Source organism: Pseudomonas sp. NY15435 (assembly GCF_048068295.1).
Lineage (GTDB): Bacteria > Pseudomonadota > Gammaproteobacteria > Pseudomonadales > Pseudomonadaceae > Pseudomonas.
In genome coordinates this window covers 555,996-613,006 of sequence record NZ_JBLUQA010000002.1, presented here as the reverse complement: position 1 = coordinate 613,006, position 57,011 = coordinate 555,996, and the positions used below count along the sequence as shown (strand labels likewise).

General features: G+C 64.2%; 51 protein-coding genes, 1 other RNA gene and 1 riboswitch (2 of these 53 cut by a window edge). Of the genes, 11 read left to right on the top strand and 41 right to left on the bottom strand.

All coding sequences use genetic code 11. The features are described from left to right. The 5 genes from ACNFH5_RS06985 to cpaB form a co-directional block, all read right to left on the bottom strand. Positions 1-677: the 5' portion of a type II secretion system F family protein gene (locus ACNFH5_RS06985; protein WP_416744909.1), read on the bottom strand. 211 nt of this gene lie to the left of the window's left edge; the window shows 677 of its 888 coding nt (coding positions 1-677); its start codon is at positions 675-677; its stop codon lies beyond the left edge, outside the window. After that, complete coding sequence (tadA, locus tag ACNFH5_RS06980; protein ID WP_416744908.1) at positions 674-1,921, bottom strand: type 4b pilus Flp biogenesis ATPase TadA; 1,248 nt, start codon at positions 1,919-1,921, stop codon at positions 674-676. Before tadA ends, ACNFH5_RS06985 begins: the two co-directional genes overlap by 4 nt. Beyond that, the gene (gene tadZ / locus ACNFH5_RS06975) at positions 1,918-3,102 is read right to left on the bottom strand and encodes a type 4b pilus Flp biogenesis protein TadZ (protein WP_416744907.1); all 1,185 of its coding nucleotides are present in this window, start codon (positions 3,100-3,102) and stop codon (positions 1,918-1,920) included. Before tadZ ends, tadA begins: the two co-directional genes overlap by 4 nt. A 65-nt stretch (positions 3,103-3,167) precedes the next feature. Next, positions 3,168-4,400, bottom strand: a complete 1,233-nt coding sequence (locus ACNFH5_RS06970; RefSeq protein ID WP_416744906.1) for a type II and III secretion system protein family protein — start codon at positions 4,398-4,400, stop codon at positions 3,168-3,170. Between the two features lie 15 nt (positions 4,401-4,415). Continuing rightward, entirely contained in the window at positions 4,416-5,336 is a 921-nt protein-coding gene (gene cpaB, locus ACNFH5_RS06965) for a Flp pilus assembly protein CpaB (RefSeq protein WP_416744905.1), read from the bottom strand. 376 nt (positions 5,337-5,712) lie between these two features. On the opposite strand from cpaB, the gene ACNFH5_RS06960 reads away from it, so the two are divergent. The 3 genes from ACNFH5_RS06960 (at position 5,713) to ACNFH5_RS06950 (ending at position 10,300) form a co-directional block, all read left to right on the top strand. Beyond that, a complete protein-coding gene (locus ACNFH5_RS06960; RefSeq protein WP_413352176.1) occupies positions 5,713-5,907 on the top strand; it encodes a Flp family type IVb pilin in 195 nt (64 codons plus the stop codon). A 155-nt stretch (positions 5,908-6,062) separates the two neighbouring features. Then, on the top strand, positions 6,063-7,958 hold the full coding sequence (locus ACNFH5_RS06955; protein ID WP_416744904.1) for a methyl-accepting chemotaxis protein: 1,896 nt from the start codon (positions 6,063-6,065) through the stop codon (positions 7,956-7,958). A gap of 452 nt (positions 7,959-8,410) precedes the next feature. After that, positions 8,411-10,300 carry a methyl-accepting chemotaxis protein gene (locus tag ACNFH5_RS06950; protein WP_416744903.1) on the top strand — a complete coding sequence of 630 codons (1,890 nt, stop codon included), beginning with the start codon at positions 8,411-8,413 and terminating at the stop codon, positions 10,298-10,300. A 152-nt stretch (positions 10,301-10,452) separates the two neighbouring features. On the opposite strand, the gene ACNFH5_RS06945 is transcribed toward ACNFH5_RS06950, so the two are convergent. The 12 genes from ACNFH5_RS06945 to ACNFH5_RS06890 all read right to left on the bottom strand — a co-directional run bounded on the left by ACNFH5_RS06945 (position 10,453) and on the right by ACNFH5_RS06890 (position 21,161). Next, complete coding sequence (locus ACNFH5_RS06945) at positions 10,453-11,931, bottom strand: helicase HerA-like domain-containing protein (protein ID WP_416744902.1); 1,479 nt, start codon at positions 11,929-11,931, stop codon at positions 10,453-10,455. A gap of 78 nt (positions 11,932-12,009) precedes the next feature. Beyond that, the gene (gene pncB / locus ACNFH5_RS06940; protein ID WP_416744901.1) at positions 12,010-13,209 is read right to left on the bottom strand and encodes a nicotinate phosphoribosyltransferase; all 1,200 of its coding nucleotides are present in this window, start codon (positions 13,207-13,209) and stop codon (positions 12,010-12,012) included. A gap of 90 nt (positions 13,210-13,299) precedes the next feature. Continuing rightward, complete coding sequence (locus tag ACNFH5_RS06935; protein WP_416744900.1) at positions 13,300-13,524, bottom strand: hypothetical protein; 225 nt, start codon at positions 13,522-13,524, stop codon at positions 13,300-13,302. Then, the gene (locus tag ACNFH5_RS06930; RefSeq protein ID WP_416744899.1) at positions 13,521-14,225 is read right to left on the bottom strand and encodes a lipopolysaccharide kinase InaA family protein; all 705 of its coding nucleotides are present in this window, start codon (positions 14,223-14,225) and stop codon (positions 13,521-13,523) included. Before ACNFH5_RS06930 ends, ACNFH5_RS06935 begins: the two co-directional genes overlap by 4 nt. Positions 14,226-14,228: 3 nt before the next feature. Further along, the gene (locus tag ACNFH5_RS06925) at positions 14,229-14,900 is read right to left on the bottom strand and encodes a class I SAM-dependent methyltransferase (protein WP_416744898.1); all 672 of its coding nucleotides are present in this window, start codon (positions 14,898-14,900) and stop codon (positions 14,229-14,231) included. An 82-nt stretch (positions 14,901-14,982) separates the two neighbouring features. Continuing rightward, positions 14,983-16,257: a sensor histidine kinase gene (locus ACNFH5_RS06920; protein ID WP_416744897.1), complete on the bottom strand. Its 1,275-nt coding sequence runs from the start codon at positions 16,255-16,257 to the stop codon at positions 14,983-14,985. Beyond that, positions 16,247-16,930 (bottom strand): response regulator transcription factor, encoded by a 684-nt coding sequence (locus ACNFH5_RS06915; protein ID WP_017518075.1) that lies wholly within the window; start codon positions 16,928-16,930, stop codon positions 16,247-16,249. The genes ACNFH5_RS06920 and ACNFH5_RS06915 overlap by 11 nt, the downstream gene beginning before the upstream one ends. Positions 16,931-17,075: 145 nt before the next feature. After that, the gene (gene crcB, locus ACNFH5_RS06910) at positions 17,076-17,459 is read right to left on the bottom strand and encodes a fluoride efflux transporter CrcB (protein ID WP_416744896.1); all 384 of its coding nucleotides are present in this window, start codon (positions 17,457-17,459) and stop codon (positions 17,076-17,078) included. 64 nt (positions 17,460-17,523) lie between these two features. Then, positions 17,524-17,586, bottom strand: a riboswitch (Fluoride riboswitch). A 73-nt stretch (positions 17,587-17,659) separates the two neighbouring features. Further along, positions 17,660-19,300: a chaperonin GroEL gene (gene groL / locus ACNFH5_RS06905; RefSeq protein WP_192431525.1), complete on the bottom strand. Its 1,641-nt coding sequence runs from the start codon at positions 19,298-19,300 to the stop codon at positions 17,660-17,662. Positions 19,301-19,348: 48 nt separating this feature from the next. Then, positions 19,349-19,642 carry a co-chaperone GroES gene (locus tag ACNFH5_RS06900; protein WP_009617968.1) on the bottom strand — a complete coding sequence of 98 codons (294 nt, stop codon included), beginning with the start codon at positions 19,640-19,642 and terminating at the stop codon, positions 19,349-19,351. A 237-nt stretch (positions 19,643-19,879) separates the two neighbouring features. Then, positions 19,880-20,347, bottom strand: coding sequence for an FxsA family protein (locus ACNFH5_RS06895; RefSeq protein ID WP_416744895.1), 468 nt, complete (start codon positions 20,345-20,347; stop codon positions 19,880-19,882). A gap of 76 nt (positions 20,348-20,423) precedes the next feature. Further along, the gene (locus tag ACNFH5_RS06890) at positions 20,424-21,161 is read right to left on the bottom strand and encodes a HugZ family protein (RefSeq protein ID WP_416744894.1); all 738 of its coding nucleotides are present in this window, start codon (positions 21,159-21,161) and stop codon (positions 20,424-20,426) included. 107 nt (positions 21,162-21,268) lie between these two features. Between ACNFH5_RS06890 and ACNFH5_RS06885 the strand changes: the two genes are divergently transcribed. After that, positions 21,269-22,027, top strand: coding sequence for an SDR family oxidoreductase (locus ACNFH5_RS06885; protein ID WP_184589133.1), 759 nt, complete (start codon positions 21,269-21,271; stop codon positions 22,025-22,027). 142 nt (positions 22,028-22,169) lie between these two features. Here ACNFH5_RS06885 and ACNFH5_RS06880 read toward each other — a convergent pair whose 3' ends face one another. Then, a complete protein-coding gene (locus ACNFH5_RS06880; protein WP_416744893.1) occupies positions 22,170-23,171 on the bottom strand; it encodes a DUF481 domain-containing protein in 1,002 nt (333 codons plus the stop codon). A 193-nt stretch (positions 23,172-23,364) separates the two neighbouring features. Here ACNFH5_RS06880 and ACNFH5_RS06875 point away from each other — a divergent pair, with 193 nt between their 5' ends. Further along, a complete protein-coding gene (locus ACNFH5_RS06875; RefSeq protein WP_416744892.1) occupies positions 23,365-23,739 on the top strand; it encodes an MGMT family protein in 375 nt (124 codons plus the stop codon). Between the two features lie 40 nt (positions 23,740-23,779). Then, positions 23,780-25,588, top strand: a complete 1,809-nt coding sequence (locus ACNFH5_RS06870) for an AmpG family muropeptide MFS transporter (protein WP_416744891.1) — start codon at positions 23,780-23,782, stop codon at positions 25,586-25,588. 83 nt (positions 25,589-25,671) lie between these two features. Here ACNFH5_RS06870 and ACNFH5_RS06865 read toward each other — a convergent pair whose 3' ends face one another. Continuing rightward, positions 25,672-26,517, bottom strand: a complete 846-nt coding sequence (locus ACNFH5_RS06865; protein ID WP_416744890.1) for a mechanosensitive ion channel family protein — start codon at positions 26,515-26,517, stop codon at positions 25,672-25,674. A gap of 142 nt (positions 26,518-26,659) precedes the next feature. Continuing rightward, positions 26,660-27,139, bottom strand: a complete 480-nt coding sequence (locus ACNFH5_RS06860) for a YajQ family cyclic di-GMP-binding protein (RefSeq protein ID WP_045209642.1) — start codon at positions 27,137-27,139, stop codon at positions 26,660-26,662. Positions 27,140-27,299: 160 nt separating this feature from the next. Between ACNFH5_RS06860 and ACNFH5_RS06855 the strand changes: the two genes are divergently transcribed. Genes ACNFH5_RS06855 through ACNFH5_RS06840 form a run of 4 tightly spaced genes read left to right on the top strand, consistent with a single transcriptional unit; the run spans position 27,300 to position 31,901 of the window. Next, positions 27,300-28,265, top strand: coding sequence for a response regulator (locus ACNFH5_RS06855; RefSeq protein WP_416744889.1), 966 nt, complete (start codon positions 27,300-27,302; stop codon positions 28,263-28,265). Positions 28,266-28,302: 37 nt separating this feature from the next. Beyond that, on the top strand, positions 28,303-29,214 hold the full coding sequence (locus ACNFH5_RS06850) for a putative 2-dehydropantoate 2-reductase (protein WP_416744888.1): 912 nt from the start codon (positions 28,303-28,305) through the stop codon (positions 29,212-29,214). 59 nt (positions 29,215-29,273) lie between these two features. Further along, positions 29,274-31,325, top strand: a complete 2,052-nt coding sequence (locus ACNFH5_RS06845) for an ATP-binding protein (RefSeq protein WP_416744971.1) — start codon at positions 29,274-29,276, stop codon at positions 31,323-31,325. A gap of 3 nt (positions 31,326-31,328) precedes the next feature. Next, a complete protein-coding gene (locus ACNFH5_RS06840; protein WP_416744887.1) occupies positions 31,329-31,901 on the top strand; it encodes a cob(I)yrinic acid a,c-diamide adenosyltransferase in 573 nt (190 codons plus the stop codon). A gap of 219 nt (positions 31,902-32,120) precedes the next feature. Here the strand turns inward: ACNFH5_RS06840 and ACNFH5_RS06835 are convergent, their stop codons facing one another. The 4 genes from ACNFH5_RS06835 to secA form a co-directional block, all read right to left on the bottom strand. Next, a complete protein-coding gene (locus tag ACNFH5_RS06835; RefSeq protein WP_416744886.1) occupies positions 32,121-33,071 on the bottom strand; it encodes a Nudix family hydrolase in 951 nt (316 codons plus the stop codon). A 71-nt stretch (positions 33,072-33,142) separates the two neighbouring features. Continuing rightward, positions 33,143-33,772 carry a glutathione S-transferase family protein gene (locus tag ACNFH5_RS06830; protein WP_416744885.1) on the bottom strand — a complete coding sequence of 210 codons (630 nt, stop codon included), beginning with the start codon at positions 33,770-33,772 and terminating at the stop codon, positions 33,143-33,145. 135 nt (positions 33,773-33,907) lie between these two features. Next, positions 33,908-35,125, bottom strand: coding sequence for a bifunctional glutamate N-acetyltransferase/amino-acid acetyltransferase ArgJ (gene argJ, locus ACNFH5_RS06825; protein WP_416744884.1), 1,218 nt, complete (start codon positions 35,123-35,125; stop codon positions 33,908-33,910). A gap of 105 nt (positions 35,126-35,230) precedes the next feature. After that, the gene (gene secA, locus ACNFH5_RS06820) at positions 35,231-37,981 is read right to left on the bottom strand and encodes a preprotein translocase subunit SecA (protein ID WP_416744883.1); all 2,751 of its coding nucleotides are present in this window, start codon (positions 37,979-37,981) and stop codon (positions 35,231-35,233) included. Positions 37,982-38,271: 290 nt separating this feature from the next. Here secA and ACNFH5_RS06815 point away from each other — a divergent pair, with 290 nt between their 5' ends. Then, positions 38,272-38,739: a DUF721 domain-containing protein gene (locus tag ACNFH5_RS06815; protein WP_416744882.1), complete on the top strand. Its 468-nt coding sequence runs from the start codon at positions 38,272-38,274 to the stop codon at positions 38,737-38,739. Between the two features lie 69 nt (positions 38,740-38,808). On the opposite strand, the gene lpxC is transcribed toward ACNFH5_RS06815, so the two are convergent. The 17 genes from lpxC to rnpB all read right to left on the bottom strand — a co-directional run. After that, positions 38,809-39,720, bottom strand: a complete 912-nt coding sequence (gene lpxC / locus ACNFH5_RS06810; protein WP_184589107.1) for a UDP-3-O-acyl-N-acetylglucosamine deacetylase — start codon at positions 39,718-39,720, stop codon at positions 38,809-38,811. 112 nt (positions 39,721-39,832) lie between these two features. After that, on the bottom strand, positions 39,833-41,017 hold the full coding sequence (gene ftsZ / locus ACNFH5_RS06805; protein ID WP_017518095.1) for a cell division protein FtsZ: 1,185 nt from the start codon (positions 41,015-41,017) through the stop codon (positions 39,833-39,835). 53 nt (positions 41,018-41,070) lie between these two features. Beyond that, positions 41,071-42,318 carry a cell division protein FtsA gene (gene ftsA, locus ACNFH5_RS06800; protein ID WP_024764065.1) on the bottom strand — a complete coding sequence of 416 codons (1,248 nt, stop codon included), beginning with the start codon at positions 42,316-42,318 and terminating at the stop codon, positions 41,071-41,073. A 21-nt stretch (positions 42,319-42,339) separates the two neighbouring features. Continuing rightward, positions 42,340-43,203 carry a cell division protein FtsQ/DivIB gene (locus ACNFH5_RS06795; protein ID WP_416744881.1) on the bottom strand — a complete coding sequence of 288 codons (864 nt, stop codon included), beginning with the start codon at positions 43,201-43,203 and terminating at the stop codon, positions 42,340-42,342. Between the two features lie 3 nt (positions 43,204-43,206). Beyond that, positions 43,207-44,154, bottom strand: coding sequence for a D-alanine--D-alanine ligase (locus tag ACNFH5_RS06790; RefSeq protein WP_416744880.1), 948 nt, complete (start codon positions 44,152-44,154; stop codon positions 43,207-43,209). Continuing rightward, positions 44,151-45,605 carry a UDP-N-acetylmuramate--L-alanine ligase gene (gene murC, locus ACNFH5_RS06785; RefSeq protein WP_416744879.1) on the bottom strand — a complete coding sequence of 485 codons (1,455 nt, stop codon included), beginning with the start codon at positions 45,603-45,605 and terminating at the stop codon, positions 44,151-44,153. Before murC ends, ACNFH5_RS06790 begins: the two co-directional genes overlap by 4 nt. Then, a complete protein-coding gene (gene murG / locus ACNFH5_RS06780) occupies positions 45,598-46,671 on the bottom strand; it encodes an undecaprenyldiphospho-muramoylpentapeptide beta-N-acetylglucosaminyltransferase (RefSeq protein WP_416744878.1) in 1,074 nt (357 codons plus the stop codon). Before murG ends, murC begins: the two co-directional genes overlap by 8 nt. Next, on the bottom strand, positions 46,661-47,860 hold the full coding sequence (ftsW, locus tag ACNFH5_RS06775) for a putative lipid II flippase FtsW (RefSeq protein ID WP_416744877.1): 1,200 nt from the start codon (positions 47,858-47,860) through the stop codon (positions 46,661-46,663). Before ftsW ends, murG begins: the two co-directional genes overlap by 11 nt. Continuing rightward, positions 47,860-49,206, bottom strand: coding sequence for a UDP-N-acetylmuramoyl-L-alanine--D-glutamate ligase (gene murD, locus ACNFH5_RS06770; RefSeq protein ID WP_416744876.1), 1,347 nt, complete (start codon positions 49,204-49,206; stop codon positions 47,860-47,862). The genes ftsW and murD overlap by 1 nt, the downstream gene beginning before the upstream one ends. Before the next feature lie 13 nt (positions 49,207-49,219). Continuing rightward, a complete protein-coding gene (gene mraY / locus ACNFH5_RS06765; RefSeq protein WP_416744875.1) occupies positions 49,220-50,302 on the bottom strand; it encodes a phospho-N-acetylmuramoyl-pentapeptide-transferase in 1,083 nt (360 codons plus the stop codon). Further along, a complete protein-coding gene (locus tag ACNFH5_RS06760) occupies positions 50,303-51,667 on the bottom strand; it encodes a UDP-N-acetylmuramoyl-tripeptide--D-alanyl-D-alanine ligase (RefSeq protein WP_416744874.1) in 1,365 nt (454 codons plus the stop codon). Further along, entirely contained in the window at positions 51,660-53,123 is a 1,464-nt protein-coding gene (locus tag ACNFH5_RS06755; protein ID WP_416744873.1) for a UDP-N-acetylmuramoyl-L-alanyl-D-glutamate--2,6-diaminopimelate ligase, read from the bottom strand. Before ACNFH5_RS06755 ends, ACNFH5_RS06760 begins: the two co-directional genes overlap by 8 nt. Then, on the bottom strand, positions 53,123-54,874 hold the full coding sequence (locus tag ACNFH5_RS06750) for a peptidoglycan D,D-transpeptidase FtsI family protein (protein ID WP_416744872.1): 1,752 nt from the start codon (positions 54,872-54,874) through the stop codon (positions 53,123-53,125). Before ACNFH5_RS06750 ends, ACNFH5_RS06755 begins: the two co-directional genes overlap by 1 nt. Continuing rightward, entirely contained in the window at positions 54,871-55,164 is a 294-nt protein-coding gene (gene ftsL, locus ACNFH5_RS06745; protein WP_416744871.1) for a cell division protein FtsL, read from the bottom strand. The genes ACNFH5_RS06750 and ftsL overlap by 4 nt, the downstream gene beginning before the upstream one ends. Continuing rightward, the gene (gene rsmH, locus ACNFH5_RS06740; RefSeq protein WP_416744870.1) at positions 55,161-56,102 is read right to left on the bottom strand and encodes a 16S rRNA (cytosine(1402)-N(4))-methyltransferase RsmH; all 942 of its coding nucleotides are present in this window, start codon (positions 56,100-56,102) and stop codon (positions 55,161-55,163) included. The genes ftsL and rsmH overlap by 4 nt, the downstream gene beginning before the upstream one ends. An 8-nt stretch (positions 56,103-56,110) precedes the next feature. Beyond that, positions 56,111-56,566 carry a division/cell wall cluster transcriptional repressor MraZ gene (gene mraZ / locus ACNFH5_RS06735; RefSeq protein WP_024764056.1) on the bottom strand — a complete coding sequence of 152 codons (456 nt, stop codon included), beginning with the start codon at positions 56,564-56,566 and terminating at the stop codon, positions 56,111-56,113. 307 nt (positions 56,567-56,873) lie between these two features. Further along, positions 56,874-57,011: RNase P RNA component class A (gene rnpB, locus ACNFH5_RS06730), an RNA gene on the bottom strand (it continues 219 nt past the right edge of the window).

The window sequence follows — 57,011 nt, the reverse complement described above, 5'->3', positions numbered from 1 at the left end:
CGACCGAGCTTCTCCCGCTCATGGATGACCTTGATGATGTTCTCCAGCAGGTCGGTGGTATTGCCGCCGTAGCGATGGTTCACCGCCACCCCGAGAGAGAGCACGTGCAGCTCCTCCACGTCATACAGTTCGGCCACCTCCTGCAACGCCTCGGGCAGGCTGATGCCCAGTAGCACGTGGTTGTTCACCAGCGAGAAGATTTCCCGCAGGGGATCGTCGGCAATATTCACCGCCTGGGTGATGGCGTCGCCCAGGGTGCGGCCGGAGTGCAGGCTGCGCACCACCTGGTCAAGGAAGTTGGGCATCTGCCGGATCATCTTCTGCAGGCGCCGCCGGTACAGCAGGTTGACCAGGCCATGGAACCCCAGCACGCCCAGGCCGACGCCACAGAGCGCGCCCACCGGCCCGGCCAGGCGCTGCCCGAAAAGCCCCAGCACGAGGGAAACCACTGCCGCTCCCAGCAACCAGCGCCCCATCTCCGTGATCCCCGCGCGGCGCATGCGTCTCGCCAGCCAGTGGCTGCTGCGTACGCGCCCTCCTCCGGCGACCACGCTCTCTCCGCTCAGGCGGCGCATCACCAGTTCATGGTGCCGCGCGCGCCAGCTCATGCCCGCCAGCGCCATGCCCAGCGCAGCCAGAGCCAGGCTGGCAACGACCAACCAGAGGGCGCCGCTCACAGCAGCACCTGACGGAACTTCAACCCGCCCGGCTGGGCAGTGCGGACAAATTGCCCGGTGCCACGCCGGTCGAGGCTGAACAGCGAGTTGGTGACGTAGACACCGTCACGCACGTCCAGCACTTCAAGTATCTCGCTGACGCAGCGGCGACCGTTGGACAGGCGGGTGATCTGCACGATGATGTCCAGCGCCGAGCAGAGCATCTGCCGCAGGGTCTGTTCCGGCACACGCTGGCCGGTGAGCCCCACCAGCATTTCCAGACGCAGCAGCGAGTCCATCGCCGAGTTGGCGTGCACGGTGCTCATCGAGCCATCGTGGCCGGTGTTCATTGCCTGCAGCACATCGAGTACTTCGACGCCGCGGATCTCACCGAGGATGATGCGGTCGGGACGCATCCGCAGGGCGTTGCGGATCAGGTCGCGGGCGGTCACCTCACCGAAGCCTTCAGCGTTCGGCGGGCGGGTCTCCAGCCGCACCACGTGATCGTGGCCCAGTTGCAGTTCGGCGGTGTCCTCGATGGTAACAATACGCTCGCGCTCGTCGATGAAGCTGCTCATGACGTTGAGCAGCGTGGTCTTGCCGGTGCCGGTGCCGCCGCTGATGAGGATGTTGCAGCGGCTCGCCACTGCCTGGCGGAGAAAAGCCAGCATGGCTTCGTCGACACTCTGGTAAGCCAGCAGGTCGGCGCTCTTGAGCAGTTCCTTGCTGAACTTGCGAATCGACAGGCAGGGCCCGTCCAGCGCCACCGGCGGGATGATCGCGTTGACCCGGCTGCCGTCAGGCAGGCGCGCATCCACCATCGGGCTGGACTCGTCCAGGCGCCGGCCCAGCGGCGCGAGGATACGCTGGATCACCCGCTGCACATGGTGATCGTCGATGAAGCGCAGGTCGCTCTGGTACAGCCGGCCTTCGTGCTCGATGAATACCCGGTCCGGGCCGTTGACCAGGATTTCCGAGATGCCGGGGTCGCGCAGAAGGATTTCCAGCGGGCCGAAGCCGGTCAGTTCGTCGACCACTTCTTCGGCGAGGCGGTCCAGCTCGTAGCGGGAGATCGCGAGCTGGCGGCGCGAGGCGTACTCGCAGACCTTCTCGGAGACGTACTGCGCCACCGCCGGCCGCGCGCCTTCGAGCAGGTTCATGCCGTCTTCGTCGATCTCGTCGATGATGTAGCGGTGCAGGCGCATCTTCAGCGTCTGCAGGTCCTGGTCGTGGCGGCTGGGGCCGCCGCCGTAATGCTGGCTCATGAGCGCGCGGCCTTCGCCCGGCCGATCCAGCTGAACAACCCGCGCTTCTCGGCCACGCCTGCACCCAGCGCTTCGGCGAGGTCACGCAGCTTCACCGTCAGAGGATCACGCGGGGCCAGCTCGAACAGGCTCTGGCCGACGTTCTTGGCGCGCAAGCGGGCCTCTGGCGAGGCCGGCAGGATGCCGAAGAGTTCCAGGCCGAACATCTTGCCCAGCGCCGGCGCATCCGGTGGCACCGAGGCCCAGTAACGCTCGATCAGCAGCTCGATGCGCGGCAGCGAAGGCGTGCGTTCACGCAGGCGGCGCAGGCGTTCCAGTCCCTTCTTGCACGACGGCACGCTCTGGTCCACCAGCCACAGCACGCGACTGGCCTGCATCAGCAGTTGGCCGCTGAGTTCGCCTTCGGCGACGCCGGTGAGGTTGATCAGGATATGGCTGAAGGCGCTGCGCAGGTTGCCCAGCAACAGATACAGCTCGGCGGTGGTGATGCGCTCCAGCACGCCAGGCTCATCCGAGAGGCTGAGCACACGCAGGCCGGACTCGTGGCGGGTGAAGGCGCTGTCGATCAGGGTCTGGTCCAGGCGCCGCAAATTGCGCAGGGCATCGGCGAAGGTGAAAGACGGCTCCATGCCCAGGATCGCCAGCGCCTCGCCGGTGGGCTGGCCGATGTCCACCAGCAGCACGCGGTGCTCCGCCTGGCGTTGCAGCGCCAGGGCCAGGTGCAGGGCGACGAAGGCGCCGTCGGCGTCTGGCCGGGCGCTGATCAGGCTGATCAACTCGCCCTGCTGGGTGGCACTCACCGGTACCGTGGGCAGGCGCCCGCCAAGACGGCGGACCAGCCCGCTCAGTTCGCTGGCACGGGCGCCGTAGGTGACGAAGTCCCGAGCTCCTGCGCGCATGGCGGCCAGTACCAGTTGGTTGTCCAGCCCATCGCCGACGGCCACCACCGAAAGCAGCGGTCGCGCGGAAACCAGCCCCTCGATCAGCGAGCCCTGGGAGACCAGGTTGGCCTTGTTCAGGCTGGTGAACAGGACCGTAGCACCGGTGACGTCGAGCAGCGACAGCAGCTCCTCCAGCGTTCCGCTGTTGGCCAGGACCACCTGCCCGCAGCCGGCCAGGCTGCTCTGCAGCCATTCCTGCTCGCCGGCATGCTGGACCAGCGCCACGAAAGTCTGACTCATGCCGGTGCTCCCTTGTTTTGCCTTGCCTCCCGCTCTCTGGCGGGTCAGCGCTTCGTAGGTATCCATCAGTGCGACATCCCGCTGCTGGCCTTGCGCTTGTCGAAGCGGCCGTCCTCGAGGAAATAGAACTCGCCGAACCCGGGGTCGTAGTCGCGCAGCCCTTCGCCGGGAAGCTTGGGCAGCGCGGCATTGGCCGCCAGCGGCTGCACCAGGTGCGGGGTGACGATCATCAGCAGTTCGCGGTCATCCTTGTCCAGGCTGGAGGAACGGAACAGCGCGCCAATCACCGGGATGCTGCCCAGGAAGGGGAACTTGTCGATATTGCTGATCGTGCTGCTGCTGATCAGGCCGCTGATCACGAAGCTCTCGCCGTCGGCGAGCATCACGCTGGTATCGGTACGCCGCACGGTCAGCGCGGGTACGGCGATGTCGTTGGTGCGGATGCCACTGGAGAAGTCCAACTCGCTGACTTCCGGCGCGACCTTGAGCGCGATGCGCTTGTCGTTCATCACGGTCGGGGTCAGGGTCAGGCGCACGCCGAACTCCTTGTACTCGATGGTGATGGTGTCCTTGTCGCCATTGGGCACGGGAATCGGGAACTCGCCACCGGCCAGGAACGACGCGCTCTGCCCGCTGGTGGCCACCAGACTCGGGCGCGCCAGGGTGTAGGCGAAGCCGCTGCCTTCCAGGGCATTGATGAAACCCAACCACTTGCTGCTGCCGCCGCCCCAGATGATGTTGAAGCCGCCGTTGGCATTGCCGAAGGTGCCATCGAGGTTACCGACGGGATCGACCGTCATGTTGCCCAGGCTGCCCGGAGAGCCCAGCACGAAGGTGTTGGAGCCGCGCCGCACCAGCGAAGTGCTGGCCTGCTTGAGCTTGCTGCGACTGACCTCGACGAAGCGGATATCGGTCTGCACCTGGTTGGGCAGGCTGCCGGCGCCGACGCCGGTAGCCCCGGCCACGTCGCCCACCGCACGCGCACCGACGCGCACCACGGTACGAATCGGCTGGTCGCTGCAAGCGGTCCAGATCAGCAGGCTGGTCAGGCCCTCGGTCTTGCCGGTGATGAGGAAGTCGCGCTTGTCGAGCACCTGCACGTCGGCGATGTTCGGGTCGCCGATGGCCAGGCGCTTGATCGGCACCGGCAGTTGCTGGTCGCGCTGGGCGCCCTGCTCGACGTCGAGGTTCAACTGCTGGTCAGCAAAGCCTGCGCAGGCGCTCGGCACGGCCTGCGCCGCGGAGTGGACGGCGCAGGCCAGCAATGCGGCCAGGGGAAGGATGAAGCGCTTGGACATCGATGCACTCCTTGCTCAATGTGCTTCACGGGAAACGGTGGTGCCGCGGTAGACCACCACGCCAGCGTCGACCTGCGGGGCGGAGACCTGGCGCACGGCGGGCGCCTGGGCCTGACGCGGCTTGCCAATAAGCTGCTCGAGGGTGATCGGCTGGCTGGAAGCGCCACCGAGCGAGGCCTGGATATAGCGGCCCTGCTGCTCCTTCTCGAAGAGGTTCTCGTCCTTGCTGCGCACAGCCAGGCGCAGGGAACCGGCCTGGCTGGCCAGCATGAGGCGCGAAGCGGCTTCGGCGGGTACCGCCAGCACGGCAGTGCGCGGCGGTTTGGGTGTCTTGTCCTTGGGGTCGCCGGCGTTGCGTGCCTGGCCGTCGGTGGCAACGGCGATCTGTTCGCCGTAGGTCAGCACCCGCACACCAGGCAGCACCACCTGGGCGCTGAGGCTGCGCTCGGTGCTCTGCTGATCCTGGACGAAGAGCATGACGTCGACGTAGTCGCCGGGGAGCACGAAACCGCCGCCACCGATGACCTCGTCCACGGCAATCGCCATGGCGCGCTCGTCCGGGCGGATGGTGCGGGCCAATGGTCCACCCGGCTCGGTGATGGCGGAAGTGAGGATATTGCCCGCCGGAACGGCGACCCAGACGCGCTGGCCGATCACCGCTTCAGGCTTGGGAAAGCTGCCAGCGGGCGCAGTGCGGAGCATCTCCACGCTGACATCGTCCTTGCCGATCACAGCCAGGGCCGGCAGGTCACGGGCGGCCACCACCACGGCGGTGCGCTGCAGCTTGTCGGCCTCGGCCATCGCCGCCGGCGCTACCTCCTGGACCACCCCAGTCACCGGCGCGGCCGGTTTGCCAACCTGTAACCCCAGGTACCCCACCACGCCAGCGCAAACCAACAACAGCCCGGCGAATACCATCAGCACCTTGCTATTCATGACGACGTCCTTGGGGAATGTCGAAAAATGCGGACCGAGGGTCCACGGCCTTGTCGTGAGAAGTCAGCCACCGGCACCGCCAGTGCTTGTCCTTCAGACCTTTATTGTTGTTTCGGCCAGGCGAGGAAGTTCGATAAGAATCATTCCTCATAATCAGCTTTTATTTGTTCCAAATCAGAATCTAGTAGCTGTGTTTAGAGCGTCAACTACGCCGGTTAAATTTACGACATGCAATTACTTATATGCCGAGAGGGTTATAACTTTGGTATTAGCGCTATTTGAACAATTGCATTCAGCCATACGACGCCTAGCCTGACGATGAAGTCGGGGCGCCGCCCCGGTGGTATTCGAGGGAGCACCCGTGATGGACCTGACAATAAAAAACCTGTCCCTGAAACTGTATTGCAAGGCCAAGGCATTCATGGCCGACAAGGAAGGGGCAACAGCGATCGAATATGCGGTTATTGCGGGACTGATCTCGGTAGTCGTCATCAGCGCGGCCGCGTTGATCGGAACCGACCTTGGCGTAATCATGGACAGCATCAAGACCGAAGTTGCAAAAGCGAAATAGCGGTTATTCCTGATTTCCGCTCTTCTACCTAATTGGAAGTTCCCGCGCCCGGCGCGGGAACTTGTTCTGCTGCGTGCATGAAAGTTTTCTAAAGTTGCGCCCTGCGCTGCCGATACAGCCTGCTCAAACCCGTTTCACAGCAGGATGCTTTACCGATGCTTCGTTCGCTGTCCTTCTCCAGGAAGATTCTCCTGGCTGCCTCCCTCGTGGTTACCTTCGCCTTCGCCTGTTTCATCTTCTTCAACGATTTGCGCCAGCGCGACGCGATCCACTCTGACACCGAATCCTATCTCTCCGAGGTCGGCAGCCTGACCGCCAGCAACATCCAGAGCTGGCTGGAGGGGCGCATCCAACTGGTGGAAGCGGAAGCTGCGCAACTGGCCGATGGCGAACCGACGTCCGAGCGCATCCAGCACGTGCTGGAGCAGCAGGTGTTCCAGAAGAACTTCGAATCGGTCTACCTCGGTGAAGCCGCCAGCGGCGTGTTCACCATGCGCCCCTATGCGCCGATGCCCGACGGCTACGACCCGCGCACCCGCGGCTGGTACAAGGACGCCGTGGCCGCCGGCCGGCTGATCGTGACCGAGCCCTTCCTCGATGCCGGCACCAACGAGCAGATCCTCGCCATGTCCATGCCGGTCATGCGCAATGGCCAGTTGGTCGGCGTGGCCGCCGGCGACATGAAGCTGGAAACCATCACGGCGATCATCAACTCGCTGAAGTTCGACGGCGATGGCTATGCCTTCCTGGTCAGCGACGCCGGCAAAATCCTTCTGCACCCCGATAGCAGCCTGATCTTCAAGAGCCTCGGCGAGGTCTACCAGCAAGGCGCACCCAAGGTGCAGCCGGGCGTGCAGGAAGTCAGCATCAACGGCGAGGACCAGCTGGTCTCCATGACCCCGGTGAAAGGCCTGCCGGGCGTGACCTGGTACGTCGCCCTGGTGCTCAACAAGGATTCCGCCTACGCGATGCTGAGCGATTTCCGCAACACCGCCATCATCGCCACCGTCATCGCCATCATCGCCATCCTGTTCCTGCTGGGCATGCTGATCCGCGTGCTGATGGCGCCACTGACCGACATGGGGCGCGCCATGCAGGACATCGCCCAGGGCGAAGGCGACCTGACCAAACGCCTTAACGTCGCCAGCAACGATGAGTTCGGCGTGCTGGCCAATGCCTTCAACCGTTTCGTCGAGCGTATCCACGAGTCCATCCGCGAAGTGGCCTCCACCGCACGCCAGCTGCACGACGTCTCGCAGTTGGTGGTGAATGCTTCCAACTCCTCGATGAGCAACTCCGACGAACAGGCCAACCGCACCAACAGCGTCGCCGCGGCGATCAACGAACTGGGCGCCGCCGCCCAGGAAATCGCCCGCAACGCCGCCGACGCCTCGCACCATGCGACCGACGCCAGCCATCAGTCCGCCGATGGCCGCCAGGTGGTCGAGCAGACCATCAGCGCGATGAACATGCTGTCGGACAAGATCAGCTCGGCCTGCGCCAACATCGAGTCGCTGAACAGCCGCACGGTGAACATCGGGCAGATTCTGGAGGTGATCAAGGGCATCTCCGAGCAGACCAACCTGCTGGCGCTGAACGCCGCCATCGAGGCCGCCCGCGCCGGCGAAGCTGGCCGTGGATTCGCCGTGGTGGCGGACGAGGTGCGCAACCTCGCCCACCGCGCCCAGGAGTCCGCGCAGGAAATCCAGAAGATGATCGAGGAGCTGCAGGTCGGCGCCCGCGAAGCCGTGGATACCATGACCGAAAGCCAGCGCTACAGCCTGGAGAGCGTCGAGATTGCCAACCGCGCTGGCGAGCGCCTGGCCAGCGTCACCCACCGCATCGGCGAGATCGATTCGATGAACCAGTCGGTCGCCACCGCCACCGAAGAGCAGACCGCCGTGGTCGACTCGCTGAACATGGACATCACCGAGATCAACACCCTGAACCAGGAAGGCGTGGAAAACCTCCAGGCCACCCTGCGTGCCTGCGCGGACCTGGAGAACCAGGCAGGCCGGCTGCGCCAGTTGGTGGACAGCTTCCGTATCTGATTCTTGCGAAGATGAAAAAAGGCGCCTTTTGGCGCCTTTTTTGTTCGCGAGCAAGCTCGCTCCTACAGGTCGGGGCTCTTGCAGGAGCGAGCTTGCTCGCGAACCTGCCCATCCCGACCCTACCACCAAATTCCGCTTTCTCAGGCTTGGCCCCAACCAGCCTGTATCACCGCTGAAACACCTACCACAGAGCCACTCCTACCGTTCGTCCGACTCTTTCAAGCTTCCCTCGGGCACGCCGAAATCAAGGGTGAAGGCCTTTGATACCAACCAACAAACCGGGCCTGTCGTCACCGCCGGCACAAGGGAGTTCCGGCCACGCCCGCACGGCTATCCGCCGCGCCGGCGCCGTCCGTTTCACACCACAGGAACGGACGTCCTGCGGCGACACCGGATCTGTCGCCCGGACCAACGCCGCTCAGGCATCCCACTACTTCCGGACTCGACGCAGCATGATCAAGAGCCTGAAATTCAGCCATAAGATTCTCCTGGCCGCTTCTCTTGTTGTTTTCTCGGCATTCGCCCTCTTCACCCTCTACAACGACTACCTGCAGCGCAACGCGATCCGCGAGGACCTCGAAGACTATCTGCGGGAAATGGGCGACGTGAGCGCCAGCAACATCCAGAACTGGCTGAGTGGCCGGCTGCTGCTGATCGAAAGCACCGCACAGACCATTGCCCGCGACAGCGCAGCGGAACATCTGAGCGCATTGCTGGAGCAGGACAGCCTGCGCAAGACCTTCAATTTCACCTACCTGGGCCAGGAAGACGGCACCTTCACCATGCGCCCCAACAGCGCCATGCCTGACGGTTACGACCCGCGCACCCGCCCCTGGTACAAGGATGCCGTCGCCGCTGGCGGCACCACGCTGACCGAGCCGTACATCGACGCCGCCACCCAGGAACTGATCATGACCGTGGCGACCCCGGCCCGCGCTGGCGGCAAGACCGTGGGTGTAGTCGGCGGCGACCTTGGCCTGCAGACCCTGGTGCAGATCATCAACTCGCTGGACTTCAGCGGCATGGGCTACGCCTTCCTGGTCAGCGGCGACGGCAAGATCCTGGTGCACCCGGACAAGAGCTTCATCATGAAGTCCCTCTCCGACATCTACCCGCAGAACACCCCGAAAATCGGCGGCGGCTTCAGCGAGGCTGAGCTCAATGGCCACACCCGCATCCTCAGCTTTACCCAGGTGAAGGGCCTGCCGTCCGTGAACTGGTACATCGGCCTGTCCATCGACAAGGACGCGGCCTACTCCATGCTGAGCAAGTTCCGCGCCTCGGCCATCATCGCCGCCGCCATCGCCATCGTCGCCATCCTGCTCCTGCTGGGCATGCTGATCCGCGTGCTGATGCAGCCGCTGACCACCATGGGCCGCGCCATGGAAGACATCGCCCAGGGCGAAGGCGACCTGACCAAGCGCCTGAAGGTCGCCAGCAACGACGAGTTCGGCGTGCTGGGCAACGCGTTCAACCGCTTCGTGGAGCGCATCCATGAATCCATCCGCGAAGTGGCCTCCACCGCGCGCCAGTTGCACGACGTCTCGCAACTGGTGGTGAATGCCTCCAACTCGTCCATGAGTAATTCCGACGAGCAATCCAACCGCACCAACAGCGTCGCCGCGGCGATCAACGAGCTGGGCGCCGCCGCCCAGGAAATCGCCCGCAACGCCGCCGATGCCTCGCACCACGCCACCGACGCCTCGCACCAGGCCGGTGACGGCCGCCAGGTGGTCGAGCAGACCATCAGCGCGATGAACATGCTGTCGGACAAGATCAGCTCGGCCTGCGCCAACATCGAGTCGCTGAACAGCCGTACGGTGAACATCGGGCAGATTCTGGAGGTGATCAAGGGCATCTCCGAGCAGACCAACCTGCTGGCGCTGAACGCCGCCATCGAAGCCGCCCGCGCCGGCGAGGCGGGTCGTGGATTCGCCGTGGTGGCGGACGAAGTGCGCAACCTCGCCCACCGCGCCCAGGAGTCCGCGCAGCAGATCCAGAAGATGATCGAGGAGCTGCAGATCGGCGCCCGCGAAGCCGTGGATACCATGACCGAAAGCCAGCGCTACAGCCTGGAGAGCGTCGAGATTGCCAACCGCGCTGGCGAGCGGCTGGCCAGCGTCACCCACCGCATCGGCGAGATCGATTCGATGAACCAGTCGGTCGCCACCGCCACCGAAGAGCAGACCGCCGTGGTCGACTCGCTGAACATGGACATCACCGAGATCAACACCCTGAACCAGGAAGGCGTGGAAAACCTCCAGGCCACGCTGCGCGCCTGCGCGGACCTGGAGAACCAGGCAGGCCGCCTGCGCCAGTTGGTGGACAGCTTCCGCATCTGACCGCGGCAGCTATGAAAAAGGCGCCTGCGGGCGCCTTTTTTTGTTCGCGAGCAAGCTCGCTCCTACAGGTCGGGGCGCTTGCTCGCGAACATCCCTGTTGTCTGGTTTCGGGGCGGCACTATCTGCACGATCGCGGGCATGGCCCGCTCACCTCAACGCCGCTTGCTACCGCCCAGCAGCGCGCCCATCAGCCCGCGCACCAACTGCCGACCAATCTGGTTCGCCGCCTGGCGCACCACCGTCTTGCTGACCTGGCTGGCCAGGGAACCGAGGATCTCGCCGGCCATACCGCCGAAGTCGGTGCCTTTCTCCTCCTTCCCCTGAGTCGGCGCCATCTTGTCGTCGGCGCGGCCGGTGAGCTTTTCGTACGCGGACTCACGGTCAATCGGCTGGTCATAACGCCCGGCCAACGGCGAGCGACGGATGACGTCGGCACGCTCGGCATCGGTCAGCGGGCCGATGCGCGACTGCGGCGGCGCCACGGCCACACGCTGGACCATCGCCGGCGTGCCCTTCTCTTCCAGCGTGCCGACCAGCGCCTCGCCGATGCCCAGTTCGGTGAGCACCTTCAGGGCGTCGAACGCCGGGTTCGGGCGGAAGCCATCGGCCACCGCGCGCAGGGATTTCTGCTCTTTGGCCGTGAAGGCGCGCAGGCCGTGCTGGATGCGCAGGCCCAGTTGCGCCAGCACGTCGTCCGGCAGGTCGCTGGGCGACTGGGTGACGAAGTACACGCCCACACCCTTGGAGCGGATCAGCCGCACCACCTGTTCGAGGCGATCCTGCAGGGCCTTGGGCGTGCCGTTGAACATCAGGTGCGCCTCGTCGAAGAACAGCGCGAGGATGGGCTTGTCCGCATCGCCGCGCTCGGGCAGTTGCTCGAACAGCTCGGCCAGCAGCCAGAGCAGGAAGGTGGCGTAGACCTTGGGCGCATCGTGCACCAGCTTGCTGGCATCCAGCAGGTGGATGCGGCCGCGGCCGTCGGCTTCGGGGCGCAGCAGGTCCTCCAGTTGCAGCGCCGGCTCGCCGAAGAAATCTTCTGCGCCCTGCTGCTCCAGCAGCGCCAGGCGCCGCAGCAGCGCCTGGGACGAGGCGGCAGTGAACAGCGCGCGGTCCTCGCCGAGCACTTCCGGGTGTTCCTTGAAGTGGTTGAGCAGCGCCTTGAGGTCCTTCAGGTCGAGCAGCAGCAGGCCTTCGCGGTCGGCCACCTTGAACGCGGCAAACAGCGCAGCCTGCTGGCTCTCGGTCAACTCCAGCAGGTTGGCCAGAAGCAGCGGGCCCATCTCGGACAATGTGGTGCGCAGCGGGTGGCCGGTCTTCCCAGCCACGTCCCAGATACTGACCGGGTAGGCCTGGGGCTTGTAGTTCAGCCAGGGCATGCTGGCGATACGCTCGGCCACCTTGCCCTGCGGGTTGCCAGCGGCGGCAATGCCGCACAGGTCGCCCTTGATGTCGGCGGCGAACACCGCGATACCGGCATCGCTGAAGGATTCGGCGAGGTGCTGCAGCGTCACCGTCTTGCCCGTGCCGGTGGCGCCGGCGATCAGGCCGTGACGGTTGGCGAGCTTCCAGGACTGGCCGACCGGCTGCCCGTCGGGGCCCGCACCGATGATGAGTTGGTTCGTGACTGACATCCGTTGTTCCCCTTCAGTGGGCCTGTCGCAATGAGTGCTTCAACAAGAGTGGCGCGTCCCGCCGCGCTTCGCAATCGACTAGGCCGGGACTTTGAAGACGTGCTTGAGGTAGTGCAGGAAGTTCTCGTCCTTGCACTGCGTCTTGCCAGGCTCGTCGGAAATCTTTGCCACCGGGTGGCCGTTGCAGGCGGTCATCTTCAGCACGATGTTCATCGGCTGTACACCCGGCACATCGCAGGTGAAATGGGTGCCGATGCCAAAGCTGACATCGATCCGCTCGCGCAGCGCGCGGTAGATTTCCAGCGCCCGTGGCAGGTTGAGGCCGTCGGAGAACACCAGGGTCTTGGTCAGCGGGTCGATACCCAGGTGCTCGTAGTGCCGGATGGCCTTTTCCGCCCATTCCAGCGGATCGCCCGAGTCGTGGCGCAGGCCGTCGAAGAGCTTGGCGAAGTACAGGTCGAAGTCCACCAGGAAGGCGTCCATGGTGATGCAGTCAGTCAGGGCGATACCCAGCTGCCCGCGGTACTCACGCACCCAGGCGTCCAGCGCGGCGGCCTGGCTGTCGATCAGCCGAGGGCCGAGCTGCTGATGCGCCATCAGCCACTCATGGGCCATGGTGCCCAGTGGCTTGACGCCCAGCTCCCGCGCCAGGTGTACGTTGCTGGTGCCGACGAAGTGGCCGGGGAAGCCGTCGCGCAGGTCGCGCACCACCGCTTCCTGTACCGGATAGGAGAAGCGCCGGCGGGTGCCGAAGTCGGCCATCTTGAAGCCCGCCAGTTCCTCGGCGCTGGCCTCCTTGCGCAGCCAGTCGAACTTTTCCTGCAGGCGCTCGCGGACCATCGTCAGCGTCGTGCCAGGGTGGCGGTGGCGGTTGCGCACTTCACTGATACTCGCGAGCAGCGGCACCTCGAAGAGAATCACGTGCAGCCACGGCCCTTTCAGGCGCAGGAACAGCTCCTCGTTCTCCACGCCCAGTTGCACATAACGGGGATTGAAGCGGAACAGGCCGAGGAAGCGGATGAAGTCGGGCTTGAAGAACGGGATACGTTCGAGGAAAGCCAGGTCCTGGGGGGAGAAGGACAGCTCCGCCAGGCGCTCGATCTGCTCGCGCAGCGGGTCCAGGTAGGCGCGCAGGTCCTCCTCGTTGCGGCAGCGGAACTCCCACTCCACCTCGGCATTGGGGTAGTTGTGCAGTACCGCCTGCATCATGCTCAGCTTGTAGAAGTCGGTATCCAGCAGGTTCTGCACGATCCGCCGGGAAAATGCGCTGTCGCTCATGCTCATCTCATTGCAGGCTTGAACCGGCAGTCTAAACCCGTCGCCCACAAAAAACCCCGCCGAGGCGGGGTTTCGAGTTGGAATCAGAAATCAGCGTGCTTTGCTCTGCGTCATCCCGAACAGGAAGAGCAGCAGGTCGTCATCCGGGCGGATGTCCTGTTGCTTGGCGCGCAGGTTGGGCGGCATCGGGCAGCTGTCCAAGCCGCCTTTTCCGGAAATGACCGAAGGCCCCGGCTCATGCCAGGCCGCCGCCGCCAGGGTCGCCACCCCGAGCGCGCCAACGAGGAGCAAACCTCGCGTAATTTCTAACTTCATGTCTGCAACCCTTTGATGGCGCTGCCAAACGCCGCTTGGTAACCATAGACAAAGGCCTGCCATTGCGCCTCTGTCCACGACGAGCGGCGTTTTACCTGGCGAAGATCGTGACGCGCGGCACGCTGGGCGCTGAAGCGCTGGCGAGCCTTTTCCATGTCAATCAGGGCCACTTCGATCTTCTCGCCGTCCACCTTCACGAACACATGCTTGAGGTAGAGGCAGCCATGCTGCCAGCGACCGGCGTTAAGTTTTGCAAGGGTACTACCGTAATGTTGCAGAATTCTTTGGTGCAGGGCTTCACCCCAGCGCTCCTGGTCGCCACGGGCGTAGCAGTCTTCCAGGCTGGTGAAACCGTCCAGGGATTCGGTGACCAGCAGCGCCTGCCACTCGCCATCGACCTTGCGGCAACCGGCGTAGACCAGCGTCGGCACCTTCACGCCCAGCGCTTCGGCGGCCTTGAGGGCGTTACGCTCGCGAATGGCGGTCGGATAACCGAAGGGATGCAGCAGGTCACGGTAGATGTGACCCATCTGCTGCTTGCGATAGAGCATGCGGCCGTCGGAGGTCAGGACTCGCTGCACGCCGCTTTCGCCGCCGCGCCGACGGTTGGGTTCCTCGACCCACTTGCCGGGCACCTGGAGCCAACGGTCGATGGCGTTCTCACCGGAAATTTGCTGCAGCGAAGCCAGATCAACGGCCATCCATCACTCCTTACGCAGAATGTAGACCCGCCACATGTGTACGAGCGGGACGAAATCAATGTGATCCTGGACCTTGAAACCAGCCTGGCGGAACTCCGCCTCGATGGTCTTGGCGGGAATCACGAAGCGGTTCTGGTAAGCGTGTTTCTTGCGATTCGACTCGGCGCGAGCACGTTTCCAGGACTTGAAGTTGCCATCGACCCACATCGACAGGATCACCGAATCACGGGTTACGCGGTGAAATTCGCGCAACATCGTCAAACGATCGTCAGATTCGCCGATATGGTGCATCAGGCGCATCGAGAAGATGCTATCGACGGCGCTGTCGGGCAGATCAATGGCAAACGCGGAAGTCTGCAAAGGTCGGACGCGTTTTACAACCTCATTCGGTTGACCCGCGCAGGCTACGGCAATCATGTCCGGGGAATTGTCCGCCCCGATGATCACCCGGTTCTCCTTTTCGGCCAGCATCGGCCAGAAGCGCCCGGCGCCGCACGGCAGGTCGAGAACCAGGTTGGGCTGGCCGGCAAGCTTGAGAGCCTGGCGGGCGACTTGGACATCGCGCCAGTGGGAAAGTTTCCGGGAGAGTCCGGCCTGGTGCTTGCGCAGGTAACGCTCTGCGTGCTGGCGGTCGTACTTTTGAGAGAACTCCAGGTCGACGGGTTTTTCAGTCATCGGATATTTACCTTTCCCGAATTCAGGGCGAACGATACAAACCAGCCTGTCACAGCCGGGTCATGCACTTGTGAAGTTTTCGTCAAACGATGGCTAGGCGAACTTCGAAGCGACAGCCATGGGGCTCGGCCGGACGCAGCGTGACGTCCCAACCTTCGGAGGCGCAGATCCGCTTGACCAGCGACAACCCCAGGCCAAGCCCCTCACCACGCGGGTTCTGGCCACGCACGAACGGCTGGAAGACGCGCTCGCGCTGTTCTTCAGGGATGCCGGCACCGGTGTCTTCGACCCAGAATCCGTTCGGTCCAAGTTGTAAGCGGATGCTGCCGCTTTCGGTGTAATGCATGGCATTGCGCAATAAATTGCTCATCACCGAGCGCAGGAAAGGCGCGTTGAATTGGCCGGGCATCTCCTGACCAACGTCATACTCCAGCGTCAGGCCTTTTGCCTCGATCGGACCACGCCACTGTGCGACCAACTCGTCGCCGATCTGCCGCAACCCGGCCTGGGAAACGATGGCCATGTCCTTGCGCTGAGCGCGGGCCAGCATCAGGAAGGTCTGCACCAGGTCACGCATCTCTTCGCAGGCACTGTTCATGCGAGCCAGCTGGGCGCGCGCCCGCGGGCTGAGACCCGGCTCTTCCGCGAGCAATTCGGAGCTGGTGGCGATCACCATCAACGGCGTCCGCAGTTCGTGGCTGACGTCACTGGTGAAGAGTTTCTCCCGGGTCAGCACATCGTGTAGCCGCCCCATGGCGTAATCGAAGGCTGCCGCCAGTTCGCCTACCTCATCGTTGGCGTAATCCGGCGACATCGGCGGCGCCAGCTCCAGCAACTGGTCGCGATGGCGAACCTGGCGCGCCAGGCGCGACACCGGCTCCATGACCTTGCGCGCCAGCAGCCAGCCCAGCAGCCCGGACAAGGCCAGGCTGAGCACATAGCCGGTCACGACGGCAGCGTAGAGAATCTGCTCGCGCGCCTCGAAATCGCTCTGGTCCTGCAGCAGGACGAAGCGGCGACCGTCAATATCACGCGCCAGCGCATGGAACGACAGCTCGCCGTCAAACACCTCATGGAAACCAGTATCCAGCCGGCGCAAGGCTGGCGGCATGGCGTAGACACCCGCGCCATCGCTGATGAAGAAACGCATGCCTGGGTCTAGCTTGGGAGCCTGGCCGTTGCCCAGGTCCTCATTGATGATGCGGTCCAGTTCGCCGCCCAGGTCGCGGGAGATCAGACGTTCCTCGACGATGTGGACAACGCCGACGATTCCCACCGAGAACAGGCCACCAACGGCGGCGGTCATGAGTACGAAGGCAAAGACAATCCGTCGGGAAAGGCTCTGCTTATACTCCATGCGCTTCCTCCGCCAGCTTGTAGCCGACGCCGTGCACGGTATGCAGCAGGGAGGAACCGAAGGGCTTGTCGATCACTTGGCGCAACTGGTGAACGTGGCTGCGCAGGCTGTCGCTGTCGGGGCAGTCGTCGCCCCACACGGCCTCCTCGAGTACATCGCGGCGCACCACGTGCGGGCTCTTCTGCATCAGTACGGCGAGCAGCTTGAGGCCGATGGGGTTGAGCTTGAGCGGCTTGCCGGCGCGGTTCACTTCGAGGGTGTCGAGGTTGTAGCTCAGGTCAGCGACCTGCAGCTCGCGTCGGCCCCCGCCCTGGCTGCGGCGCAGCACCGCTTCGATGCGGGCGGCCAGCTCGGAGAGTGCGAAGGGCTTGAGCAGGTAGTCGTCGGCGCCGGAGCGGAAGCCCTGCAGGCGGTCGTCCAACTGGTCACGGGCGGTGAGCATGATTACCGGGGTGTCGCGGCGCGCGTCTTCGCGCAGGCGACGGCACAGGGTGAAGCCATCCAGCCCCGGCAGCATCACGTCCAGTACGATCAGGTCGTAATGGGAGGTCGCCGCCAGGTGCAATCCGGACAGGCCGTCCTGGGCGCAATCCACCGTGTAGCCCTTGAGGCCCAGGTAGTCGGCCATATTGGCCAGGATGTCCCGATTGTCTTCAACCAACAGAATACGCATGTGCTCTCCTTTCGCGAACAGCACTCTAGCCTAACTGGCTTAAATGGAACTTAAACGCCTTTGACGGATTTTTCACACTTGTTCGCAGTGACACGGTAGCACTGCCGCGCTTCCCGAGGCCTGCCGGCGTCTCTTTCAGCAAGGCCTAGCGGCCCATCAGCGCGTGAACAGACCAGAGTCCGGCCAAGGTCATCAACAGGGAGCCGGCAAGGTGCGTGGCCACGGTGCCCATCGCCCAGGCCAGCCGGCCCTGCTGCAGCAGCACGACGACTTCGGCCGAGAAGGTGGAGAAGGTGGTGAGACCACCGCAGAAACCGGTGATGATCAGCAATCGCCATTCTGGCGCCAGGCCCGGCGTGTTGGCGAAGAAGGCGATGGCCGCGCCGATGATGTAGCCGCCGACCAGATTGGCGACCACCGTCCCCGGCGGCATGGAAGGCAGGAGGGTATTGAGCTTGAGCCCGAGCACCCAGCGCAGTAGAGCGCCGAGAGCGGCTCCGAGGGAGACGGCGAGAATCGATTTCCACATGGTCCTGTCCTGGGGAAGGTGTTTTGGACAGGCTGCAGGCGAGCGCCTACGCGCCTTTCCAGGTCAATGCGTAGGCATCATCAGCCACAAGGGCGGTTGAAGGAGGAATGCCATCTCCTGCGACGGATACTGGCATATCCGGCGCCCATGAAAAAGCCCCGCCTAGGCGGGGCTTTTTCGTACAGCAGGTGCCGGGTGGCTTACATCATGCCGCCCATGCCGCCCATGCCGCCCATGTCCGGCATGGCCGGAGCAGCCTTGTCGTCAGCCACTTCGGCAACCATCGCCTCGGTGGTGACCATCAGGCCGCCGATGGAAGCAGCAGCTTGCAGAGCCGAACGGGTGACCTTGGCCGGATCGAGAATACCCATCTCGATCATGTCGCCGTACACACCGGTAGCAGCGTTGTAGCCGAAGTTGCCCGAACCTTGCTTGACCTTGTCGACTACCACGCTCGGCTCGTCGCCGGAGTTGGCAACGATCTGGCGCAGCGGAGCTTCAACGGCGCGACGCAGCAGAGCGATACCGACGTTCTGGTCTTCGTTGTCGCCCTTCAGGCCTTCGATGGCTTGCAGAGCACGAACCAGAGCGACGCCGCCGCCAGGAACCACGCCTTCTTCCACCGCAGCACGGGTAGCGTGCAGGGCGTCTTCAACGCGGGCTTTCTTCTCTTTCATCTCGACTTCGGTGGCAGCGCCAACCTTGATCACGGCAACACCGCCGGCCAGCTTGGCCAGACGCTCTTGCAGCTTCTCACGGTCGTAGTCGGAGGAAGTCTCTTCGACCTGCTTGCGGATCTGCAGAACGCGAGCTTCGATGTCGGCTTGAGCGCCAGCGCCATCGATGATGGTGGTGTTTTCTTTGCTCAGAACCACGCGCTTGGCGTTACCCAGGTGCTCCAGGGTGGCGCCTTCCAGGCTCAGACCGACTTCTTCGGAGATGACGGTACCGCCGGTCAGGATGGCGATGTCCTGCAGCATGGCCTTGCGGCGGTCGCCGAAGCCCGGAGCCTTGACGGCTGCAACCTTGACGATGCCACGCATGTTGTTGACGACCAGGGTAGCCAGGGCTTCGCCTTCGACGTCTTCAGCCACGATCAGCAGCGGACGGCCGGCTTTGGCAACGGCTTCCAGGACCGGCAGCATTTCGCGGATGTTGGAGATCTTCTTGTCGACCAGCAGCAGCAGCGGGCCGTCGAGCTCGGCCACCATGGTGTCCGGCTTGTTGATGAAGTAGGGGGACAGGTAGCCGCGGTCGAACTGCATGCCTTCTACGACGGACAGTTCGTTTTCCAGGCCCGAGCCTTCTTCAACGGTGATCACGCCTTCTTTACCGACTTTTTCCATGGCTTCGGCAATGATGTTGCCGATGGAGTCGTCGGAGTTGGCGGAGATGGTGCCCACCTGGGCAATGGCCTTGGTGTCAGCGCAGGGCTTGGCCAGGTCTTTGAGCTGAGCAACGATAGCGATGGTCGCCTTGTCGATGCCGCGCTTCAGATCCATCGGGTTCATGCCGGCAGCGACGGCTTTCAGGCCTTCGTTGACGATGGCCTGGGCCAGAACGGTAGCGGTGGTGGTGCCGTCACCGGCAGCGTCGTTGGCCTTGGAGGCAACGTCTTTCACCAGCTGAGCGCCCATGTTCTCGAACTTGTCTTTGAGTTCGATTTCCTTGGCGACGGAAACGCCGTCCTTGGTGATGGTCGGAGCGCCGAAGCTCTTGTCCAGGATGACGTTACGGCCTTTCGGGCCCAGGGTCGCTTTCACAGCGTCGGCCAGGACGTTTACGCCGACCAGCATTTTCTTGCGAGCGGAATCGCCGAACTTAACTTCTTTGGCAGCCATGTTCTGTTTCCTCTAAATCGAATTCGGTGGGGAGTGGACGGACTGAAATCAGTCTTCCAGGACGGCGAGGATCTCGGACTCGCCCATCACCAGCAGTTCTTCGCCGTCGACCTTGATGGCGTTGCTGCCGGAGTACGGACCGAAGACCACCTTGTCACCGACCTTCACGGCCAGAGCGCGAACTTCGCCGTTGTCCAGGACACGGCCGGCACCAACAGCGACCACTTCACCGCGGTTCGGCTTCTCGGCGGCGGAACCCGGCAGCACGATGCCGCCTGCGGTCTTGGTCTCTTCCTCGCTGCGACGGATGACGACGCGGTCATGCAGAGGACGAAGCTTCATAGTCGTAACTCTCCCAAACTGTGATTTCCAACGGCCAGATCGATGCCCGGCAGGTTTTATTGAATCCGGCGGTGCCGGTTTGCGTCCCGGCTGGCGAGACGCGTAAAGAGCAGCCTGTCCAACTGACAGGGACCTTGCGGTGACCGGTACATAAGGTCGCTACAAGGCATTTCAAGGGTGTGACCAAAAAAAATTTGCTAACGGAGGGTGCTCCAGGCGGTCGAAGCCGCCCGAAACTCAACGCAGGCGGTCGCGGTCTTCCTCGCGGCGCTGGTACTCGCCTTCGATCACGCTGGGACCACTGCGTTGCTGGGCCGCCGGATCATCGGCGAAGGCCCGGCGACGCTCGGCCTGTTCCTGCATGCGCTGACGCACGCGGCCAAGCATCAGGCGGCGAGTGAAGGGGATCAGGCAAAGCAGGCCGAAGACATCGCTGATAAAGCCCGGCAGCATCAGCAGACCACCGCCCAGGGCGATGACCAGGCCTTCGAGCATTTCCTGCTCGGGCAGCTCACCGCGATTCAGGCGCTCACGGGCACGCAGCGCGGTGGCGACGCCAGCGACGCGCAGCACGGCGGCGCCGATGAAGGCGCCGGCGATAATCAGCAGCAGGGTCCAGCCCACGCCGATCACGCTGCCGACCTTGATCATCACGGCCAGCTCGATCAGCGGGAATAGAAGAATCAGGAAAAGAGGAACTCGCATCGATATTTCCTTGGCGGGGCGTTTGCCCAGATAACAGGCAAGGTGGCGACGCCCCGCGCCGATTTCAAGGGAATGCTCAGGCCTGGATGACTTCATTCCCCGGCCAGGCGTCCGCCTTGGCCAGTTGCACGAGTGCCTGGCGAACCGCGCCGGGATTGCCGCACGGCGCTGGGAACGGCAACCAATGCAGGCCCTGGCCAATGCGCAGGTGGAAACCTTCAGTATCAATTCCCGCCATCTGCGGGCCCTTGCCGGCAGGCAACCCGGCCAGTTCGACGTAGTGCTCGATGGCATTGGCATGGTCGCTGTTCATGTGCTCGACCATGCTCTTTTCTGCCTCGCCGATGAAGGGATTGGCCAGCGGCACGCTGTCCGCACCCAGCCAATGGATGTCACCGAAGCCGCCGATAAACCGCCACTGCACCGGCTCCAGCACCCAGAAATCGAAGTCGTGGACGATATGGTAGTCCTGCGAGCCGGGGAAATAACGGTAGTAGCGCTCGGCGGCGCCAGCGATGGCATCGACGTCTTCGATCAGCAGTGCCTCGGCCAGCAGGGTCAGGCGACCGGCGGCCTGGATGTCGTCGACACCGCGCTCGCCGATCAGCAGCGAGCACTTGCCGTCCATCTGCAGGTTATGGGTGTGCTGGGCAATGCGGCTGATCAGGATCAGCGGGCGCCCCGCCTGGTCCAGGCAGTAGGGCACCACGGAGCCGAAGGGGAATCCAGGCCACTTCTTCGAATGGGTGGAGAGGACGCCGCGGTATTCCTTGAGCAGCAGTTCTCGGGCATGCTTGGCAGCTTTCACGCTCAACTTATGACTCCTCGCAAAGAATCCGTCGTAAACGGACGGGCAGGACTGACTCTGTGCACAGCTGCCGGCGGGGCCTTTCACCAGAAACTGTTCGTGGGGTTGTTCCGATGCAATTGAAAGACAAGGTCATCATCATCACCGGTGGCTGCCAGGGCCTGGGCCGCGCCATGGGCGAGTACCTCTCCGGCAAGGGCGCGCGCGTCGCGCTGGTTGACCTCAATGCCGAAAAACTGGACGAAGCCGTGACCGCCTGCAAGGCCGCAGGTGGTGACGCCCGCGCCTACATCTGCAACGTCGCCAATGAAGAACAGGTTACCCACATGGTGGCCCAGGTCGCCAGCGACTTCGGCGCCATCAATGGCCTGGTCAACAATGCCGGCATCCTGCGCGACGGTCTGACCATCAAGGTCAAGGACGGCGAGCTGAGCAAGATGAGCCTGGCCCAGTGGCAGGCGGTGATCGACGTCAACCTGACCGGCGTGTTCCTCTGCACCCGCGAAGTGGCGGCAAAGATGATCGAACTGAAGAACGAAGGCGCGATCGTCAACATTTCCTCCATCTCCCGTGCCGGCAACATGGGCCAGGCCAACTACTCCGCGGCCAAGGCCGGCGTGGCTGCCGACACCGTGGTGTGGGCGAAGGAACTGGCACGCTACGGCATCCGCGTGGCGGGCGTGGCGCCCGGCTTCATCGAGACCGACATGGTCGCCAGCATGAAACCCGAGGCCCTGGAGAAGATGACCGCCGGCATTCCGCTCAAGCGCCTGGGCAAGCCGCTGGAAATCGCTCACTCGGTGGCTTACATCCTCGAGAACGACTACTACACCGGCCGCGTGCTGGAACTGGACGGCGGCCTGCGTCTGTAATCCGCCCGCCCATGAAAAAGCCCCGCCAGGTGCGGGGCTTTTTTGTGCTTTTTGTAGGAGCGAGCTTGCTCGCGAACTCTTTCTCGGCGGCACCGGTGCCATGCGGTTCGCGAGCAAGCTCGCTCCTACACGCCGGGGCGGCTTACCAGCCGACACCCAGGCCAACGGTGTAGCGACGCTCGTTGACGTCGCCGTCGTTGCCGCTGAGCTTGTCCCACTCGGCCTTTAGGCTCAGGGACGCCCAAGAGGTGAGTTTGTAGCGGATGCCCGCCTCGCTCTCCAGCTCGTACTCCACATTGGACTCCAGCGGCTTGCTGACCTCGCCGTTGGTGAACAGCTCGAACTGCTTGGCCAGCAGGTAGCGGTTGTAGTCCCACTTCAGGCTGGTGCTGTAGAAGTGCGACTTCTCGTCGTCGACGAACTCGTAGTCGTTGCGGTTGACCAGCGTGGCCAGGGAGAACGCGCCCAGTTCGTTGTCCCAGAACTGGTAGCCCGGGCCGGTACCAATGGTGCGCTTCTTCTGCAGGTCTTCGATCCAGTCGCGCTTGTACTGCGCCTGCCCTTGCCAGAACCAGTGCTCGTCGAGGAAGCGGTCGAGGGCGTACTGGGCCGAGTAGTTGTCCGTACTGACCTGGTTGTCCTTCTTCTCGCGGTTGTATTCGCCCTGCAGGTTGTGACGCCAGCGACCGTGGCGGGCATTGGTCTTGAAGTCGATGTCGTAGTCCTCGACATCGTTCTCGGCCTGCTTGTGGTCCAGGGAAAAGTCGACGTTACCGGTCCACACCCAGTCTTCCAGGATCGGCTTGGGCGGCATCATCTGTTCGATCTTCGCCAGCTCAACGGTCTTCGCCTCGCCGTTGACCAGCGTGACCTTGCCGTCTTCCGACGCCTTGATGCCCTTGGAGTGCTCGCCAGTCTCCTCGTCGTACTTCACCAACAAATTCTGGTCGGTCTCCAGCGTCTTGATCTTGTCCCACTTCAGTGTGATCTCTCCGCCATAGTCGGTCGCCAGCAGCAGCTTGCCGCCGTCGAACAGCCTGATGGTGCCAGTGAGGCGGTCACCGTTCTTCAACCAGACGGTATCGGCAAGGGCGGACAGGGAACAGGAGGCAAGGGCGATGGACAGTAGGGCTCTGGGCAACATGAGTCGAATTCAACTGGATTAGGTGGGCAAAAAGCCGGGCATTATCCAGATACCCGACACTAGAGCAACGACTGACCGACCCAGTTGCAGGGAGTTCACCATGACTGACAGATGGACCTTAGGAACCAGCTGACTTGTCAGACTTGCGACAACCGATATCCTGAGCGTCAGCCCCTCTGCCACGGTGCATTCGATGCCCAGGTCCAAGCCCCCGGCCAGCCCCCCCGCTTCCGATCTCGGACTGGAAAGCCTGCAGGTGCGCCGCGAGGCGATCTTCCTGGTGATTGCCCAGGTGCCGGAAGGCTGCGTCATCACCTACGGCGATGTCGCCCGCCTCGCTGGCCTGGGCCGCTCAGCGCGGCTCGTCGGGCGCATCCTCAGCCAGTTGCCGGAGGGCACGCGGCTGCCCTGGCACCGGGTTATCGCCGCCGGCGGGCGGATCAGCCTGCCCATTGGCACCGTCTCGGGTAACGAGCAGCGCGCACGATTGCGTGCGGAGGGTGTCAGAATCCATAACGATCGGGTGGACATACGTCGGCACGGCTGGCCTAGCGGCGAGCAGTCCTAGTAAAGTTCGCGAGAATTTTTGACCTGCTGGAAAACACCCCATGAAAGAGCACTCCTGGCGAGAGGCATGGATTGCCTACAAGTCTCCCGCCAGCCTCGCGCTTTTGCTGCTGGGATTCGCCGCCGGCCTGCCCTACATGCTGGTGCTCTCCACCCTCTCGGTGTGGTTGCGTGAAGCGGGTGTCGCTCGGGAAACCATCGGATTCGCCAGCTGGATCGGGCTGGTGTATGCCTTCAAGTGGGTCTGGTCGCCCATGCTCGACCAGTGGCGCCTGCCCTTCATCGGCCGGCTGGGCCGTCGCCGCTCGTGGCTGCTGTTTTCCCAGGGGCTGATCGCCATCGGCCTGCTTGGCATGGCGCTGTGCAACCCGCAATCGCACCTGAACTGGCTGATCGCGCTGGCGATGGTGGTGGCCTTCGCCTCCGCCACCCAGGATATCGCCATCGACGCCTACCGCCTGGAAATCGCCGAGAACACCCGTCAGGCTGCGCTCGCCGCCTGCTACATGACCGGCTACCGGGTTGCCGTGCTGTTTGCCACCGCCGGCGTACTGTTCCTCGCCGAATGGGCCGGCTCCAGTGCCCTGCACTACAGCCAGTCGGCCTGGGCGCTGACCTATGCGGTGTGCTCCCTGGCCATCCTGCCCGGCCTGATCACCACGCTGCTGATGAAAGAGCCGCCGGTGAACGTGCAGCCGCAGGCCGGCAGTTCGGCCTTCGCCTTCAACCACCAGCTGCTCTCGGTGCTGACCCTGCTGGTGCTGCTGATCTCCGTGCCGGCGATGCTCACCGCGCTGACCGCTCAGGCCTGGCCGCGCGCTGCGTTGTACGCGATCTTCATTGGCGTGTGCATGACGCCCCACGGCCGCCGGCAGATCCGCCCGGTGCGCGAGCTGCTGTCGAAGGTACGCCGCCCGTTGTTGCTGGCCGTGCACGGTCGCGGCCTGCCGCAGTTCGATTTCGTCCACCAGGCCGTCTCGGTGATCGTGCTGATCATCCTGCTGGTCACCGGCACTGCGTTCATCAACATGACCGAGGCCGGCAAGTGGTGGCTGGCCATCCTCTACCTGCTGATCGCCTTGAGCTGCATCTCCGCCCCCGGCCGCCTGCTGATGGCACCGGTGCTGACGCCCATCACCGAGTTCGTCCGCCGCTACCGCTGGCAGGCGCTGCTGCTGCTCGGGTTGATCTCCACCTATCGCATGTCCGACACCGTCATGGGCACCATGGCCAGCGTGTTCTACATCGACATGGGCTTCTCCAAGGACACCATCGCCACCGTCAGCAAGCTGTTCGGCGTGGTGATGACCCTGGTCGGCGCGGCGGCCGGCGGCGTGCTGATCGCCCGCTTCAGCATCCTGCCGATCCTGTTCATCGGCGGCGCGGCTTCGGCTGGGACCAACCTGCTGTTCGCCATGCTGGCGCAGATGGGCGCGATCGACGACCCACACCTGATGGGCCAGAACGTCTTCGCGATGCTCAAGGTGCTGGAGCCCCACGTCACCATGCTGGTGGTGACCATCATGCTCGACAACTTCAGCGGCGGCCTCGCCACCTCGGCCTTCGTCGCCTACCTGTCGAGCCTGACCAACCTGAAGTTCTCCGCGACCCAGTACGCCATGCTCAGCTCCACCATGCTGCTATTGCCGCGCTTCATCGGCGGCTATTCCGGCGCCATGGTCGAGGGCATGGGTTACGAGCGGTTCTTCTTCTTCACCGCCCTGCTGGGCGTGCCCACGCTGCTGCTGATCGGTTGGCTGTGGCTGCGCCGCAAGAACGACATGACCAACGGCGCCGCCGAGGAACCTTCGGAAGCGCCCGCGCAACACCCCAGCGCGGAACGTCACTGAACCCTGGCCAAACAACGGCCCCATGAAACGGCGCCCATGAAAAAGGCCGGCAAATGCCGGCCTTTTTCGTTCAGCGTGAAGAATCATTCCGCCAGGACGGAATCCTCCTCGCCCTTGACCACGCGCACCACCTTGTTCGGCGCCAGGTCGATACCGGCATCGCGCAGGCGCTGGCGCACCTGCTCGTTGAGCATGAAGGTGATGGCCCAGTAGTCGGAGTTGGCAGTCCACAGGCGCAGCGACAGGGTCACCGAGTTTTCACCAAGGCCCGCGACCACCACCACCGGCGCAGGCGACTTGAGCACGCGCGAATCCTCGGCCAGCTCCTTGAGAATGGCGCGGGCGCCATCCAGGTCGGCATCGAAGGCCAGCTTCACGTCGAAGGTCACCTGGCGCGTGGTCTGGGTCGAGGTGTTGGTGATGATGCCGTTGGACAGCGCGCCGTTGGGGACGATCACGGTGCGGTTGTCGCCGGTGCGCAGCACGGTATGGAAGATCATGATGTTGTCCACGGTGCCGGACACGCCCTGGGCTTCGATCCAATCGCCGATCTTGAACGGGCGGAACAGCAGGATCAGCACGCCGCCAGCAAAGTTCGACAGGCTGCCCTGCAACGCCAGACCAATCGCCAGGCCGGCGGCGCCGATGGCGGCGACGAAGCTGGTGGTCTGGATGCCGATCATCGAGGCCACGCTGACCATCAGCAGGATCTTCAGGATGATGTTCACCATGCTGCCGATGAAGCCTTGCAGCGTCTTGTCCACGTGCTTGGTGGACAGCAACCCGCCCACACGACGGGTGAACAGGTTGATCACCCACCAACCGATCAGCAGAGTCAACAGCGCCAGTACGGCATTGCCCAGGTAGGTCAGGGCTATCGGAGTCCAGGCCTCCGCACTGTTCATGATCTGCTCGTAATTCATATCCATGGATGCAGGCCCCTTGTCTATTGCCATTCCAAAAACAAAACCGCCATGGCAAGCCATGGCGGTCGGGAGTTCGCCGAGCGACTCTATTACTGCGACGTCACTCGGGCGATGAGGTTCCGCAGCTCTTATGGACGAGCGTGCATCAGTCGCGGAAATTATTGAATTGCAGCGGCATGCCCAGGGACTCGCCGCGCAGCAGCGCGATGGCTTCCTGCAGGTCGTCACGCTTCTTGCCGGTGACGCGTACCTGCTCGCCCTGGATGGCGGCCTGTACCTTGAGCTTCTTGTCCTTGATCAGGGCGACGATCTTCTTCGCCAGATCCTTGTCGATGCCCTCGCGGAAGTCGACTTCCTGCTTGACCACCTTACCGGAGGCAAAGGAGTCCTTGATCTCCATGCACTGTGCGTCAATCTTGCGTTTGACCAGGCTGGAGCGAAGAATGTCGAGCATCTGCTCGAGCATGAAATCCGCCTCGGCGGTCAGGGTGATGGACTTTTCCTTGGCCTCGAAGCTGCACTTGCCCTTCAGGTCGAAACGGCGGTCCAGTTCCTTGGTGGCGTTATCCAAGGCGTTGGTCAGTTCGTGTTTGTCCAGTTCGGACACCACGTCGAACGAAGGCATGACATCTCTCCAGATGGACGGCGCGATGCGGTTCACAGTCAGCATCGAGCCTGGCTTGACGATAAAAATGCGCGGTCATTATAACTGACAGACAAGACTGCGCCCGGCCTCTGACACTGAGAGTCGGCATTTCCCACTCGTTTGCGAGACATTCCTTTCCATGCCAACCAACCATCTCAGCATTCTGGTGGTCGACGACGCCAAGTTCTCCAGCGCCATGATCGGCCGCGCGCTGAGTCAGGCCGGCTATCAGAACGTGCGCTTCGCCAGCAGCGCCAGCGAAGCGCTCGACCTGCTGGAAAAGGAGCCGGTGAGCGTCCTGCTCGCCGACTGGCTGATGCCCGAGATGGACGGCCTGGAGCTGACCGCGCGGGTACGCCAGCTCGACGAGAGCGGCGACCACTACACCTACATCATCCTGCTCACCGGCAAGGAGGGCGACAACGCCCTGGCCGAGGCCTTTGACCGTGGCGTGGACGACTTCGTCAGCAAGTCGTCGATGAACGAACAACTGGTTCCCCGCGTGCTGGCCGCGGACCGCCTGAGCAATACGCTGCAGCGCCTGCTGATGGAAAACCGCCTGCTCACCGAGAACATCACCAGCCTGGAAGAGCGCAACCTGGTGGACAGCGCCACGGGCCTGGGCAACCAGCGCTACCTGAAGCAGAAGCTGGCCGACAGCATCCGTCAGGTGGAATCCCGAGGCGGCGCAGTGTGCTACATGCTGATCGGTCTGCCGGAGCTGGCCGAACTGGGCCAGAAGCACGGCCAGTCGTTCCAGAACGAACTGCTCCACGGGGTCGCCCGCCGTCTGCAACAGCTTGTGCGACCGCTGGATGTACTGGCGCGCATCGACGGCCAGCACTTCGCCCTGATCACCCTGCTCGAAGACCTGCAGGAGTGCTCTCCCAGCAGCTTCCGCCGCCTGCACGAAGGTCTGAACCTCAAGGCATTCAAGACCAGTGAAGGTTTCATCACCCTCAAGGCCGGCATCAGCCTGGTGGGCCTGGACGCCAAGGCGCTACCCCTGGAAGTCGAACAGGTGATGCAGCAGGGACGCGCGCTGCTGCCCGACGCCTTCGCCAGTGGACGAATCAACGCCAGCCGCCTGACCGGCCTGCGCTAAACTTCGCGGTAAGCCCCCGACCCGCGAAGTTCTCCCCATGACCTGGACCATCCTCGGCGCCGGCAGCCTCGGTTGCCTGTGGGCCGCCCGCCTGTCCCGCGCCGGCCTGCCAGTGCGCCTGCTGTTGCGCGACCGCCAGCGCCTCAACGCCTATCGCGCCCTCGGCGGCGTCACCCTGGTGGAAGACGGCCGCGAGAGCCTCTACCCCATTCCAGCGGAAACCGCCGGCCAGGGTGCGCCGATCCAGCGCCTGCTGCTCGCCTGCAAGGCCTACGACGCCGAATCCGCCGCCGCCAGCGTGGCCGCCCGTCTGGCCCCCGGCGCCGAGCTGATCCTGCTGCAGAACGGCCTGGGCAGCCAGCAGGCAGTCAGCGCCCACCTGCCGCGCGCCCGTTGCCTGTATGCCTCCAGCACTGAAGGCGCCTTCCGTGAATCCGACTTCCGCGTGGTGTTCGCCGGTCACGGCCAGACCTGGCTGGGCGACGAACAGGGCGGCCCGGAGCCGGCCTGGCTGGCCGACCTGCGCCGCGCCGAGATTCCCGTGCAGTGGAGCGGCGACATCCTCGAACGCCTTTGGCGCAAGGTCGCGCTGAACTGCGCGATCAACCCGCTCACCGTGTTGCACCAATGCCGCAACGGCGAGCTGGCCAGCCATCTCAGCGAGGTTGCCGGGCTCTGCGACGAGCTGGGCCAACTGCTCCATGCCGCTGGCTACTCCGCCGCCGCACGGGAACTGCAGGGCGATGTAGAGCGGGTGATCACCGCCACTGCGGCGAACTTCTCCTCCATGTACCAGGACGTCGCCAAAGGCCGGCGCAGCGAGATCGCCTACCTGCTTGGCCACGCCTGCCGCGAAGGTGATCGCCTGCATCTGGCACTGCCGCAACTGCGCGCCCTGCACGAGCGCCTGCGCGCCTACCTGGTAGCGCGCGGATTGCCCGACACCTGATCGCGGGCTACCCTGCCCGCCTCTCCTGTTTTTCCAAGAAAGCGCCCATGCCTTCACCCATGAACCTGCGCCAGCGCCTGGAAGACCTGCCGGTCGGCCAGAAGATTCTCGCCGCCCTGCTGGTGCTGCTGGCGACCGTCATGCTGGTGGCCAACCTCGCCTTCATCAGTGCGGCCTACTGGATTTCCCAGGACAGCGTGGCGCCCCAGGCCCTGCAGACCATCGGCCGGCTGATCGCCAACCCGGCGCTCAGCGAACCGGCTCTGTCTTCGCCAACCCAGGCCCAGGTGCTACTGCGCCAACTGGACGACTACCAGCCGCTGCGAGCCGCCGCGCTCTACGACAGCGATGGCGAGCGCATCGCCCAGACACCAAGCAACGGCCCCATCGCCCTGCCCGAGCGCCTCGATCACCTGGAGCGCTGGCGCCAGCACGAGTACCGCCTCAATGCCCTGTTCGAGCTACCCCAGGCCGGCCGCAACAGCGGCTATCTGCTGCTGGTAGCCAGCAGCGAGCTGCCCGGCGCCTTCTACACCGGCACCCTCACCGCCAGCCTGGTGATCCTCGCCGTCTCGGTGCTGCTCTGGTTGCTGATCGCCCAACAGATCAGGCGCCTGATCACCCGGCCGATCCGCAGCCTCGAAGAGCTCTCGCGCCAGGTCACCCGCGAAGAGAACTATGCCCTGCGAGCCGAACGCGGCAACGCCGACGAGATCGGCCGCCTGGCCGACGCCTTCAACACCATGCTGACCCGCATCGAGGCCCGCGAGCAGCAGCTCAAGCGCGCCCGCGACGATGCCCAGGAGGCCGTGGAACAGGCCCAGTCGCTGGCCGAGGAAACCCGCCGCTCGAACCGCAAGCTGGAACTGGAAGTCCAGGTGCGCAGCAAGATCGAGAAGAAGCTCACCGGCTTCCAGCACTACCTCAACAGCATCATCGACTCCATGCCGTCGGCACTGATCGCAGTGGACGAGCAGCTCTATGTCACCCAGTGGAACCAGGAAGCCAGCCAACTCTCCGGCACCAGCCTGGACGACGCGGTGAACCAGCCGGTGTTCCTTGCCTTCCCGTCGCTCAAACCCTTCCTGCCGCAGCTCACCCGCGCCGCCGAGCAGCACAAGGTCGAGCGCGTCGAACGCGTCACCTGGGCCCTTACTGATGCGCCGCGCCACTACGCCCTGACCTTCTACCCGCTGATGGGCGGTACCGGCCGTGGCGCGGTGATCCGCATCGACGACATCACCGACCGCCTGGGCATGGAAGAGATGATGGTGCAGTCGGAGAAAATGCTCTCCGTCGGCGGCCTCGCCGCCGGCATGGCCCATGAGATCAACAACCCGCTGGGCGCCATCCTGCACAACGTGCAGAACATCCGCCGGCGCTTGTCACAGGACCTGCCGAAGAACCTCGAAGTAGCCGGCGAAGTCGGCGTACGCCTGGACGACCTCAACCACTACCTGGAAGCGCGGGAGATTCCCAAGCTGATGGATGGCATCCAGTACGCTGGCTCGCGGGCGGCAAAGATCGTCACCCACATGCTCTCCTTCAGCCGCCGCAGCCATCGCCAGATGGCCGCCTGCGAACTGCCGGCGCTGCTGGAACAGGCCGTGGAGATCGCCGGCAACGACTTCGACCTCACCGGTGGCTTCGACTTCAAGTCGCTGGAGATCGTCCACGAATACGATCAGCGCCTGGGGCCGGTGCCGGTGATTGCCAATGAGATCGAACAGGTCCTGCTCAACCTGCTGAAGAACGGCGCCCAGGCCATCCACCTGCGCGACGACGAGGAGGAAGGCGAGTACGGCCGGATCACCCTGCGTACCCGGCTCAATCCACCGTGGGCGGAAATCCACGTGGAGGACAACGGCTGCGGCATGCCGGAGAACGTTCGCAAGCGCATCTTCGAGCCCTTCTTCACCACCAAGGAAGTCGGTCAGGGCACGGGGCTGGGCCTGTCAGTCTCGTATTTCATAGTCACCAACAACCACAAGGGGCAGATGGAGGTGCAGTCCGAGCTGGGCGTGGGCACCTGCTTTACCATCCGTCTGCCGCTGGGCGCCGAGATATCCCCGCCACTGCCGCTACTGGCGCAGGGCGACAAGGAGCATTGAGCCATGGGCAATCGCCTGTCGAAGATCTACACCCGCACCGGCGACGCCGGGGAAACCGGCCTGGCCGACGGCCGCCGCGTGCCCAAGCACCACCCGCGCGTGGAAGCCATGGGCGCGGTGGATGAATTGAACAGCCATATCGGGCTGCTGCTCGCCGGGCTGAACGAAGCGCGTAGCAGTGCATTGGAGGAAGTCATTGGCGTACTGGCGCCGATCCAGCATCGCCTGTTCGACCTGGGTGGTGAGCTGGCGATGCCGGAATACCGCGCGCTGAACGATGCCGAAGTGGAGCGCCTGGAGCAGGTGATCGACCGCTGGAACGAGGAACTCGGGCCGCTGAAGAACTTCATCCTGCCCGGCGGCTCGCGCCTGGTCGCCCTCGCCCACCTGTGCCGCGCCCAGGCGCGCAACGCCGAGCGTCGCTGCCAGCAGTTGAACGCCGAGGAACCGCTGGAAGGTGCGGGCCTGCGCTATCTGAACCGCCTGTCCGACCTGCTCTTCGTTGCCGCGCGCTTCATCGCCCGCCGCCAGGGCGTGGAAGAAATCCTCTGGCAGGCGGCCGAAAAACCCGCCTGATTGCCAATCGCGCACAGGGCAATGCCGAAACTGTAGGAGCGAGCTTGCTCGCGAACCGCCCAGCTTTTCTAAGTCGGGCCTGTTCGCGAGCAAGCTCGCTCCTACAAACATCCGTCAGCCGTAATCGTTTGGCGACTGGCGTAGGAATGGGGCGGGAAGCGCTTTTGCAGGATGGCGTGGAGCGAAGCGATACCCATCACCGCCCCACGCGAGATCCCATCAGCCTTCGACTTTCGGCCAGAACGCGCGAATCCCCGCCACGCCCTGTGCACCGGCCTGCCAGGCACGCTCGACATCCTGCGGGCCGACGCCACCGAGCAGGAACACCGGCTGGTTGAAGCCATCGATCAACTCGGCCGCCGCCTCCCAGCCCAGCGCCGGCTCGCCCGGATGGCTCTCGGTGGGCTGCACCGGCGACAGGGTGACGAAATCCACGCCCATGCGCGCCGCGAGCTCCAGCTCCTCGGCGTTATGGCAGGAAGCCGCCAGCAGACGCTCGCTGGGGAAGGGCCGGCCGTTGGGCGCGTACTTGCGCAGTTGCTCGGAGGTCAGGTGCCAGCCAGCCGCCGGGAAGTCCCCCAGCCACTCCAGCGGGCCCTTGAGCATCAGTTGCGCCTTGCCGGCGCACAGGCCTTGCACATCGACGGCAAGGTCGCGGTACTCGGGGCTGTACATGTTCGGCGCACGCAGCTGAATCAGCCGTATGCCGCTGGCGACCGCCGCGCGGACACCCTGCACCAGCTGCGGGATTTCCAGCCCATCAGGGGTGATCAGGTAGCGATCGGGCAGGCGCGCGGCCTGCACAATGGGCTCGTTGGCCGCTGGAAACTCGTAGTCCGGCAGATCGCGCGGGGCGACCCAGGCCAGCGGCTGGCCTTCGGCGCCGTGGGGCGCTCCGGAGAAGGCGGAGACCTCCCAGACATCCAGCAGTACGTGCTTGTCGCTGTAGTCGTGCTGCACGCGGATCAGCGGGCGCGCCTGCTCGACCTCGATACCCAGCTCTTCCTTCAGCTCGCGAGCCAAGGCGGCCTGCACCGCTTCGCCCTCTTCCACCTTGCCACCGGGAAACTCCCAGAGACCGCCCTGGTGCTTGTCGTCCGGACGGCGGGCGATCAGCACCCGGCCATCGAGCCCGCGAATCACAGCGGCGGCGACATGTACTCGTTTCACAGTGCTACTCCTCAATCCGATTCAGGCAGGGCCCGCGCAGACGGGCATTCTACCGTCATTGGCGGCCTGGTTCAGGCGCGTTCGACCATCGCAGCGTCATGCCAGGGACGGAAAGTCGGCCAGGCGTAGATGGCATCGACGTAGTTCTGCGCCTCGATCGGCAGGATGACGCAGTAGCTGCGCAGGCGCGTGGCAATGGGCGCGTAGAAGGCATCGGCGATGCTGGCATGGCCGAACAGGAACGGACCGTCCTGGCCGAACTGCTGGCGGCACAGGGCCCAGAGTTCGACAACGCGGGCGATGTCCGCCGCCACAGCCTCGGGTATTTCGGCCAGCGGCTGGTTGCGCTGGATGTCCATGGGCATGTGCGAGCGCAGCGCCATGAAGCCGCTGTGCATCTCGGCGCAGACCGTGCGCGCCAGAGCGCGGGCCGCTTCGCCACGGGGCCAGAGGTGGGCTTCGGGGAAGCGTTCAGCGAGGTATTCGGCGATCGACAGGGAATCCCAGATCAGCCCGTGCTCGCACTTGAGCGCCGGCACCTTGCCGCTGGGCGAGTGCTCACGGATGCGCCGCGCGGTGTCCTGGCCGCCCAGGGGAATGAGGATTTCCTCGAACTCGGCGCCGGTGAGTTGCATGGCCAGCCAGCCGCGCAGGGACCAGGAGGAGAGATTCTTGCTGCCGATGATCAGGGTGAGGGACATGGACGCGACGCTCTTGAGGGTCAGTCAGGAGACCTTAGAGCGCGGCAGCCATGAAAACAAATTCCCGATTTTCATCCTTCCATGAAAATCGGGAATCCGAGTGAAGCGAAGCGCCGGCACGAGGCCGGCGGCGGATCAGGTGCGGTATTCCGCGTTGATCTTCACGTACTCGTGGGACAGGTCGGTGGTCCAGATGGTCTCGCTGCAGGTGCCGCGGCCGAGATCGATGCGGATGGTGATCTCTTCCTGGGCCATGACCTTGGCGCCCTGGTCCTCGGTGTAGCTGGCCGCGCGGCAGCCACGGCTGGCGATGGCCACGTCGTCCAGGAACACGTCGATCAGGCTCACGTCCAGGTCCGGCACGCCGGCACGGCCAACGGCGGCGAGGATGCGGCCCCAGTTCGGGTCGGAGGCGAACAGCGCGGTCTTGATCAGCGGCGAGTGAGAGACGGCGTAGCCGACATCCAGGCACTCCTGGTGAGTCGCGCCGCCGTTGACCTGCACGGTCACGAACTTGGTAGCGCCTTCGCCGTCACGGACGATGGCCTGGGCCAGCTCCATGGAGACCTCCAGCACGGCCTGCTTCAGCGCGGCGAACAGCGCGCCGCTGGCGGCGGTGATTTCCGGCAGTGCGGCCTGGCCGGTGGCGACCAGCATGCAGCAGTCGTTGGTGGAGGTGTCGCCATCGATGGTGATGCGGTTGAACGACTTGTTCGACGCATCGCGCAGCAGGTCCTGCAGCACGCCCTGGGCAACCTTGGCGTCAGTGGCGATGTAGCCGAGCATGGTGGCCATGTTCGGCTTGATCATGCCGGCACCCTTGCTGATGCCGGTGACGGTGATGGTTACGCCGTCGTGCTGGAACTGGCGACTGGCGCCCTTGGGCAGGGTGTCGGTGGTCATGATGCCGGCGGCAGCGTCGGCCCAGTTATCCACAGACAGGTTGGCCAGTGCGGCGGGCAATGCGGCTTCGATCTTCTCGACCGGCAGCGGCTCGCCGATCACACCGGTGGAGTACGGCAGCACGGCGTTTTCCGGCACGCCAGCAAGCTCGGCCAGCTTGGCGCAGGTGCGGGTGGCATTGGCCAGGCCCGACTCGCCGGTACCGGCGTTGGCGTTGCCGGTGTTGGTCAGCAGGTAGCGCACCGGGCCCAGGAAGCGCTTGCGCGCCAGGATCACGGGGGCGGCGCAGAAGGCGTTGGTGGTGAACACACCGGCCACGGTGGAGCCTTCGGCGCAGCGCATCACCACGATGTCCTTGCGGCCGGGTCGTTTGATGCCGGCAGAGGCGATGCCGAGTTCGAAACCGGGGACCGGGTGCAGGGTGGACATGGGGCCGAGACCAACAGCCATGTGCTGTGCTCCTATCTAGTCAGTGAATCTAATCAGTGAAACAGATGAGAAAAACGCCGCGAGCGGCAGGGCCGGTCGCGGCGTCGGTATCAGGGGCGGGAGGCGTTATTCCACCTGACCGTGGCAGTGCTTGTACTTCTTGCCCGAACCGCAGGGGCACGGCTCGTTACGGCCAATCTTCGGTTCGTTGCGGATGGGTTCCATCGGCACCACGTTGTCAGCCGGCACCTCACCTTCTTCTTCCGGCTCGCCAGTGACCTGCTCCATGGATGGAGCGGCGGCGTGCTGGAACTGCATGCGCTTGGCCATATCCTCGGCTTCCCGACGCAGGCGGGCTTCTTCTTCGGCCGGGTCTTCGCGGCGAACCTGAACGAAGGACAGCACGCGGATGGTGTCGCGCTTGATGGAGTTCAGCAGTTCCTGGAACAGGTTGAAGGACTCGCGCTTGTATTCCTGCTTCGGGTTCTTCTGCGCATAGCCGCGCAGGTGAATGCCGTGACGCAGGTGATCCATGGTGGACAGGTGATCCTTCCACAGGTCGTCCAGCACGCGCAGCAGCATCTGCTTCTCGAAGGTGCGCAGGGCTTCGGCGCCCGCCATGTCTTCCTTCTCGTTGTAGGCCGCCACCAGCTCGGCGAGGATCTTCTCGCGCAGGGTTTCTTCGTAGAGCTTCTCGTCGTCGTCCAGCCATTGCTGGATCGGCAGCTTGAGGCCGAAGTCGCTGTACAGCGCCATTTCCAGGCCGGTGATGTCCCACTGCTCGGGCAGCGACTGCGGCGGGATGTGATCGCTGACAGTGTTGTTCAGGGTCTCTTCGCGGAACTCGGCGATGGTCTCGCCGATGTTGTCGGCTGCGAGCAGGGTGTTGCGCATGTGGTAGATCACCTTGCGCTGCTCGTTGGCGACGTCGTCGAACTCCAGCAGTTGTTTACGGATATCGAAGTTGCGGCCTTCGACCTTGCGCTGCGCCTTTTCGATGGCGTTGGTCACCATGCGGTGCTCGATCGCCTCGCCCGGCTGCATGCCCAGGGCCTTCATGAAGTTCTTCACCCGATCGGAGGCAAAGATACGCATGAGGTGGTCTTCCAGCGACAGGTAGAAGCGGCTGGAGCCCGGGTCGCCCTGACGGCCGGCACGGCCACGCAGCTGGTTGTCGATACGACGGGATTCGTGGCGCTCGGAAGCGATCACGTGCAGGCCACCCGACTCGATGACTTGCTGGTGACGCTTCTGCCAGTCGGCCTTGATCTGCGCGACCTGCTCGTCGGTGGGGTTCTCCAGCGCGGCGACTTCCACTTCCCAGTTGCCGCCCAACAGGATGTCGGTACCACGACCGGCCATGTTGGTGGCGATGGTCACCGAGCCCGGACGACCGGCCTGGGCGATGATCTCGGCTTCCTTCTCGTGGTACTTGGCGTTCAGTACCTTGTGCTCGATGCCGGCGTTCTGCAGCAGCTGCGAGACGTATTCGGACGTCTCGACCGAGGCGGTGCCCACGAGGATCGGGCGGCCCAGCGCCTGGCACTGCTGCACGTCGGTGATGATGGCGGCGTACTTCTCGTCCTGGGTCAGGTACACCAGGTCGTTGAAGTCCTTACGGGCAACCGGGCGGTGGGTCGGGATCACCACCACGTCCAGGCCGTAGGTCTGGCGGAATTCGAAGGCCTCGGTGTCGGCGGTACCGGTCATGCCGGCCAGCTTGGTGTAGAGGCGGAAGTAGTTCTGGAAGGTGGTCGAGGCCAGGGTCTGGCTCTCGGCCTGGATCGGCAGGTTTTCCTTCGCCTCGATGGCCTGGTGCAGGCCCTCGGAGAGGCGGCGGCCCGGCATGGTACGGCCGGTGTGCTCGTCGATCAGCAGGACCTGGTCGCCCTGGACGATGTATTCCACGTTGCGGTGGAACAGGGTGTGGGCGCGCAGCGCGGCATAGACGTGGGTCAGCAGGCTGAGGTTGTGCGCCGAATACAGGCTCTCGCCCTCGGCCAGCAGGCCGTTCTGGGTCAGCAGCTCCTCGACGTAGGCGTGGCCCTGCTCGTTGAGCTCCACCTGGCGGGTCTTCTCGTCGATGCTGTAGTGGCCCTGCTGGGTCACCTGACCTTCGACTTCCTCGACGTGGCGCTTCAGGCGCGGGATCAGCTTGTTGATCTTGATGTACAGCTCGGAGCTGTCTTCGGCCTGACCGGAGATGATCAGCGGGGTCCGCGCCTCGTCGATGAGGATGGAGTCCACTTCGTCGACCACGGCGAAGTTCAGCTCGCGCTGGAACTTGTCGTCCAGGCTGAACGCCATGTTGTCGCGCAGGTAGTCGAAGCCGAATTCGTTGTTGGTGCCATAGGTAATGTCGGAAGCATAGGCAGCGCGCTTCTCTTCCGGCGGCTGGAACGGGCTGACGATGCCAACGGTGAGGCCGAGGAATTCGTACAGCGGACGCATCCAGTTGGCGTCGCGGCGGGCCAGGTAGTCGTTCACGGTGACCACGTGCACGCCTTTGCCGGCCAGGGCGTTCAGGTAGACGGCCAGGGTACCCACGAGGGTCTTGCCCTCACCGGTACGCATCTCGGCGATCTTGCCTTCGTGCAGGGTCATGCCGCCGATCAACTGGACGTCGAAGTGACGCATGCCCATCACGCGCTTGCCGGCCTCACGGGCGACGGCGAAGGCTTCGGGAAGAATCTGATCGAGGGTCTCGCCCTTGGCCAGGCGCGCCTTGAACTCCTCGGTTTTGGCCTTGAGTTGCTCATCGGAAAGCGGAACCATCTGGGGCTCGAGTGCATTGATGGCCTGAACCTGCTTGGCCATGCGCTTCACTTCGCGCTCGTTCTTGCTTCCAAAGAGTTTTTTCAACAAAGGCGCAAACATATCGACTGGGTCATCCGAACTGGAGAATTGGAGGGCTGCCCGACTGGCTGGCCGCGGCGCGGAACGGCAATGAAGCGGGCATTCTACCCGGAAACTTCCGGGAAAAAAGTGCCGAAGTCATCCTCCGAAGCTTCGCATTCTGCGAGCGCCGGGGCAATGCATGGGCGGACAACTTTGAATCCGAGTGAGTGATATGGTGACGCAGGCCGACAACTTCAAGGCCGGACGGTGGCATCTGGCCCTGGGCGCATCTGTTACCATCCCTCTTCATTCACTCCCGGTTGCTCTCCATGGCTTTCCGCCCCCTTCCTGCCAAGGCGATGACCAAGCTGCTGCGCGAAGCCAAACCGCTGCAGTCGCTGTTCGCCGAGGCGCAACGCCTCTCGCGCCTGCAGGAACTGCTCGACTCGCAACTGCAACCCGCTGCACGTCCTTACTGCCGAGTCGCCTCCTGGCGTGAAGGTAGCCTTCTGCTGGTGGTCACCGACGGCCACTGGGCCACACGCCTGCGCTACCAGCAGAACCGCCTGCTGCGGCAACTGGCCGCGTTCGAGGAGTTCAGAGGGCTGGCGCGCATCCTGTTCAAGGTGCAGCCAACAACCCAGACACCGACGCGGGTGAACACCAACCGGATCACCGAGTCCGCCTCCGCCACCCTGCACGAAGCCGCCGAAGGCATCAGCAATCCGCAGCTCAAGGCTGCCCTGGAGCGCCTTGCCAGCCGCAGTCGCAAACCGCCGGAACCGGGCGGGGAATAAATCGCAGACATAAAAAAAGGCCACCCGAGGGTGGCCTTTGAATTTTGTAGCTGAAAGGAGGAGGTTTCCTTATACGGCCGCAGCGGGTCGCATATAGGAGATCGGCGCGGTCTTGGCGTCCTCGAAGGTCACCACTTCCCAAGCGTCCTTGTCTGCGATGAGGGTACGCAGGAGACGGTTGTTCAGGGCATGACCGGACTTGTAGCCGATAAACTCGCCGATAAGGCTGTTACCCAGCAGGTACAGGTCACCAATGGCGTCCAGGATCTTGTGCTTGACGAACTCGTCCTCGTAACGAAGACCGTCTTCGTTGAGCACTCGATACTCGTCGACCACGATGGCGTTCTCCACGCTGCCACCCAGAGCCAGGTTCTGGGAACGCAGCATCTCGATGTCGCGCATGAACCCGAAGGTACGGGCGCGGCTGACTTCCTTCACGAAGGAAGTGCTGGAGAAATCCACCACGGCTTTCTGGGTGCGACCACGGAAGACCGGGTGATCGAAATCGATCTCGAAGCTCACCTTGAAGCCGTCGAACGGAACGAAGGTGGCGCGCTTGTCGCCCTCTTCCACCGTCACTTCGCGCTTGATGCGGATGAACTTCTTGGCCGCTTCCTGCTCTTGCAGGCCAGCGGACTGGATCAGGAATACGAAGGGACCTGCGCTGCCATCCATGATCGGCACTTCCGACGCCGACAGCTCGACATAGGCGTTGTCGATACCCAGGCCGGCCATGGCCGAGAGCAGGTGCTCCACGGTATCCACCTTGATGTCACCCTTGATCAGGGTGGTCGACATGGTGGTTTCACCGACGTTCGAGGCCCGGGCGGGAATTTCCACCACTGGGTCGAGATCGGTCCGGCAGAACACGATGCCAGTATCGACGGGAGCCGGCTTCAGGGTCAGGTAAACCTTCTCCCCGGAATGCAGGCCGACACCGGTCGCCCGGATGATGTTCTTCAAGGTGCGTTGTCTGATCATGGCTTTGGCCGCTTTCGCGCAAGTTGCGAACTGTTGTCAACAATGGGCGGCGATGATAGCAGAACCGCCCTTTGCTGAACACCAATCACATTGATACTCCTGATAAATCGACTCAATCGGCCTGGCGACGCAGGAAGGCCGGGATGTCCAGGTAGTCCAGATCGTCCTGCGGATTCAGCTTGGCCGCGGTGGCAGCGCCGCCGTGGTTCTGATTGCGCATGACGGTCGGACGGTCCAGGTCACGGTAGTTCACCGACTGCTGCTCGCGCTGTACCGGAGCCTGGGTGCTGACGGCCTGGGTCTGAACGGTGTTGTCGACGACCTTGACCGGCTTCTCCAGGCGAGCGCCCAGACCGGTGGCGACCACGGTGACGTGCAGCTCGTCGCGCATGTCCGGATCGATCACGGTGCCCACTTTCACAGTGGCGTGCTCGGAAGCGAACTGCTCGATGATGTTACCCACGTCGGAGTATTCGCCCAGGGACAGATCCGGACCGGCGGTGATGTTCACCAGGATGCCGCGGGCGCCCTGCAGGTTGACATCTTCCAGCAGCGGGTTGCGGATCGCGGCTTCGGTCGCCTCGCGAGCGCGATTCGGGCCGCTGGCGCAACCGGTACCCATCATGGCCATGCCCATTTCGCTCATGACGGTTTTCACGTCGGCGAAGTCGACGTTGATCATGCCCGGGCGCTTGATGATGTCGGAGATACCGCGAACGGCACCGGCCAGTACATCGTCAGCCTTGGCGAAGGCAGCCAGCAGGCTCGCGTCCTTACCCAGGATGGTCAGCAGTTTTTCGTTCGGGATGGTGATCAGCGAGTCGACGCTTTCCGCCAGCGAGCGGATGCCCTCGTCGGCGATCTGCATGCGCTTGCGGCCCTCGAACGGGAACGGACGGGTGACCACGGCCACGGTGAGGATGCCCATTTCCTTGGCAACCTCGGCGATGATCGGCGCAGCACCGGTACCGGTACCGCCACCCATGCCGGTGGTGATGAAGACCATGTCGGCGCCTTCCAGAACCTCGGCGATACGCTCGCGGTCCTCGATGGCGGCCTGGCGGCCTACTTCAGGGTTGGCGCCAGCACCCAGGCCCTTGGTAACACCTGGGCCGAGCTGCAGCACGGTGCGCGCGGCGATGTTCTTCAGCGCCTGCGCATCGGTGTTGGCGCAAATGAATTCGACGCCATCAACGTTGTTCTTGGCCATGTGGTTTACGGCGTTGCCGCCGCCGCCACCTACGCCGATCACTTTGATGACTGCTGTTTGCGGGACGTTATCTACCAGTTCAAACATTTCCCCTCTCCTTCCTTTCTAGTTGTGTTGCCTACGTTTACCGCGGTGGTAAATCAGAAATTGCCCTGGACCCAGCGTTTGAGCTTTTCCAGTACGGGTGTCTTGGGTTCGTCGCTGCTGAAGCTGCTGCCGGACATGGAGATACCGTCGGATTGCTTTTGCAGCCCGTACAGGAGCAGACCCACACCGGTGGAATAGATTGGATTGCGCACGACGTCGGCCAGTCCCTTGACGCTGTGAGGTACGCCCAGGCGTACCGGCATGTGGAAGATCTCCTCGGCCAGCTCGACAGCCCCTTCCATCTTGGCGGTGCCGCCGGTCATGACAATCCCGGCTGGAATCAGGTCCTCGTAACCGCTACGGCGCAGTTCGGCCTGAACCAGGGTGAACAGCTCGTCGTAACGAGGCTCGACCACTTCGGCAAGCGCCTGGCGCGACAGTTCCCGCGGCGGACGATCTCCGACGCTGGGCACCTTAATGGTTTCGCCGGGGCCGGCCAATTTGGCCAGTGCACAGGCGTATCGAATCTTGATTTCCTCAGCGTACTGAGTCGGGGTGCGCAACGCCATGGCGATGTCGTTAGTAACCTGATCGCCGGCGATCGGGATGACAGCCGTATGGCGGATGGCGCCCTCGGTGAAGATGGCGATGTCGGTGGTGCCGCCACCGATGTCCACCAGGCACACGCCCAGTTCCTTTTCATCCTCGGTGAGCACGGAGTAGGCCGAGGCCAATTGCTCGAGGATGATGTCGTCCACTTCCAGGCCACAACGACGCACACACTTCTCGATGTTCTGCGCAGCGTTCACCGCACAGGTCACCACGTGCACCTTGGCTTCCAGGCGGACGCCGGACATGCCCAGCGGCTCGCGCACGCCTTCCTGGTTATCGATCACATAATCCTGGGCCAGGGTGTGCAACACACGCTGGTCAGCCGGGATGGCCACGGCCTGGGCCGCGTCCAGCACGCGCTCGATGTCGGCGCCGCTGACTTCGCGGTCGCGAATCGCCACGATGCCGTGGGAGTTCAGGCTACGGATATGGTTGCCGGCGATGCCGACGAAGGCCGAGTGGATACGGCAGCCAGCCATCTGCTGGGCTTCATCGATGGCGCGCTGGATCGATTGCACGGTGGACTCGATGTTCACCACCACGCCCTTCTTCAGGCCGCGGGACGGGTGCGTCCCGATGCCGACGATTTCCAGCTTGCCATCGGCCGCCACCTCGCCCACCAGCGCCACCACCTTGGAGGTGCCGATGTCCAGGCCGACGACCATTTTGCCGCTCTGCACGCTTGCCATGTCTATTGAAGTCTCCTCAACTCACTGCACGCCGGTGGTCTGGGCCACCGTCGTTTCCGGCACCGGATCGCGCCACGCCACGGCCAGGCCGTTGGGATAACGCATGTCGATGCGGGCAATTTTCGTAATCTGTTCTTTCAGCGCCTTGTCGTAGATGGTCACGAACCGGCGAATCTGTTCTACCGCGTGATCGCGGCCCAGCATGATCTCCACGCCCTGTGCGGTGCCCAGGGTCCATGCGCCACGCGAACTCATGTCCAGGCTGGCGATGGTGAAGCCCAGCGGGCGGAGCATCTGGCTGAGAATCTGGTACTGCTGCATCACTTGCTGCTGAGCACGCTGCGGGCCGGACAGGCGCGGCAGGTGCTCGTAGTTGGCCACTTCGCGCGGGGCGAAGGCTTGACCCTGATTGTTCAGCAGGGCTTCGTCACCCCAGCGGGCGATGGGTAATTGCTCATCCAGGCGGATAACCACCTGATCGGGCCATACGCGACGCACCTCGGCGTGAGCGATCCAGGGCATCTGCTCCAGCTCCTGGCGCATGCCGGCCAGGTCGATGGTGAAGAAGCTGGCCGAAACGTAAGGGCTGATCCGCTGCTGCACCGCCGCCTGGCTGATGTAGCTGAGATCACCTTCCACGCTGACCTTGGCGATCGGCCGGTCCGCGTAGGGGAGCACGTACTGCGCCCCGTAATAAGCACCGCCACCGAGCACGCCCAGCACCAGAGGCCACAACAGCACCTTCAGGAAGCCGAAGCTGGGCTTGGGCATGCGAGCGCTGAGCGGCTCCTTGGCCACCAGACGGCTGGCGCCGCGCGGCACCGGCTTGCGTGCAGGTGCACGGCCGATTCCGGGGTTCTGGTGACGAAGCTGCGCGCCGTTCATGACTTACCCCCTTGCCTCGACGCTGTCGGCAAGGATCGCCAGCACAAGCTGCTGGAAATCCAGGCCGGCCGCGCGCGCGGCCATGGGCACCAGGCTGTGGTCGGTCATGCCCGGTGCTGTGTTCACTTCCAACAGCCAGAAGCGCCCTTGGGCGTCCTGCATCACATCGGTCCGCCCCCAGCCCTGGATGCCAAGGGCATCGCAGGCGCGCGCGGTCAGGTCCTTGAGTTCCTGTTCCTTGTCGGCATCGAGGCCGCAGGGAATCTGGTACTGGGTATCGTTGGCCAGGTACTTGGCGTCGTAGTCGTAGAAGGTGTGCGGAGTACCCAGGCGAATGGGCGGCAGCACCTGGCCACGCAGGATGGCGACGGTGTATTCGGGGCCGCTGATCCATTGCTCGACCAACACCTGCGGGTCGTACTTCGCGGCGGCGGCCCAGGCGGCGATCAGTTCCTGCTCGCTGTTCACCTTGGCCATGCCGATGCTCGAACCTTCGCTGGCCGGCTTGACGATCAGCGGGAAGCCGAGCTTCGCTGCGGCGGCACGGCAATCGTCCTCGCTGGCAAGCACGGCGTGGTCAGGCGTCGGCAGGCCCAGGCTCAGCCACACACGCTTGGTGCGCAGCTTGTCCATGGCCAACGCGGAGGCCAGCACACCGCTACCGGTGTAGGGGATGCCGGCGATTTCCAGCAGACCCTGCATGGTGCCGTCCTCACCGCCACGACCGTGGAGGATGATGAAGGCGCGGTCGATCTTTTCGCGGGTCAGACGCTCCAGCAGATCGTCGCCCACATCGATGCCGAAGGCGTCCACGCCCGCGCCCTGCAGAGCCTGCAGGACCATGGCGCCGGACTTCAGCGACACCTCGCGCTCGGCGCTCTTGCCGCCGTACAGCACGGCGACGCGACCGAATGCGCGGGGCTCGAGGGCGGATTTGAGGGCGTCACTCATTGTTTCTTCCCCTCGGCGCCAGCAGCGGCGGCGCCGAACATCGGATTCTTGATCAGTTGCGGAGCCAGCCCGCCGATATCGCCGGCACCCTGGCAGAGCAGGATGTCGCCCGGACGCAGCAGCGGCTTGAGCAGCGAAGCGAGGTCACCGCCGCGCTCCAGGTAGATCGGGTCGAGCTGGCCGCGTTGACGGATGCTGTGGCACAGGTGACGGCTATCGGCGCCAGGGATCGGCTCTTCGCCGGCCGGGTAGACCTCCATCAGCATCAGTACGTTGGCCTCGCCCAGCACCTGCACGAAGTCGTCGTACAGATCACGGGTACGGCTGTAGCGGTGTGGCTGGTAAACCATCACCAGACGGCGCTCCGGCCAGCCACCGCGCACGGCCTTGATCACCGCCGCGACTTCGCGCGGGTGGTGGCCGTAGTCGTCGACCAGCATCACGCTGCCGCCTTCCACCTGCAGGTCGCCATAGACCTGGAAGCGTCGGCCGACGCCCTGGAAGCCGGACAGGCCCTGGACGATGGCCTCGTCGGAGATGCCTTCGTCGGTGGCGATGACGATGGTCGCCAGGGAGTTCAGCACGTTGTGCAGGCCGGGCATGTTCACCGAGACGTCCAGCGGCTCGCGCTCGGGGCGCACCACAGTGAAGAAGGTGCGCATGCCTTCCTGGCGGATGTTGATGGCGCGGACGTCGGCGTCCTCGCTCAGGCCGTAGGTCACGGTCGGACGCGCAACCTGCGGCAGGATCTCGCGCACGACCGGGTCGTCCACGCAGACCACGGCCAGACCGTAGAACGGCAGGTTATGCAGGAAGTCGACGAAGGTGCGCTTGAGCTTGTTGAAGTCGCCGCCGTAAGTACTCATGTGGTCGGCGTCGATGTTGGTGACGACCGAAACCATTGGCTGCAGGTGCAGGAAGCTGGCGTCGCTCTCGTCCGCCTCGGCCACCAGGTAGCGGCTGGTGCCCAGCTGCGCATTGGTGCCGGCGGCGTTCAGACGGCCGCCGATGACGAAGGTCGGGTCCAGGCCGCCAGCGGCGAATACCGAGGCGATCAGGCTGGTGGTGGTGGTCTTGCCATGGGTACCGGCAACGGCGATGCCATGGCGGTAGCGCATCAACTCGGCGAGCATCTCGGCACGCGGCACGACCGGCACGCGGCGATCCAGCGCGGCGGCAACTTCCGGGTTCGACTTGTTAACCGCGCTGGAAACCACCAGCACGTCGGCGCCGTCGGAGTTCTCCGCACGGTGGCCGATGAAGATCTCCGCGCCGAACTTCTCCAGGCGCTCGGTGACCGGCGAAGCCTTGAGGTCGGAGCCGGAGACTTCGTAGCCGAGGTTGAGCAGGACTTCCGCGATACCACACATGCCCACGCCGCCGATGCCGACAAAGTGGATGCGGCGGATGCGCCGCATGGTGCGAGTGACGCCGGTGGGTTCTTTAACCACGGGCCACCTCCAGGCAGGCATCGACTACCGTGCGGGTAGCCTCGGGCTTGGCCAGGCTGCGTGCGCGAGCGGCCATGCGGGTCAGGGAATCGGGGTGCATCAATACCTCGGACAGCTGCGCGGCCAGATCGGCGGCGCTGGTAGATTTCTGTGGCAGCAGGTGGGCCGCGCCCTCCCGCACCAGGAATTCGGCGTTCTTGGTCTGGTGGTCGTCGATCGCGTGGGGCAGCGGCACCAGGAAGGACGGCAGGCCGGCGGCGGTCAGTTCACTCACGGTCAGAGCGCCGGCGCGGCAGATAACCAGATCAGCCCAGGCATAGGCGGCGGCCATATCGGCGATGAACGGAGCTACGTCCGCTTCGACACCCGCGTTGTGGTAACGCTCCGCCGTAATTTCGTCATGCTGACGACCGGCCTGATGGCGAATGGCCGGACGAATCTCGGCCGGCACCTGTGCCAGCGCTTCGGGCAGCAGCTTGTTCAGCGGCTCGGCGCCCAGGCTGCCGCCCAGCACCAGCAGGTTGACGCGACGGCCGGCCAGCGGTGCGCGGGCACCCTCTTCCAGGAACAGCTCGACACGCACCGGGTTGCCGGTAGTCAGGCGCTTGGCGCTGCTGTCGAAGGTATCCGGGAAGGCTTCGCAGACACGCTTGGCCAGCGGCGCAAGGCTGCGGTTGGCGGTGCCGGCGACGGCATTCTGTTCGTGGATCACCAACGGTACGCCAGACAGCTTGGCAGCCAGGCCGCCAGGGCCGGTGACGTAGCCGCCCAGGCCCAGCACGCATACCGGCTTGAGCTGACGCACCACGCCAATGGCCTGGAACAGCGACTTGAGCAGATCGAACGGCGCACGCAGCAGCGACTTGATGCCTTTGCCACGCAAACCGCTGACGTTGATCAGGTGCAGCGGCAGGCCGGCCTTGGGTACCAGGTCGTTCTCGATGCCGCGCGGGGTGCCCAGCCAGTGCACGCTGTAACCGCGCGCCTGGAACTCACGGGCGCAGGCCAGGGCCGGGAACACGTGTCCGCCGGTGCCGCCCGCCATGATCAGGACATTACCTTTCATCGGCAAAGTCCTCTTCGCTGAATTCATATTCCTCGCTGCCCATCACGGTGCGGCGTTCCCATTCGATGCGCAGGAGCATCCCCAGGCAGGCACAGCAGATCACCAGCGACGAACCGCCGTAGCTGAGGAACGGCAGGGTCAGGCCCTTGGTCGGCAGCAGGCCGACGTTCACGCCCACGTTGATGAGGAACTGACCGATCCACAGGAAGGCCAGGCCGTAGGCAACGTAGGCGGAGAAGTACTGTTTCGACTGCTCGGCCCAGATGCCGATGTAGAGCGCGCGCAGGCTGACGAAGACGAACAGGGCGACGGTCGCCATGGCGCCGACGATGCCCAGCTCCTCGGCGAGCACCGCGAACACGAAGTCGGTGTGCGCTTCGGGCAGGTAGAACTGCTTCTGGATGCTGTTGCCCAGGCCCATGCCGGTCCAGCCGCCACGACCGAAGGCGATCAACGCCTGGCTGAGCTGGTAGCCCGCGCCGAACTGGTCGGCCCAGGGGTCGGTGAAGTTGGTCAGACGCGCCATCCGGTACGGCTGGGTCTGGATCAGCAACACCACGGCGCCGACCGCCAGCGCGACCATCAGGCCGAAGCGGAACAGGCCCACGCCACCGAGGAACAGCATCGCGGCGGCCGCGCCCATCATCACCACTGTGGCGCCGAAGTCGGGCTCGCGCAGCAGCAGGCCGGCCATCGGCAGCAGAACGACGAAGGGTTTGAAAAAGCCCAGCCAGCTCTCGCGCACTTCTTCCTGGCGGCGAACGAGGTAGCCGGCCATGAAGATCACCACGAAGACCTTGGCGATTTCCGAAGGCTGGATGTTGAACAGGCCGAAGCCGATCCAGCGCATGGAACCGTTCACCTCGCGTCCGATGCCGGGCGTGATCACCATCACCAGCAGCAGGAAGGCCACGGCCAGCAGCTTCCAGCCCCAGCGCTGCCAGGTTTCCATCGGCACCATCATGGTCACGCCACAGGCGACGAAGCCGATGGCGAGATAGATCAGGTGGCGGACCGAGAAGTACAGCGGATTGCCGGACTGCGCCGCGGCGACTTCGGAGGATGCCGAAGTGACCATCACCAGGCCGAGGCCGAGCAGCGCCAGACAACCCGCGAGCAGCGGGAAGTCGATGTCGATGCCATTACGGCTGATCAGCGGGGACGGGTATGGGCGCAGGAAGGAGAACATCAGGCGAGCTCCTCCACGGCCTTGGCGAACAGGCGCCCGCGTTCTTCGTAGTTCTTGAACATGTCCAGGCTCGCGCAGGCTGGCGACAGCAGCACCGCGTCACCCGGTAGAGCCAGGTCGGCAGCGTGCTCGACGGCTTCTTCGAGGGTATTCACGCGAACCTTGGGCACCGCGTTGCCGATTGCAGCACCCACCAACTCGGCGTCGCGCCCCAGCAGCACCACGGCACGGCAATGTTGCGCGACGGGGCCACGCAGGTCATGGAAGTCGGCACCCTTGCCATCGCCACCGGCGATCAGCACCAGCTTGCCGTCGATATCGGCACCCAGGCCTTCGATGGCAGCCAGGGCGGCGCCGACATTGGTGGCCTTGGAGTCGTCGTAGTAACTCACACCGTTGCGCTCCCGCACCCACTGGCAGCGGTGAGCGAGACCGGCGAACTCGCGCAGGGTCTGCAGCATCGGCTCGAACGGAAGGCCGACGGCGTGGCCCAGCGCCAGCGCCGCCAGGGCATTGGACTGGTTGTGCGCGCCACGGATTTTCAGCTCGCGGGCCGGCATCAGCGGATCGAACTGGAAGGCCAGCCACTTCTCGCCGTTCTCTTCGATCAGACCGAAGCCCTTGAAGTCCGGCTTGTTGGTGCCGAAGGTCCAGCACGGCACGGTGTCAGCGATCAGCGGGCGGCTCAGCGCATCGGCACGGTTCACCACGACCTGCTTGGCGCCACGGAAGATGCGGTGCTTGGCCAGGTGGTAATCGGCCATGCCGTCGTAGCGGTCCATGTGGTCTTCGCTGACGTTCAGGCAGGTGGCGACTTCGGCGTTCAGGCGCTCGCAGGTTTCCAGCTGGAAACTGGACAGCTCGACCACGTACAGCTCGACGTCATCGGCCAGCAGGTCCAGCGCCGGAGTCCCGAGGTTGCCGCCGACGGCGACCCGCTTGCCGGCAGCCTTGGCCATGTCGCCCACCAGGGTAGTGACGGTGCTCTTGGCGTTGGAACCGGTGATGGCGACGATCGGCGCCTTCGCGTGACGGGCGAACAGGTCGACGTCGCCGGACATGCGCACACCACGGGCAGCAGCTTCGATCAGCGCCGGAACGCGCAGCGACAGGCCGGGGCTCACATAGAGCTCCTGGGCGCGGCAGAGGAAATCGGCGTCGAGGTCGCCGCAGCGCACCTCGACCTGCGGGTACTGCTCGCGCAGGGTCGCCAGCTCCGGCGGATTCGCGCGCGTATCGGCCACGGCAAAAGGCACGCCCTGGCGCGCCAGGTAGCGCACCAGGGACATGCCGCTCTTGCCGAGGCCGACAACGATGCGGAATTGGTCGGAAGCGATCAGGCTCATGCTCGATCAGTCCTCAACGCAGTTTCAACGTAGCCAGGCCGATCAGCACGAGAATTACCGTGATGATCCAGAAGCGCACGATCACGCGCGGCTCAGGCCAGCCTTTGAGTTCGAAGTGGTGATGGATCGGCGCCATGCGGAACACACGCTTGCCGGTCAGCTTGAAGGAGGCGACCTGGATCACCACCGACAGGGTTTCCATGACGAACACGCCGCCCATGATGAACAGCACGATTTCCTGGCGGACGATCACGGCGATGGTGCCCAGCGCGGCGCCGAGCGCCAGCGCGCCGACGTCACCCATGAAGACCTGCGCCGGATAGGTGTTGAACCAGAGGAAGCCCAGCCCCGCGCCGACGATGGCGCCGCAGAAGATGATCAGCTCGCCGGCACCCGGTACGCTCGGGATGAACAGGTATTCGGCGAATTTGATGTTGCCCGACAGGTAGCAGAAGATTCCCAGCGCGCCGCCGACCATCACGGTAGGCATGATGGCGAGGCCATCGAGGCCGTCGGTCAGGTTCACCGCGTTGCTGGAGCCAACGATCACGAAGTAGGTCAGCACCACGAAGAAGATGCCCAGCGGGATCTCGACGTTCTTCAGCATCGGCACGATCAAGGTGGTTTCGACCGGCGTCTCGGCAGTCATATAAAGGAAGATCGCCGCGCCCAGGCCAAACACCGACTGCCAGAAATACTTCCAGCGGCTCGGCAGGCCGCGCGAGTTCTTCTCGATCACCTTGCGGTAGTCATCCACCCAGCCGATGGCGCCGAACAGCAGGGTCACGGCGAGCACGACCCAGACGTAGCGGTTCGACCAGTCGGACCACAGCAGCGTGCTGATGGCGATAGCGGTGAGGATCAGCGCGCCACCCATGGTCGGCGTGCCTTTCTTGGACAGGTGCGATTGCGGGCCGTCGTTGCGCACGGCCTGGCCGATCTGGCGGATCTGCAGAGTGCGGATCATCCACGGGCCCAGCCAAAGCGACAGGACGAGCGCGGTCAGCACGCTCAGGATGCCGCGCAGGGTCAGGTACTGGAAGACGCCGAAGCCCTTATAGAACTGTTGCAGGTACTCGGCGAGCAGCAGCAGCATTTAGTGACTCTCCTCGGAGGAACCACAGAGCGCCGCGACGACTTTGTCCATCGCCGCGCTACGGGAACCCTTGATCAAAATGGTGGTTGTCGAAGTTTCTTCGGCCAGGGCATGGATCAGGCTGGCCTGATCGGCGAAGTGCCGGCCCGCGGAACCGAACGCCTGCACGGCGTGGCTCATCAACGGTCCGACTGCATACAGGGCGGTGACTTTGCCAATGGCGTAGGTTCCCACTTCGCGGTGGGAGGACTCTGCCCAGGCACCCAGCTCGCCCATGTCCCCGAGGACCAGGACGGTCCGGCCGGAAAAGCCGGCGAGTATATCAATCGCCGCGCAGATTGAAGCCGGGTTGGCGTTGTAGCTGTCATCGATCACACGCATGCCGTTCGTCGCCAGCTGGGCTGCGGCGCGCCCCTTGACCGGCTGCAGGTTCTGCAGGCCGGAAACGATCCCGACCAGCGGCACACCCAGAGCGTGAGCGGCGGCGGCGGCGGCCAGTGCGTTCGTCACGTTGTGCTCGCCCAGCAGATTCAACTGAACGGAGGCCACTCCGGCCGGGCCTTGCAGGGTGAAGCCGGGGCAGCCACGGGCGTCACGTTTCACATCGCTGGCGCGGAAGTCGGCGCGGGCATCGTGCAAACCGAAGCTCGATACACGGCGACCTGCGGCGCGGGCCTGCCAGGTGTCGAATGCCTTGTCATCGCGATTGAGGATGGCGACGCCGTCGGCGGGCAGCCCCTCGAGAATCTCACCCTTGGCCAGGACGATCTTGTCCTGGCCGCCGAACTCGCCCACATGGGCGGTGCCGGCATTGGTGATGATGGCGACCTGAGGATGAGTCAGCGCGACGGTGTAGGCGATCTCGCCGACACGGTTGGCGCCCAGCTCGATGACCGCACTCTTGTGCTCCGGCGCCAGTTGCAGCAGGGTCAGCGGCGCGCCGAGGTCGTTGTTCAGGTTGCCGCGAGTCGCCAGGACTTCGCCCTGAGTACGCAGGATACTGGCGAGCATCTCCTTCACGGTGGTCTTGCCACTGGAGCCGGTCACGGCGGCGACGCGGCCGGTGAAGGCGGCGCGGTTCAGCGCACCGAGCTGGCCCAGCGCGATACGGGTGTCTTCCACCACCAGTTGCGGCAACGGCGCGCCGGCGACTTCACGCTCGACCAGGGCGGCAACCGCCCCCTTGGCAGCAACGTCGGCCAGGTAATGATGGCCATCGAAACGCGGGCCGGTCAGGGCGATGAACAACTGGCCGGGCACGATGGCGCGGCTGTCGGTGCTCACGGCGTCGAAGCTGGCGTCGGCGCCGACCACACGGCCCTGCAGCGCAGCAGCGACTTCGTTGAGCGACAGGGGCTTAAGCACGCTTCACCTCCCAGGCAGCCAGCGCCTTGGCGGCTTGTTCCAGATCGGAGAACGGGTGGCGAACACCGTCGATCTCCTGGTAATCCTCATGACCCTTGCCGGCCAGCAGCACAACGTCATCGACGCCGGCAGCGGCAATCAGGCGGGCGATGGCTTCGCCGCGACCGGGCACGAACTCGACCGCCTCGGGCTTGGCGAAGCCAGCACGGATGTCGGCGATGATCGCCTCGCTCTTCTCAGTGCGCGGATTGTCGTCGGTGACCAGAACGCGGTCGGCATGCTGCTCGGCGATCTGCGCCATGATCGGACGCTTGCCGCTGTCACGGTCGCCGCCGCAACCGAACAGGCAGAGCAGTTGGCCATGTACGTGCGGGCGTAGGGCCAGCAGAACTTTTTCCAGCGCATCCGGGGTGTGGGCGTAGTCCACGACTACCAGTGGCTTGTCGCCGCCGCCCAGACGCTGCATGCGGCCGATGGGGCCTTCCAGTTGCGGCAGTACCTTGAGCACGTCGCCCAGCGGGTAGTCCAGGCCCAGCAGCGCACCAACCACGGCCAGCAGGTTGCTCAGGTTGAACTTGCCCAGCAGCGAGCTGCGCAGCAGACCTTCGCCCTGCGGAGTGACGATCTGCGCTTGCACGCCGGCATCGCTGAAGGTGGCTTCGCGGCAATAGATGTAGGCCGATGGGTCGTTGAGGCTGTAACCCATCAGACGGGATTCGTGGGACTCAGCGGCCAGTTGGCGACCGAAGTCGTCGTCCAGGTTGATCACCCGGCAACGCAGGCCCTGCCAGGCGAACAGCTTCGCCTTGGCGGCGCCGTAGGCTTCCATCGAGCCGTGGTAGTCCAGATGGTCGCGGGACAGGTTGGTGAACACCGCCACGTCGAAGCCCAGCGCCGCGACGCGGCCCTGCTCCAGACCGTGAGAGGACACTTCCATGGCCACGGCCTTGGCGCCAGCCTGCTTCAGGCGCGCCAGGGTCGCCTGCACGGCGAGCGGATCGGGCGTGGTGTGGCGGCCGCTTTCCAGCGCGCCATAGAAACCGGTGCCGAGGGTGCCAACGATACCGCAGCGCTCGCCAAGCAGATCCAGCGCCTGGGCCACCAGTTGGCTGACGCTGGTCTTACCGTTGGTGCCAGTCACACCCACCAGCTCGACGCCACGGCTCGGCTCGCCATAGAAGCGGCCGGCGATGGCGGACAACTGCTTGGCGAGGCCCTTGATGGCGATCATCGGCACATCGCTGGGCGGCAGATCGACAGCACCTTCGGCCTCATAGGCGACAGCGGCCGCACCTTGGCTGAGTGCGGCGGCAATATGTCCGCGGCCATCCTGACGCCCACCCGGAACGGCCAGGAACAGGTCACCCGGCTTGACGGTACGGCTGTCCAGGGTCAGTTCACGAATCAGTTCGCCGCTTTCCGCCTGGGGCAGCAGCTGGTTCAGGCTCATCGGCATCAGCCACGCCCTCCTTTGGCAGCGGGCGCAGCATCGGCTTGTTGCTGCGGAGTCGCCGCCGGCAAGTTGTCCGGCGGCACGTTCATCAGGCGCAGAGTGCCGGACATCACCTTGCTGAACACCGGCGCGGAGACCAGGCCGCCGAAGTAGCCGGCCTTGCTGGGTTCATCGATGACCACCACAGCGACATAGCGCGGGTTGTTCATCGGCGCAAAGCCGGCGAACAGCGAGCGGTAGGAATTTTCGGCATAACCTTTGGTACCGGTCGCGGTCTTGCGCGCAGTACCGGACTTGCCAGCCACGTGATAACCCGGCACTTGAGCGCGGTACACGCCATTCGGCGCTTCGATCACTTGCTGCAGCATGCCCTGCATGGTCTTGGCGACCGGCTCGGGGATGACCTGGGTAGCGTCTGGCTGACGGTCGGCGCGGACCATGGTCAATGGCACGCTGCGGCCATTGTTGGCCAGCGCTGCGTAGGCATGCGCAAGCTGGATGGCGGTAACGGACAGGCCGTAGCCGTAGGACAGCGTGGCGGTCTCGGCCTTGCGCCATTCCCGGTAGTTCGGCAGGTTGCCGACGCGCTCGCCGGGGAAGCCCAGACCAGTATCCTGGCCGAGGCCGACCTTCTGCATCACGCTGTAGATAGCTTCGCCGCCGATATCGAAGGCGACCTTGCTCATGCCGACGTTACTGGAGCGGATCAGGATGCCGGTCAGGTCCAGCACCGGACCTTCGGTGCGGGACACATCGCGAATGGTGTAGCGACCAATCTGCAGGGTGCCGGGGTAAACCTCGACCTTGTCGGAAGGCTTCCAGCGGCCGGTTTCCAGCGCCGCGCTCATGGAGAACGGCTTCATGGTCGAACCCGGCTCGAACACGTCGATCATCGCGCGGTTGCGCATCATCGCCGGCTGCAGGTTGCGACGGTTGTTCGGGTTGTAGGTCGGCTGGTTGGCCATGGCCAGCACTTCACCAGTCTTCACATCGAGGATCACCAGGCTGCCGGCCTTGGCGCCGTTCTCCACCAGCGCGTTGCGCAGCTCGCGGTTGGCGAGGTACTGCAGGCGCAGGTCGATGGACAGGGCGAGAGTCTTGCCAGCCTTGGCGTTGCGGGTGACCTGCACGTCGCGGATCAGATGGCCGCGGCGATCCTTGAGCACCTGGCGCTTGCCCGGCACACCGGCCAGCCAGCTGTCAAAGGCGAGCTCCACGCCTTCGCGGCCACGGTCGTCGACGTCAGTGAAGCCCACTACCTGCGCAGCGACTTCGCCGGACGGGTAGAAGCGGCGGAATTCTTCAACCGAATAGACACCGGGGATGCGATGGGTCTTCACCTGGGCCATCACGGCCTCGCCCTGTTCGGGGGTCAAACCACGGACCAGATAGATGAACTCCTTGTCGGCGTTCGCATCCAGGCGCTCGGTCAGGGCAGCCTTCGGCTGGCCCAGGGCGTCGGCAAGGAAGCCCCACTTCTCGCGCTCCAGCACCAGCTCCTTGGGGTTGGCCCAGAGCGTGGCGACCGGCGTACTGACAGCCAGCGGCTCGCCATTGCGATCGGTGATCAGGCCACGGTGCGCAGGGATGGAGATGTGACGCACGCTACGCGCATCGCCCTGTCCTTTGAGGAAGTCGTGGTCGATGACGTGCAGGTCGACGATCCTCCAGGCAATCGCTGCCACCATCGCCAGCAGCAGGGCAATGACGACGCGGAAGCGCCAGGGGTAGCGAGCGCCGGCCAGGTCTTTCATGGCGCCACCATGATGATTTCGGTCGGATCGGGCACGCGCATTTTCAGCTGGTCGGTCGCCAGACCTTCGATGCGGCTATGGGCGGTCCAGGTGCTCTGCTCGAGGATCAGGCGGCCGTACTCGGCCTGTGCCTTGTCGCGCACGTTGAGCTCGGTGTACAGCGAGTTGAGCAACTGGCGGTTCCAATACGCGCTGTAGGAAACGGAGATGGCCGACAGCAGCACGCCGATGAACAACAGCAGCATGAAGAAGCTGCCGGTCGGCAGGCGCTTAGCGAAGAGGCGGCTCATCTGAGCTTCTCCGCGATGCGCATGATCGCGCTACGCGAACGCGGGTTGGCCTGGAGCTCCGCCTCGGAGGCGTAGACCGGCTTGCCGATCAGCTTCAGGCGCGGCTCAAAAGGCGTGACGCGAATCGGCAGGTTGCGCGGCAGGTTGTCCGCCTCGCCCTTAACCTGCTTGCGCATGAACTGCTTGACGATGCGATCTTCCAGCGAGTGGAAGCTGATCACCACCAGACGGCCACCCACGGCCAGGCCTTCCATCGCCGCTTCAAGGCCACGCTCCAGATCGCCCAGCTCGTTGTTGATGAAGATTCGCAGACCCTGGAAGGCTCGGGTCGCCGGATTCTTGCCCTTCTCCCAGGCCGGGTTGGCCTCGGTGATCACGGCCGCCAGGTCGGCGGTACGCTCGAATGGTTTTTCCGCGCGGCGCTGCACGATGGCGCGAGCCATGCGCTTGGCGAAGCGCTCTTCGCCGTAATCCTTGAACACACGGGCAATCTCGTCTTCCGCGGCAGTGGCAATCCACTGCGCAGCGCTGACGCCCTGATCCGGGTTCATGCGCATGTCAAGCGGGCCATCATTGAGGAAGCTGAAGCCGCGCTCAGGATCATCCAGCTGCGGCGAGGACACGCCCAGGTCCAGCAGAACGCCGTTCACGCCACCTTGCAGGCCGCGCGCGGAGAACTCTTCCGCCATCTCGGCGAAGGACCTTTGCACAATGACGAAGCGGCCGTCTTCGGCCGCCAGTGTTTTCCCCGTCGCGATGGCTTGCGGGTCCTTGTCGAACCCGAGCAGTTGGCCGCCTGGGCCGAGCTTGCCGAGCAAGGCCCGGCTGTGCCCTCCCCTGCCGAAGGTTCCGTCCACATAGCGGCCGTCCTTCAGGGGGGCCAGTGCTTCGACGGCCTCCTCGAGTAGAACGGTGATGTGTTGGAAGGTACTGGTCACAGGCAGGCTCACAGAATAAGGTCGCGCAATTCATCCGGCAGGCCGCCGGGCTCTTTGATGGCTGCGAGGTCGGCCTCGGCAACCGCATTCCACTTGTCTTCGTCCCACAGCTGGAACTTGTTCAGCTGGCCGACCAGCATCGCTTTCTTGTCCAGGCCGGCGTACTCGCGCAGGCGCGGCGGAACGAGGAAACGCCCGGCGCTATCGAGCTCCAGGTCAACGGCATTACCAATCAGCAAACGCTGCAGGCGCCGCGTCTCTTCACGCAGCGAGGGCAGCTCGCGCAGCTTGGCTTCGATGAGTTCCCATTCAGGGAGGGGGTATACGGTGAGGCAGGTGTCGACGGCATCGATGGTGACGATGAGCTGGCCATTGCAACGCGAAACGAGCTCGTCACGATACCGACTCGGCATCGCGAGGCGCCCTTTGGCGTCGAGACTGATGGCGTTAGCTCCGCGAAACACGTCAGCGCTTCCCCTGTGGTTGGCTATCCATGCCTGTTGATCCCACTTTTACCCACTTCATACCACTTCCGCACACTATAGAAATCCGTACTCCCCACCGTCAAGGCAAGCCGGAGGGGAAAAATCCTTACAGGACCGAGATTTAGCGTGCTTTTGCGAGGTTCGGGGAGGAGATTTGACGCGCCAGAAAAGAGAAAAGCCCAGTGTTTTCAAAACACTGGGCTTTCATACTTAAAGTGATTTCTTAAGTTTGTAACTTCTTCCGGTCAGCGACAAATGGTCATGTGGGAAGAAGTGGAGGAAAAGTGGTGAGAGTCGATCTGTAAGCCGGGTTCTGTCGAGGACAGCCATTCCTCTGGGACATACATCACTGCATGCCTCAAGCGATCTACCCGAACCCAACGCGGGCCGCGCCAATGGGTTCCTATTTGATCTTGCTCCGAGT

Bases quoted from the DNA above. Each gene is read 5' to 3' on its own strand.
- tadA (WP_416744908.1), bottom strand. From the start codon at position 1,921: ATGAGCCAGCATTACGGCGGCGGCCCCAGCCGCCACGACCAGGACCTG.
- tadZ (WP_416744907.1), bottom strand. From the start codon at position 3,102: ATGAGTCAGACTTTCGTGGCGCTGGTCCAGCATGCCGGCGAGCAGGAA.
- ACNFH5_RS06970 (WP_416744906.1), bottom strand. From the start codon at position 4,400: ATGTCCAAGCGCTTCATCCTTCCCCTGGCCGCATTGCTGGCCTGCGCC.
- cpaB (WP_416744905.1), bottom strand. From the start codon at position 5,336: ATGAATAGCAAGGTGCTGATGGTATTCGCCGGGCTGTTGTTGGTTTGC.
- ACNFH5_RS06955 (WP_416744904.1), top strand. From the start codon at position 6,063: ATGCTTCGTTCGCTGTCCTTCTCCAGGAAGATTCTCCTGGCTGCCTCC.
- ACNFH5_RS06950 (WP_416744903.1), top strand. From the start codon at position 8,411: ATGATCAAGAGCCTGAAATTCAGCCATAAGATTCTCCTGGCCGCTTCT.
- ACNFH5_RS06945 (WP_416744902.1), bottom strand. From the start codon at position 11,931: ATGTCAGTCACGAACCAACTCATCATCGGTGCGGGCCCCGACGGGCAG.
- pncB (WP_416744901.1), bottom strand. From the start codon at position 13,209: ATGAGCGACAGCGCATTTTCCCGGCGGATCGTGCAGAACCTGCTGGAT.
- ACNFH5_RS06935 (WP_416744900.1), bottom strand. From the start codon at position 13,524: ATGAAGTTAGAAATTACGCGAGGTTTGCTCCTCGTTGGCGCGCTCGGG.
- ACNFH5_RS06930 (WP_416744899.1), bottom strand. From the start codon at position 14,225: ATGGCCGTTGATCTGGCTTCGCTGCAGCAAATTTCCGGTGAGAACGCC.
- ACNFH5_RS06925 (WP_416744898.1), bottom strand. From the start codon at position 14,900: ATGACTGAAAAACCCGTCGACCTGGAGTTCTCTCAAAAGTACGACCGC.
- ACNFH5_RS06920 (WP_416744897.1), bottom strand. From the start codon at position 16,257: ATGGAGTATAAGCAGAGCCTTTCCCGACGGATTGTCTTTGCCTTCGTA.
- ACNFH5_RS06915 (WP_017518075.1), bottom strand. From the start codon at position 16,930: ATGCGTATTCTGTTGGTTGAAGACAATCGGGACATCCTGGCCAATATG.
- crcB (WP_416744896.1), bottom strand. From the start codon at position 17,459: ATGTGGAAATCGATTCTCGCCGTCTCCCTCGGAGCCGCTCTCGGCGCT.
- groL (WP_192431525.1), bottom strand. From the start codon at position 19,300: ATGGCTGCCAAAGAAGTTAAGTTCGGCGATTCCGCTCGCAAGAAAATG.
- ACNFH5_RS06900 (WP_009617968.1), bottom strand. From the start codon at position 19,642: ATGAAGCTTCGTCCTCTGCATGACCGCGTCGTCATCCGTCGCAGCGAG.
- ACNFH5_RS06895 (WP_416744895.1), bottom strand. From the start codon at position 20,347: ATGCGAGTTCCTCTTTTCCTGATTCTTCTATTCCCGCTGATCGAGCTG.
- ACNFH5_RS06885 (WP_184589133.1), top strand. From the start codon at position 21,269: ATGCAATTGAAAGACAAGGTCATCATCATCACCGGTGGCTGCCAGGGC.
- ACNFH5_RS06880 (WP_416744893.1), bottom strand. From the start codon at position 23,171: ATGTTGCCCAGAGCCCTACTGTCCATCGCCCTTGCCTCCTGTTCCCTG.
- ACNFH5_RS06875 (WP_416744892.1), top strand. From the start codon at position 23,365: ATGCCCAGGTCCAAGCCCCCGGCCAGCCCCCCCGCTTCCGATCTCGGA.
- ACNFH5_RS06870 (WP_416744891.1), top strand. From the start codon at position 23,780: ATGAAAGAGCACTCCTGGCGAGAGGCATGGATTGCCTACAAGTCTCCC.
- ACNFH5_RS06865 (WP_416744890.1), bottom strand. From the start codon at position 26,517: ATGGATATGAATTACGAGCAGATCATGAACAGTGCGGAGGCCTGGACT.
- ACNFH5_RS06860 (WP_045209642.1), bottom strand. From the start codon at position 27,139: ATGCCTTCGTTCGACGTGGTGTCCGAACTGGACAAACACGAACTGACC.
- ACNFH5_RS06855 (WP_416744889.1), top strand. From the start codon at position 27,300: ATGCCAACCAACCATCTCAGCATTCTGGTGGTCGACGACGCCAAGTTC.
- ACNFH5_RS06850 (WP_416744888.1), top strand. From the start codon at position 28,303: ATGACCTGGACCATCCTCGGCGCCGGCAGCCTCGGTTGCCTGTGGGCC.
- ACNFH5_RS06845 (WP_416744971.1), top strand. From the start codon at position 29,274: ATGAACCTGCGCCAGCGCCTGGAAGACCTGCCGGTCGGCCAGAAGATT.
- ACNFH5_RS06840 (WP_416744887.1), top strand. From the start codon at position 31,329: ATGGGCAATCGCCTGTCGAAGATCTACACCCGCACCGGCGACGCCGGG.
- ACNFH5_RS06830 (WP_416744885.1), bottom strand. From the start codon at position 33,772: ATGTCCCTCACCCTGATCATCGGCAGCAAGAATCTCTCCTCCTGGTCC.
- argJ (WP_416744884.1), bottom strand. From the start codon at position 35,125: ATGGCTGTTGGTCTCGGCCCCATGTCCACCCTGCACCCGGTCCCCGGT.
- secA (WP_416744883.1), bottom strand. From the start codon at position 37,981: ATGTTTGCGCCTTTGTTGAAAAAACTCTTTGGAAGCAAGAACGAGCGC.
- ACNFH5_RS06815 (WP_416744882.1), top strand. From the start codon at position 38,272: ATGGCTTTCCGCCCCCTTCCTGCCAAGGCGATGACCAAGCTGCTGCGC.
- lpxC (WP_184589107.1), bottom strand. From the start codon at position 39,720: ATGATCAGACAACGCACCTTGAAGAACATCATCCGGGCGACCGGTGTC.
- ftsZ (WP_017518095.1), bottom strand. From the start codon at position 41,017: ATGTTTGAACTGGTAGATAACGTCCCGCAAACAGCAGTCATCAAAGTG.
- ftsA (WP_024764065.1), bottom strand. From the start codon at position 42,318: ATGGCAAGCGTGCAGAGCGGCAAAATGGTCGTCGGCCTGGACATCGGC.
- ACNFH5_RS06795 (WP_416744881.1), bottom strand. From the start codon at position 43,203: ATGAACGGCGCGCAGCTTCGTCACCAGAACCCCGGAATCGGCCGTGCA.
- ACNFH5_RS06790 (WP_416744880.1), bottom strand. From the start codon at position 44,154: ATGAGTGACGCCCTCAAATCCGCCCTCGAGCCCCGCGCATTCGGTCGC.
- murG (WP_416744878.1), bottom strand. From the start codon at position 46,671: ATGAAAGGTAATGTCCTGATCATGGCGGGCGGCACCGGCGGACACGTG.
- ftsW (WP_416744877.1), bottom strand. From the start codon at position 47,860: ATGTTCTCCTTCCTGCGCCCATACCCGTCCCCGCTGATCAGCCGTAAT.
- murD (WP_416744876.1), bottom strand. From the start codon at position 49,206: ATGAGCCTGATCGCTTCCGACCAATTCCGCATCGTTGTCGGCCTCGGC.
- mraY (WP_416744875.1), bottom strand. From the start codon at position 50,302: ATGCTGCTGCTGCTCGCCGAGTACCTGCAACAGTTCTATAAGGGCTTC.
- ACNFH5_RS06755 (WP_416744873.1), bottom strand. From the start codon at position 53,123: ATGCCGATGAGCCTGAACCAGCTGCTGCCCCAGGCGGAAAGCGGCGAA.
- ACNFH5_RS06750 (WP_416744872.1), bottom strand. From the start codon at position 54,874: ATGAAAGACCTGGCCGGCGCTCGCTACCCCTGGCGCTTCCGCGTCGTC.
- ftsL (WP_416744871.1), bottom strand. From the start codon at position 55,164: ATGAGCCGCCTCTTCGCTAAGCGCCTGCCGACCGGCAGCTTCTTCATG.